At 58.7% G+C, this 48,710-nt stretch carries 43 protein-coding genes and 1 riboswitch (1 of these 44 running past the window's edge); of the genes, 29 read left to right on the forward strand and 14 right to left on the reverse strand.

The window, feature by feature from the left end; translation table 11 throughout:
• On the forward strand, positions 1 to 829 hold the 3' portion of the coding sequence (locus MKI83_RS12750; protein ID WP_241586939.1) for a M48 family metalloprotease. 605 nt of this gene lie to the left of the window's left edge; only the last 829 of its 1,434 coding nucleotides appear in the window; its start codon lies beyond the left edge, outside the window; it ends in the stop codon at positions 827 to 829.
• 107 nt (positions 830 to 936) lie between these two features.
• Here MKI83_RS12750 and MKI83_RS12755 read toward each other — a convergent pair whose 3' ends face one another.
• The 5 genes from MKI83_RS12755 to MKI83_RS12775 form a co-directional block, all read right to left on the reverse strand.
• Positions 937 to 2,253: an OprO/OprP family phosphate-selective porin gene (locus tag MKI83_RS12755; protein WP_241586942.1), complete on the reverse strand. Its 1,317-nt coding sequence runs from the start codon at positions 2,251 to 2,253 to the stop codon at positions 937 to 939.
• Between the two features lie 273 nt (positions 2,254 to 2,526).
• Complete coding sequence (locus tag MKI83_RS12760) at positions 2,527 to 2,757, reverse strand: anti-sigma factor family protein (protein ID WP_241586944.1); 231 nt, start codon at positions 2,755 to 2,757, stop codon at positions 2,527 to 2,529.
• The gene (locus MKI83_RS12765; RefSeq protein WP_241586947.1) at positions 2,751 to 3,362 is read right to left on the reverse strand and encodes an RNA polymerase sigma factor; all 612 of its coding nucleotides are present in this window, start codon (positions 3,360 to 3,362) and stop codon (positions 2,751 to 2,753) included. The genes MKI83_RS12760 and MKI83_RS12765 overlap by 7 nt, the downstream gene beginning before the upstream one ends.
• 148 nt (positions 3,363 to 3,510) lie before the next feature.
• Positions 3,511 to 4,632: a beta-ketoacyl-ACP synthase III gene (locus MKI83_RS12770; protein WP_241586949.1), complete on the reverse strand. Its 1,122-nt coding sequence runs from the start codon at positions 4,630 to 4,632 to the stop codon at positions 3,511 to 3,513.
• Between the two features lie 47 nt (positions 4,633 to 4,679).
• Positions 4,680 to 5,666: an alpha/beta fold hydrolase gene (locus tag MKI83_RS12775; RefSeq protein ID WP_241586951.1), complete on the reverse strand. Its 987-nt coding sequence runs from the start codon at positions 5,664 to 5,666 to the stop codon at positions 4,680 to 4,682.
• Between the two features lie 159 nt (positions 5,667 to 5,825).
• Here MKI83_RS12775 and MKI83_RS12780 point away from each other — a divergent pair, with 159 nt between their 5' ends.
• Positions 5,826 to 7,415, forward strand: a complete 1,590-nt coding sequence (locus tag MKI83_RS12780) for an ABC-F family ATPase (protein ID WP_241586953.1) — start codon at positions 5,826 to 5,828, stop codon at positions 7,413 to 7,415.
• 180 nt (positions 7,416 to 7,595) lie between these two features.
• Here the strand turns inward: MKI83_RS12780 and MKI83_RS12785 are convergent, their stop codons facing one another.
• A complete protein-coding gene (locus MKI83_RS12785) occupies positions 7,596 to 8,543 on the reverse strand; it encodes an SDR family oxidoreductase (RefSeq protein ID WP_241586955.1) in 948 nt (315 codons plus the stop codon).
• A gap of 168 nt (positions 8,544 to 8,711) precedes the next feature.
• Here MKI83_RS12785 and MKI83_RS12790 point away from each other — a divergent pair, with 168 nt between their 5' ends.
• A complete protein-coding gene (locus MKI83_RS12790) occupies positions 8,712 to 9,605 on the forward strand; it encodes an AraC family transcriptional regulator (protein WP_241586957.1) in 894 nt (297 codons plus the stop codon).
• Positions 9,606 to 9,608: 3 nt separating this feature from the next.
• On the opposite strand, the gene MKI83_RS12795 is transcribed toward MKI83_RS12790, so the two are convergent.
• From MKI83_RS12795 to MKI83_RS12815, 5 genes are all read right to left on the reverse strand, one after another.
• Positions 9,609 to 9,830: a hypothetical protein gene (locus MKI83_RS12795; protein WP_241586972.1), complete on the reverse strand. Its 222-nt coding sequence runs from the start codon at positions 9,828 to 9,830 to the stop codon at positions 9,609 to 9,611.
• A gap of 72 nt (positions 9,831 to 9,902) precedes the next feature.
• The gene (gene speA / locus MKI83_RS12800) at positions 9,903 to 11,786 is read right to left on the reverse strand and encodes an arginine decarboxylase (RefSeq protein WP_241586975.1); all 1,884 of its coding nucleotides are present in this window, start codon (positions 11,784 to 11,786) and stop codon (positions 9,903 to 9,905) included.
• 179 nt (positions 11,787 to 11,965) lie between these two features.
• Entirely contained in the window at positions 11,966 to 12,334 is a 369-nt protein-coding gene (locus MKI83_RS12805; protein WP_241586977.1) for a translation initiation factor Sui1, read from the reverse strand.
• A gap of 21 nt (positions 12,335 to 12,355) precedes the next feature.
• Complete coding sequence (locus tag MKI83_RS12810) at positions 12,356 to 12,898, reverse strand: NUDIX hydrolase (protein ID WP_241586981.1); 543 nt, start codon at positions 12,896 to 12,898, stop codon at positions 12,356 to 12,358.
• The gene (locus tag MKI83_RS12815) at positions 12,895 to 13,962 is read right to left on the reverse strand and encodes a DUF2333 family protein (protein ID WP_241586984.1); all 1,068 of its coding nucleotides are present in this window, start codon (positions 13,960 to 13,962) and stop codon (positions 12,895 to 12,897) included. Before MKI83_RS12815 ends, MKI83_RS12810 begins: the two co-directional genes overlap by 4 nt.
• Before the next feature lie 282 nt (positions 13,963 to 14,244).
• On the opposite strand from MKI83_RS12815, the gene MKI83_RS12820 reads away from it, so the two are divergent.
• The 16 genes from MKI83_RS12820 to MKI83_RS12895 all read left to right on the forward strand — a co-directional run bounded on the left by MKI83_RS12820 (position 14,245) and on the right by MKI83_RS12895 (position 34,484).
• The gene (locus MKI83_RS12820) at positions 14,245 to 15,897 is read left to right on the forward strand and encodes a GGDEF domain-containing response regulator (RefSeq protein WP_241586986.1); all 1,653 of its coding nucleotides are present in this window, start codon (positions 14,245 to 14,247) and stop codon (positions 15,895 to 15,897) included.
• Between the two features lie 60 nt (positions 15,898 to 15,957).
• On the forward strand, positions 15,958 to 17,913 hold the full coding sequence (locus tag MKI83_RS12825; RefSeq protein WP_241586988.1) for a methyl-accepting chemotaxis protein: 1,956 nt from the start codon (positions 15,958 to 15,960) through the stop codon (positions 17,911 to 17,913).
• A gap of 72 nt (positions 17,914 to 17,985) precedes the next feature.
• Entirely contained in the window at positions 17,986 to 19,770 is a 1,785-nt protein-coding gene (gene dsbD / locus MKI83_RS12830) for a protein-disulfide reductase DsbD (protein WP_241586990.1), read from the forward strand.
• Between the two features lie 141 nt (positions 19,771 to 19,911).
• The gene (aroQ, locus tag MKI83_RS12835) at positions 19,912 to 20,355 is read left to right on the forward strand and encodes a type II 3-dehydroquinate dehydratase (RefSeq protein ID WP_241586992.1); all 444 of its coding nucleotides are present in this window, start codon (positions 19,912 to 19,914) and stop codon (positions 20,353 to 20,355) included.
• 22 nt (positions 20,356 to 20,377) lie between these two features.
• Positions 20,378 to 20,839, forward strand: coding sequence for an acetyl-CoA carboxylase biotin carboxyl carrier protein (accB, locus tag MKI83_RS12840; RefSeq protein ID WP_241586994.1), 462 nt, complete (start codon positions 20,378 to 20,380; stop codon positions 20,837 to 20,839).
• Between the two features lie 22 nt (positions 20,840 to 20,861).
• Positions 20,862 to 22,211 (forward strand): acetyl-CoA carboxylase biotin carboxylase subunit, encoded by a 1,350-nt coding sequence (gene accC / locus MKI83_RS12845; protein ID WP_241586998.1) that lies wholly within the window; start codon positions 20,862 to 20,864, stop codon positions 22,209 to 22,211.
• A 130-nt stretch (positions 22,212 to 22,341) separates the two neighbouring features.
• Positions 22,342 to 23,223, forward strand: coding sequence for a 50S ribosomal protein L11 methyltransferase (gene prmA, locus MKI83_RS12850; RefSeq protein ID WP_241587000.1), 882 nt, complete (start codon positions 22,342 to 22,344; stop codon positions 23,221 to 23,223).
• 71 nt (positions 23,224 to 23,294) lie between these two features.
• Positions 23,295 to 24,788: a DUF3426 domain-containing protein gene (locus tag MKI83_RS12855; protein ID WP_241587003.1), complete on the forward strand. Its 1,494-nt coding sequence runs from the start codon at positions 23,295 to 23,297 to the stop codon at positions 24,786 to 24,788.
• Between the two features lie 132 nt (positions 24,789 to 24,920).
• The gene (dusB, locus tag MKI83_RS12860; RefSeq protein WP_241587005.1) at positions 24,921 to 25,925 is read left to right on the forward strand and encodes a tRNA dihydrouridine synthase DusB; all 1,005 of its coding nucleotides are present in this window, start codon (positions 24,921 to 24,923) and stop codon (positions 25,923 to 25,925) included.
• On the forward strand, positions 25,922 to 26,236 hold the full coding sequence (gene fis, locus MKI83_RS12865; protein WP_241587007.1) for a DNA-binding transcriptional regulator Fis: 315 nt from the start codon (positions 25,922 to 25,924) through the stop codon (positions 26,234 to 26,236). The genes dusB and fis overlap by 4 nt, the downstream gene beginning before the upstream one ends.
• Before the next feature lie 78 nt (positions 26,237 to 26,314).
• The gene (gene purH, locus MKI83_RS12870; RefSeq protein WP_241587009.1) at positions 26,315 to 27,922 is read left to right on the forward strand and encodes a bifunctional phosphoribosylaminoimidazolecarboxamide formyltransferase/IMP cyclohydrolase; all 1,608 of its coding nucleotides are present in this window, start codon (positions 26,315 to 26,317) and stop codon (positions 27,920 to 27,922) included.
• Positions 27,923 to 28,133: 211 nt separating this feature from the next.
• Positions 28,134 to 29,417: a phosphoribosylamine--glycine ligase gene (gene purD, locus MKI83_RS12875; RefSeq protein ID WP_241587012.1), complete on the forward strand. Its 1,284-nt coding sequence runs from the start codon at positions 28,134 to 28,136 to the stop codon at positions 29,415 to 29,417.
• Between the two features lie 139 nt (positions 29,418 to 29,556).
• On the forward strand, positions 29,557 to 32,343 hold the full coding sequence (locus tag MKI83_RS12880) for a hybrid sensor histidine kinase/response regulator (RefSeq protein ID WP_241587014.1): 2,787 nt from the start codon (positions 29,557 to 29,559) through the stop codon (positions 32,341 to 32,343).
• 56 nt (positions 32,344 to 32,399) lie between these two features.
• Positions 32,400 to 33,002: a MarC family protein gene (locus MKI83_RS12885; RefSeq protein ID WP_241587016.1), complete on the forward strand. Its 603-nt coding sequence runs from the start codon at positions 32,400 to 32,402 to the stop codon at positions 33,000 to 33,002.
• 229 nt (positions 33,003 to 33,231) lie between these two features.
• The gene (locus MKI83_RS12890) at positions 33,232 to 33,591 is read left to right on the forward strand and encodes a heme utilization protein (protein WP_241587018.1); all 360 of its coding nucleotides are present in this window, start codon (positions 33,232 to 33,234) and stop codon (positions 33,589 to 33,591) included.
• A 167-nt stretch (positions 33,592 to 33,758) separates the two neighbouring features.
• The gene (locus MKI83_RS12895) at positions 33,759 to 34,484 is read left to right on the forward strand and encodes a lysophospholipid acyltransferase family protein (RefSeq protein ID WP_241587075.1); all 726 of its coding nucleotides are present in this window, start codon (positions 33,759 to 33,761) and stop codon (positions 34,482 to 34,484) included.
• A 57-nt stretch (positions 34,485 to 34,541) separates the two neighbouring features.
• On the opposite strand, the gene MKI83_RS12900 is transcribed toward MKI83_RS12895, so the two are convergent.
• Positions 34,542 to 35,897 (reverse strand): DEAD/DEAH box helicase, encoded by a 1,356-nt coding sequence (locus MKI83_RS12900; RefSeq protein ID WP_241587020.1) that lies wholly within the window; start codon positions 35,895 to 35,897, stop codon positions 34,542 to 34,544.
• Between the two features lie 121 nt (positions 35,898 to 36,018).
• Here MKI83_RS12900 and bluB point away from each other — a divergent pair, with 121 nt between their 5' ends.
• The 10 genes from bluB (at position 36,019) to MKI83_RS12950 (ending at position 46,607) form a co-directional block, all read left to right on the forward strand.
• Complete coding sequence (bluB, locus tag MKI83_RS12905) at positions 36,019 to 36,675, forward strand: 5,6-dimethylbenzimidazole synthase (RefSeq protein WP_241587023.1); 657 nt, start codon at positions 36,019 to 36,021, stop codon at positions 36,673 to 36,675.
• Entirely contained in the window at positions 36,672 to 38,138 is a 1,467-nt protein-coding gene (locus MKI83_RS12910; protein ID WP_241587025.1) for a cobyric acid synthase, read from the forward strand. The genes bluB and MKI83_RS12910 overlap by 4 nt, the downstream gene beginning before the upstream one ends.
• Positions 38,131 to 38,664, forward strand: coding sequence for a bifunctional adenosylcobinamide kinase/adenosylcobinamide-phosphate guanylyltransferase (gene cobU, locus MKI83_RS12915; RefSeq protein WP_241587027.1), 534 nt, complete (start codon positions 38,131 to 38,133; stop codon positions 38,662 to 38,664). The genes MKI83_RS12910 and cobU overlap by 8 nt, the downstream gene beginning before the upstream one ends.
• Positions 38,657 to 39,706: a nicotinate-nucleotide--dimethylbenzimidazole phosphoribosyltransferase gene (gene cobT / locus MKI83_RS12920; RefSeq protein ID WP_241587029.1), complete on the forward strand. Its 1,050-nt coding sequence runs from the start codon at positions 38,657 to 38,659 to the stop codon at positions 39,704 to 39,706. Before cobU ends, cobT begins: the two co-directional genes overlap by 8 nt.
• 2 nt (positions 39,707 to 39,708) lie before the next feature.
• On the forward strand, positions 39,709 to 40,281 hold the full coding sequence (locus tag MKI83_RS12925) for a histidine phosphatase family protein (protein WP_241587032.1): 573 nt from the start codon (positions 39,709 to 39,711) through the stop codon (positions 40,279 to 40,281).
• Positions 40,266 to 41,000, forward strand: a complete 735-nt coding sequence (locus MKI83_RS12930; protein ID WP_241587034.1) for an adenosylcobinamide-GDP ribazoletransferase — start codon at positions 40,266 to 40,268, stop codon at positions 40,998 to 41,000. The genes MKI83_RS12925 and MKI83_RS12930 overlap by 16 nt, the downstream gene beginning before the upstream one ends.
• Positions 41,001 to 41,198: 198 nt before the next feature.
• Positions 41,199 to 41,441, forward strand: a complete 243-nt coding sequence (locus tag MKI83_RS12935; RefSeq protein ID WP_241587037.1) for an exodeoxyribonuclease VII small subunit — start codon at positions 41,199 to 41,201, stop codon at positions 41,439 to 41,441.
• The gene (ispA, locus tag MKI83_RS12940; protein WP_241587039.1) at positions 41,438 to 42,325 is read left to right on the forward strand and encodes a (2E,6E)-farnesyl diphosphate synthase; all 888 of its coding nucleotides are present in this window, start codon (positions 41,438 to 41,440) and stop codon (positions 42,323 to 42,325) included. The genes MKI83_RS12935 and ispA overlap by 4 nt, the downstream gene beginning before the upstream one ends.
• Before the next feature lie 80 nt (positions 42,326 to 42,405).
• The gene (gene dxs, locus MKI83_RS12945; RefSeq protein ID WP_241587042.1) at positions 42,406 to 44,289 is read left to right on the forward strand and encodes a 1-deoxy-D-xylulose-5-phosphate synthase; all 1,884 of its coding nucleotides are present in this window, start codon (positions 42,406 to 42,408) and stop codon (positions 44,287 to 44,289) included.
• Positions 44,290 to 44,364: 75 nt separating this feature from the next.
• Positions 44,365 to 44,566: riboswitch (cobalamin riboswitch) on the forward strand.
• Between the two features lie 97 nt (positions 44,567 to 44,663).
• Positions 44,664 to 46,607 (forward strand): TonB-dependent receptor family protein, encoded by a 1,944-nt coding sequence (locus tag MKI83_RS12950; protein ID WP_241587044.1) that lies wholly within the window; start codon positions 44,664 to 44,666, stop codon positions 46,605 to 46,607.
• A gap of 42 nt (positions 46,608 to 46,649) precedes the next feature.
• Here the strand turns inward: MKI83_RS12950 and MKI83_RS12955 are convergent, their stop codons facing one another.
• Positions 46,650 to 47,468 carry a cobalamin-binding protein gene (locus MKI83_RS12955; RefSeq protein WP_241587046.1) on the reverse strand — a complete coding sequence of 273 codons (819 nt, stop codon included), beginning with the start codon at positions 47,466 to 47,468 and terminating at the stop codon, positions 46,650 to 46,652.
• Between the two features lie 429 nt (positions 47,469 to 47,897).
• Complete coding sequence (gene ribA, locus MKI83_RS12965) at positions 47,898 to 48,515, reverse strand: GTP cyclohydrolase II (protein WP_241587051.1); 618 nt, start codon at positions 48,513 to 48,515, stop codon at positions 47,898 to 47,900.
• Between the last annotated feature and the right edge of the window lie 195 nt (positions 48,516 to 48,710).

Below are 48,710 nucleotides of genomic sequence, written 5' to 3' on the forward strand. Positions count from 1 at the left end.
CAACCTTGAACGCGCAGGCTTCGATCCGCGCGGCATGCCGCAAATGTTTGAGCGCTTGATGCGCCAGTACCGCTACAGCCGCGTGCCACCAGAATTTTTACTGACGCACCCGGTGTCTGAGTCGCGTATCGCTGACACCCGCAACCGTGCCGAACAATACCCCGCCAAGGGTCGCACCGACTCCCTGCCCTATCAGCTGATTCGCGTGCGCATGATGCTGCACTATGAGGAAACGCCGGGGCTGGCCCTCAAGCGCTTTCGGCTTACGCTGGAAGAAAGCCCCACCTACACCCCGGCGCGTTATGGCCTCGCGATTGCCCAGCAAAAAGGCGGTCAATACGATGAAGCCGAGAAAACCCTCGCTCCATTGCTGAAAGACACGCCCAACGACGTGGTCTTCAACATGGCGCAAGTGGAGCTGGATGTCGCCCGTAGCCGTTTTGATGCCGCCCAAATACGCCTCGACAACCTGCTCAAGCTAGCCCCCAATAACTTCCCCGCCAACTTGGCGCTGGCTGAACTGAACCTTAAGCGCAACCAGCCCGCCGAGGCGGACAAAGTACTTAACGGCCTGATCAAGCAACGCGCCACCGACCCTGACATCTGGTATCTGGTGGCAGAAACCCGTGGCTTAGCCGGCGATATCATCGGCGTGCATCAAGCCCGTGCCGAGTTTTTCAGCTTGGTGGGCGACTACGATCAAGCGATTCAACAGCTCGACTTTGCCAAGCGCCGCGCGCAAGGCAATTTTGCCTTGGCCGCCAAGTTGGATAATCGCCAACAACAGCTGATCACCGAGCAGCGCGAAGTCAGCAAGATGCTGCGCTAAAAAAAAGCCCCGCCAAACGGCGGGGCAGTAGGAGCATGATCAGCGGTGGAGCGCATGATCAACAACAGGTCAGGCGCGGCCACATCCGCACCTGACCCTATACCGACTTAGAATACGTACTGCAGGCGAGCCTGAATCGCCTTACCGTCGTCTTCAAATTTCTCAGCCTCGTCAGTAGCCTTTAGGTTGCTAACTTCGTAGTCAACATAGTTCAAGCTGACGCGCACCGCAGGTGTTGGGAAGTAGTTAACGCCAAGCACGAACGCGTCAGCATCAAAGTCACTTGAAGCATTCTTTACCGATACATTGCCAAGACCAACCCCGCCCTGATCAGCAATTGCTTGAGCATCAGCGTCAACAGTGCTGCTCTCATAACGGGCAAACAGTTCAACAGCACCCGCTTCACTTGGCTTATCCCACTTACCAGCGTCAGCTTTGTATTTACGTACGCCGTTAATCATGTAGGAGACTTGAGCGTGGTAGCCTGAAATATCGACATCAGTATCAGCTGTGTCACCTTCAACGCTGCGATTGAAGTATTCGGCTTGCAGACGAACCGCGCCGAACTGCGCGCCAGACTCCAACACCCACTCGCTGTCACTGTCAGTTTTTTCGACCGTAGCAAATTTGACCTTCTTATCATCATCGCTACGGATACCCATGCGAGTAGAAATTTCGGTCTCGTTGTTGTCAGCATTACTGTTGTGGTAGTTCAGCCCCAAATGGACAACATCAGTACCTTCCATGTACGGAGCAAAAGTGCCGCGCAGGGTGTACTCGTAGATATCCTTATTGCTTTCGTCTTCATTCCGGCCACCAGCGCCGTCGCCACGACGGTTTGCCAGCGTTGCCGCCAAACCGTAATTGCTGCCAGCATGCATAGCTGTAACACCGAAATCGGTATCTTCATCACCATTTAGGAAGTCGTACATGAACGGACGCTCAATGCCGGTGATCCATGATGAGCTAGTGGTGTTTTCTAAACCATAATCCATGCCATAACGACCGATGGTGATGCCAACGCCCTCAAAGCCGTTGTAAGTAATAAATGCACGGTCAAAGTTTGCATCATCACCTGCATCTTTGCGGTCATACGAAAAACGGAAACCGTATCCCCAATTCTTATAAGCCACACCTTCTACACCCAACTCACCACGACGAATGAAGGTATCAGTTGTGGTACCGAACGGATCGGCGGCATTCGCGCCAGCACGCAGACCATCAAAGCTGACCGCATCCCACTGCAGCTTGCCGCCGAGCTTGAAGCTGAACTGCTTGTCGCTGGTGGCGACTTCTAAGCCGCTCTTAGTGTTGATGATGATATCCGCGCCATCGGTGGTCACGGTGCCAGCCATGGCTTGGGCGCTTACGGCCAATGCCACAGCGCTGATTGCAAAACCTGCAAATTGCTTGCGCATAGTCATGAAGGGTTCCCCTTGTTCACATTTGTGTGTGTGCAAAAAACAACGCCGGGGCAGTCCGTGCGTGTTGGGGGCAATACTGGCGAGCAGGGGTTACAGGTCGACTGCATTTATTCTTTTTTTCTATTTAAGAAATATTTTTTATTTCTTTCTGTGCTTTACCAGTCACAGCAATGCAACATGATTTTCATCGCAATCACCTGCACCCAAGCGCCAACACGCAGGCACAAAAAAGCCCCAACACGGTGGGGCTTGGGGCTTTTTCTATGGCGAGAGCTACTGCTTGCTGCTGCGCTCGGCCAGTTGCTTGGCCAGTTCATCCAAACGCTCATCCAAAGGCTCTGGGTACTGACGAATCACTTGCTGGCCTAAGCGCAATTGGTGAATAAAGCGTCGGCAATGACGACACATCAGCAAGTGCATGCGCACCGACAGCTGCTGACTCAAGCTTAAGTCTTTATCCAGATACTGGCTGGCCTGCTCGGCCAATTCGCGACAACTCAACATTCGCCGGTCTCCTCAAAATGCTCTAGGGTGGCAAACACTTTTAGCCGCGCCCGATGGAGTAACACCCGCACATTGGATGCAGAAACATCCAGCAAGTTACAGATTTCTTCCAACGCTAAGCCTTGGCGCTCGCGCAGCATCAAGACGGACTTCTGCACATCCGACAGACTGCCCAACGTTTTATCCAGACACTCGCGCAGCTCTTCTTGGCTCAGCAACGCCTCAGGCGTGTCTTGCTCCCAATGGCTTGGTGGGCTGGACCAATGGCCGTCATCGGCGTAGCGCTGATCCGGATTAAAGTCATGGCCACCGGGCAGGCTGTCTAACGACACCTCACGACGAATCTGTCGCAGTTTGCTTTTCGCCGTGTTGGCGGTGATGGTCAGCAGCCAAGTTTTTAAGCTGGCGCGGCCCTCAAATTTAGCCAAGTTACGAATCACCGACAGCCAAGCCTCTTGCACGATTTCATCGGCATGACTGGCCCCGACAATCGCATAGGCCACGGCCCGCATCGGGCTTTGATAGGTTTTCACGAGCTCAGTGAACGCCGGCTGCTCGCCCTTGAGTAGGCGTGCAAGCAAACGATTGTCGGCCTCGTAAGGCATAGCCGTCTCCTGTTCTTAAGCGGCCAGAGTCAAGCGCTCAGCATCGGTGATTAAACCGCCAGCGGCAAGGCTGGGCGCTCGCACGATGCCGATAAGCAAACAGCGGGCTAGCCCGCTGTTTGCTTATTACCTTGATGCAGCTTAACGCTTAGCGTTTACGCACAATCACGCTGCCGATCGAGTAACCGGCGCCAAATGAGCAGATCACGCCCAAGCTGCCGGCGGCTAAATCTTGATGGTTTTTGTGGAAGGCTATGATCGAGCCGGCCGAGCTGGTGTTGGCGTATTCATCCAAAATCACCGGTGCTTCCGCTGCCTCAGGGTCACGACCCAGCACTTTGCGTGCAATCAGCTGATTCATGCTCAGGTTGGCTTGATGCAACCAAAAGCGCTTCACGTCGCTGGCGGCGAGGTGATGCTCGGCCAAGTGGCCGCTGATCAGGTCCGCCGCCATCGGGCAAACATCCTTAAACACCTTGCGACCTTGCTGCACGAACAGTTTGTCCGCCGCTCCTACGCCGGTATCCGAACAACGATTCAGAAAGCCGAAATTATTGCGGATATTGTTAGAGAACGAGGTCTTTAAGCGCGAGCCAACCACATCGAACTGCTGTTCCGACGTCGCACAATCGGCGCGCTCGACCAAAATCGCCGTCGCCGCATCACCAAAAATAAAGTGGCTGTCACGATCACAGAAATTCAGATGACTGGTGCAAATCTCTGGACTCACCACCAACACGCTACGCGCTTGGCCGAGCTGCACGCTGTTGATCGCCGCCTGCAGGCCGAAGGTGGCCGAGGAGCACGCCACGTTCATGTCATAAGCAAAGCCTTCGATGCCCAACGCCGCTTGCACTTCAATGGAGATCGCAGGATACGCCCGCTGCAAGTTTGAGCAGGCGACAATCACACCATCCACGTCCGCTGGGGTGCGACCAGCACGCGCTAACGCATCACGCGAAGCATCCACGCCCATTTGCGCGAGAATGCACAGCTCGTCATTGCTGCGCTCAGGCAGCAGCGGACGCATCCGCTTAGGATCAAGGATGCCTTCTTTGTTCATCACAAAGCGGCTCTTGATGCCCGAAGCCTTTTCAATGAATTCGGCACTCGACGGGGCCAATGCCGTCACCTCGCCAGCAGCAATCGCCGCGGCATTGTCAGCATTGAATTGCTCGACGTAGGTGTTGAAGGCGATGACCAGCTCTTCGTTGGAGATGCTGTGCGGCGGGGTGTAAAGGCCCGTTCCGCTAATCACTACTTGATGCACACGCATTCCTCTTCAATCAGGTGGGCCTAAACACTAGGCCGCATTAATTATTGGTCGAACCGCTGCGCCATCCAGTCACACAACAGCGGAAAATGATCGCTGTGCGCTTGCGGGTGGGTCAGCTGGTCGTTATGCCCGTAATCGCGCGAGCAGCCGGCGCTTTTACCGAGCAAGATCAACTGAGCATCGTGCGGGCCCAACTCACGAGCAAAGGCGCGTACGTCATCCATGCGCCCGAGCAGGCGATCCTTGCGCCCAGCAAAGTACAAACTCGCCGGCCATGCATGCTGCGCAGCCGCCGCAGCATAATCAAAACCGTCATCGTGATCGCGCCAAGGCAGGCCGCGCATCCACTGCACGCTATCCGCATGCAGGCTGGGCGGCTCATCCACCGCACCGATGCCGAGTGCTTTGGCCGGCACACGCCCTAACAGACGTGCGCTCAGCCGCCCTATTCTATCCCACAGTAAGTCAATCGCCAGCCGCTTGCCGGGGCTGCCGCTGGCAATCACCCGCTTGGCGGCAAAATGAATCAGGCCGCGCACCCGATCACGCCACTCGGGAAAACGCGCCAGCGCGCTGGCGGCCAATACACCGCCCCACGAGTGGGTAATGATAAACAGCGGCAAGTCCGGATGTTCTGCTTGCAGCTGCGCCAATAAAGCAGGCACATCTTCGCTAATGGCTTGGGTTTGGTTGTAATCCAAGCCTGGCGCTAGCGCCGGCTCGCTGCGTCCGCGCAAACGCAAATCGGGGCTATGGCACAACACGCCGCGCTCGGCCAAAAACGGCGCGAGGCCTTTGCCGGTTTGTGAATAAAAAATCCGCCCGTCTTCCACCATGCCGTGCAGCAACAGCGCTAAAGCACGCGGTTTAGCCGGCACATGCGCCTGCACAAACAAGCGCCCTCCAGCCGCCAGCGGCAGCCAGCGTTCTTCGCTGCGCCACTGGGCTAACGCGCTCGGCGCTTCGGCGGCATCCGCAAAGTCCGGCAGGGTAATCAGCACATCATCAGGCGTGGGGGTTGCGGTCATGGCCGTGCTTGCACAATGAGATCAGTTCTAGCGATGGTTAACCCTTGCCTGCGCAAGGTCAAGTCACGCCGCCGGTCATCGTGATGCCGCGTGCCGCGTGTCACGTTGCGCGTAAGCCGGTACAATCGCGCCCCTTTGCCCCATACGAAGAGATTTGCCGTGATCGCAACCGCTAATATCACCATGCAGTTCGGCCCAAAGCCGCTGTTCGAGAACGTTTCCGTCAAGTTCAATAACGGCAACCGCTACGGCTTGATCGGCGCTAACGGCTGCGGCAAATCCACCTTTATGAAGATTTTAGGTGGCGAGCTTGAGCCCTCCGGCGGCCAAGTCATGCTGGAGGCCAACAGCCGCTTGGGCAAGCTGCGCCAAGACCAGTTCGCCTACGAAGACTTCAGCGTGATCGATACTGTGATCATGGGCCACGACGAGCTGTGGAAAGTTAAAGCCGAACGTGACCGCATTTACTCCCTGCCAGAAATGAGCGAAGCCGACGGCATGGCCGTGGCCGAGCTGGAAGTGCAGTTTGCCGAAATGGACGGCTACACCGCGGAATCGCGCGCCGGTGAGCTATTGCTCGGCTTGGGTATTCCGCTGGAGCAGCACTTTGGCCCGATGAGCGCCGTCGCGCCCGGCTGGAAGCTGCGTGTATTACTGGCGCAAGCGCTGTTCTCGGATCCCGATGTGTTGCTGCTGGACGAGCCCACCAACCACTTGGACATCAACACCATCCGCTGGTTGGAAAGCATCCTGATCGCGCGCAACTCGACCATGATCATCATTTCCCACGACCGCCACTTCTTAAACAGCGTGTGCACGCACATGGCCGACTTGGATTACGGCGAGCTGCGCCTGTTCCCCGGCAACTACGACGAGTACATGACCGCCGCCACCCAAGCGCGCGAACGTCTGCTGTCGGACAACGCCAAGAAGAAGGCGCAGATTGCCGAGCTACAGACCTTCGTCAGCCGCTTCTCGGCCAACGCCTCTAAGGCCAAGCAGGCCACCAGCCGCGCCAAGCAGATCGACAAAATCCAACTGGCCGAGGTTAAGCCGTCCAGCCGTGTCAGCCCGTTTATTCGCTTCGAGCAGCACAAGAAACTGCACCGCCAAGCCGTCACGCTAGAAAACGTTAGCCAAGGCTACGACGGCAACACCCTGTTCAAAAACTTCAGCCTACAAATTGAAGCCGGCGAGCGCGTGGCCATCATCGGCCCCAACGGCATCGGCAAAACCACCTTGCTGCGCACCTTAGTCGGCGATATGCCGCCCATGAGCGGCAGCGTGAAGTGGACCGACAGCGCCGAGATTGGCTACTTCGCGCAAGACCACGCCGACGACTTTGCCGATGACGTGACCCTGTTTGACTGGATGGGCCAGTGGACCCAAGGCGGCGAACAACTGGTGCGCGGCACCTTAGGGCGCATGCTGTTTTCTAACGACGACATCAAAAAATCGGTCAAGGTGATTTCCGGTGGTGAGCAAGGACGCATGCTGTTCGGCAAGCTGATTCTCGGTAAAGCCAACGTCATGCTGCTGGACGAACCGACCAACCACTTGGATATGGAGTCGATCGAGGCACTGAACTTGGCGCTGGAGAACTACCCCGGCACCTTGTTGTTTGTCAGCCACGACCGCGAGTTTGTCAGCTCGCTGGCCACGCGCATCATCGAGCTCTCCGAAGACGGCATCAAAGACTTCTCCGGCAGCTACGACGACTACCTGCGCAGCCAAGGCGTGGAGCTGTAAGCGTCCAACATCCGAAGTGGTTTAGCGCGTTGAGTCACACTACTGACTGAGCGCGCTGAGCCTTCGTACGCTGAGCTGCCTTGTTTCGCCCTTCCCAGCAGCCGCACGGCTGTCTTGCCTACAGCGCGTAAAACCGCACGCCTCAGCTAACTGACTTGGCGTCGCCCTTCACTTAGCGCGTTAAAGCGGCCAGCAAAAACCGACTTGCTGCTCAGACAGCTGCCACAGCTGTGCCGCCATGACACGGTTGTGCGCCACCGCATCTAATGGACACTCGCCGACAGGGCCGACCATTTGCGCTCGGCGCGTGGGACCGTAGTAGCCCTCAGGCTTTAAGCCTGCATGCGTGGCGCACATGACTTCGGGCCATGACCCTTTTTCGGCAGACTGAGCCATCACCCGCGACAGCACCGCCCAGAGCGCTTTATTGAACGGGCTAGCGGTGTCTTTTAATAAGTTGGTGCGTGACGCCCCAGGGTGGCACACCAACACTTGCACGCTTTTATCCGCTGCCGACACTCGACGCTGCAATTCGTAGGCAAACATCATCTGCGCCAACTTGCTCTGTGCGTAGGCATTCCATGCGCTGTATTGACGCTGGAAGTTGATGTCTTCGAATTGAATTCGCTTTAAGCCCATCTTGTAAGCGTTGCTGCCAACCACCACCACGCGCCCTGCCGAAGCGGCAATGCGCTCAAACAGCAAGCCGCATAACAAGAAGTGCCCCAAATGATTAACTCCCCACTGGCTTTCAAAGCCATCGCGGGTGGTTTCGTGCTTGGCCACTTGGGCAATCGCGGCATTGCAAAGTAAGGCGTCAATCCGTGGCTGCGCCGCCAACAGTTTGGCCGCCGCGGCGCGCACGGAATCCAATGACGACAAATCCATGCTAATAAATGAAATGTCGGCAGCAGAGCCCGCTATTGGCTGTAAGCGCGCCATCACCTCAAGCGATTTTTCCTCACTGCGATTCAGCATCACCACGCGAGCGCCCTTGGACAATAACAGCCTTGCCGCCTCAAACCCCGCGCCCGCACTGGCACCGGTGATGACATAGGTTTTACCGACCAAGGAGCCCATTAGCTGGGGCGTCCAACCGCTTGATTGACCTGCTTTGCAGCTACTCATTGCATACTATTTCCACATTAGTCCAGTCAGTTAACTCGCCATATGGCGAGCCAGTCGACTTACTATGCGTCTCATAGAAAGCCAAAAATAGGCGTTTATGTCGCTAATACTTGCCTATTTGTATCGCAGCGCTAGAACCCTGCGACGCCCAAGTACTAGACTGCGGTCATGAGCAAACACCTAATTAGCCAGTGGATTACAAGCAAGACGGGCACGGACGGCTTGTTCGAAACCTGCCTGCCCGGCGTACAGCTTTTTCACATCAGCGCGCCACGCCGCTGCGCACCAGCTGTTTACGAGCCGGCCGTGGTCGCGATCGTCAGTGGCACCAAAGAGGCCATCGTCGATGGCACGCGCTATCGATACGACAACCAACAATATTTGTGTTGCAGCCTCAGCATGCCGGTGGAGGCTGGCATCCACCGCGCATCAGCGGACAACCCACTGATCGGGGTGTATATCCCCATTAATATCCGGCTGATGACCGACTTAGTGATTGAGCTGCACAACAGCGGCGGCGACATTCCCAGCGCCAAGACTGAGCAACACTCACAGGGACTCGCCCTTGCTCACTGGGATGACGCCTTCGCCGAAGCGCTGCTGCGGCTGTTGCAATTAAATGACCGCCCCGCCGATGCCCAGGTACTGGCTGAAGGCCGATTGCGTGAGCTGTATTACGCCGTCTTGCAGGGAGAGGCCGGCCGCAGCGCCCGACAGGCGTTCGGCGTCGGCAATGCCATTTCTCGCGTGATCGCTCATGTGTCCACGCACTTAGAGCAACCGGTCAACATCGAAGCCATGGCAGACATGGCTGGCATGAGTCGGGCGGTGTTTCATCGCAAGTTCAAACAAGCCACCCAGCTCTCGCCGATTCAATTTATTAAAGCGATGCGCCTCAACACGGCGGCCACGCAGATTGCGGCCGGCATGACCGTGAGTGCGGCGTCGCTGGCGATGGGTTATGCCAGCTCGTCACAATTTAGTCGCGAGTTCAAACGCCTTTACGGGCAATCACCTAGGCAGTGGAGTGAGGACAGCGCACTGGCGCACGCCGCCCCGTAAGCCTTAGCGCCCCGCTTTATGCAGCTGCGCCAGCATCAACCACAACGCCGGCAGCATCAGCAGCAACCCTGCGCCCACCAGCACCGGCCCCAAATACTCAATGCGTAGCGGCTCGGGCACTACATTCACCTCAGCAAACCACTCGGCCAAACCCAGCCCCACCGCGACAGTGCCGAGTAGGTCTACAAACAACCAAAACCACGGCAAACGAATACTCTGCGCCATATTGCCTCCAGATAGAAAAAACCCGCAGTGTAAGCTGCGGGCTTCATCGTGACACGCGGCTAAACGCGTGCGTTAAACCTCGTGCGCCAAGTACGACGAGCGTGTCAGGCCCAAGCGCAGCGCATCAATGAACTGCTCGCGCTCGCTACGCGACAACTCGGCGCGCGCCACTTTGTCACGGTAACGGGTCATCAACCCCTCTGGCGACAGGTGCACGTAGCGCAGCATGTCTTCAATGGTGTCGTGGGTTTCTATGCCGCCATGGTGCACGCTGCCGTCTTCACGCTGGAACACGTTGACCGAGTCGGTGTCACCAAACAGGTTGTGCATATCACCCAAGATTTCTTGGTACGCGCCGACCAAGAAAATCCCAAGAAAGTAACGCTCCCCAGCCTGCAAACGGTGCACCGGCAAGGTGGTTTCAATACTTTGCTGATCCACGTACTGGCGGATTTTACCGTCGGAGTCACAGGTCAAATCTTGCAACACCGCGCGGCGGCTGGGTTCTTCGTCCAAACGCATTAACGGCAGAATCGGCAACACTTGGCCAATGGCCCACGTGTCGGGCAGGCTCTGGAACACCGAGAAGTTGCAGATGTACTTGTCGGCCAGTTTATCGGTCAGCTCATCCAGCACCGCGCGGTGCGAGCGCTGCTGCGCCTTGAGCATGCGATACAGGCGACGACACAAGGCAAAGTAGCACTGCTCGGCCAGGGCTTTGTCTTTGAGTGACACCTTGCCGCTGGCGTACTGGCTAGCCACATCACTTAAGTAATGGGTGGCGCGCCAGTAGGTTTCGGTGACCATTTCCGGATCAGTTTCGCCGATCAACTCAAACAAATAGCCGACGCTTTCTGGCAGCTGGGCTAGGTCGCCGACTTCGGGCACTTGATCGTCATGCCACTCGGCGTCGGTGACTTCGACCACCAACACGGCGTGGTGCGCCGTCATCGCACGACCACTTTCTGAAAAGATGCGCGGATGCGGCAGCTCATGTTCGTCGCAGAACTCTTTAAGCATGCCGACGATAGTGGCCGCGTAGTCGTCCATGTCGTAATTGATTGAGCTGGCGTTGCGCGAATGGGTGCCGTCGTAATCAACCCCCAAGCCACCGCCGACATCCACGTTTTCTACCGGCAAACCGAGGGCGCGTAACTCACCAAAGTAACGAATAGCTTCGCGAAAGCCTTGGCGGTAATCCGACAAGTTGGCGATTTGCGAGCCCATGTGGAAATGCAGCAAGCGGATACTTTCTGACAGGCCCGCTTGCTGAAACTGCTCAACAACACGCAGCAACTGCGCAGCCGACAAACCAAACTTGGATTTCTCGCCGCCGGTGTCAGCCCACTTGCTCGAGGCCAGCGACGACAAACGCACGCGCAAGCCCACGCGCGGAATCACGCCCATGCGCTTGGCTTCTTCAATCACCAAACGAACTTCGGTTTCTTTCTCGATGATGATGAAGACTTCGTGACCGAGCTTTTGCCCCATCAGGGCTAAACGCACAAATTCGCGGTCTTTATAACCGTTACAGGCAATGGTGCTGCCTTGCGGCGCCAGCGCCAGCACGGCCATCAGCTCAGGCTTCGAGCCGGCCTCAAGCCCCACCGAAACATCGGTGGCGATCAGGTTTTCAATCACCGGCTCTTGCTGGTTGACCTTGATCGGATACAGCGCGGTGTAACGGTTGCCGTACTCTAAGCGCTCGATATTGCGATCGAACGCTTCGGTCAACTGACGTAAACGACCCTGCAAAATATCCGGGAAACGTATCAACAGCGGCAACCCCACGCCCGCCTGTTCCAACTGGCCAACCAGTTCGGGCAGATTGATGGAGTGCTCGGCATTTTTCAGCGGCCGCACTTCTACATGCCCTGCCGGATTAATGTCGAAGTAACCGTCACCCCAGTGACGAATGCCATACATGCTGCGGCTTTGTGCCACGTTCCAAGACATAGTTGTCTGTTGTTCCTCGTCAGTCATCAATGAAAGCGCCATACCAGACGCTAGGCGCGCAGCATGCCAACAGGCCGCTAGGCAAACCTTAGTGTAGGCGGCTTATGTTTGCAGGAATGGGACATTTAGTTTCACCCTGCTTTGCCCACGCCTGATTACCACGATCGTGTGCAGCCGCGTTAACCGCCGCTGCGCTTAACCGTGAAGCCCTGCTTGCTCAGCTCGGCAATCAGGGTATCAACGTGCTCACCTTGAATTTCAATCACGCCGTCTTTGAGCGTACCGCCGGTGCCGCAGCGTTTTTTCAGGCTCGCGGCCAGCGTCTTGAGCGCTTCACCGGCCAGCGGCACACCACTGACGGTGGTCACCGTTTTACCGCCACGGCCTTTGCTTTCACGGCGCACACGCACAATGCCATCGCCTGCCGGCACAGCATCCTCGCCACAACGACAAGCCGCTTTGGGCTGCCGACAGTTAGGGCAGCATTCGCCTTGATCGGTGGAGTACACCAAACCACCCAAGTCGCTCAGGGATAGTTTCTTTTTCATTCGGAAAAGGCCTTACAACGATTAAGCCATGCCTGACTGATAAAACGCCCACGCCTGCAGCGAGTCGGGGCAGTAGCTGAACTGCGCCATGTGCGCAGCTAACTGCTGTGGATTGAGCCAGCAGTGCTGTTGAATCTCCACCGCTTGCGTATTCACGTCGCCATCAAACTGTGCGGAATACACCGCGCACCACAGGCGATTGCCGGGCTGATCAAACAAGAAGCGTCCGTGCTCACGCAACGGCACGCCGCGCACGCCCAGCTCCTCGGCCAACTCACGCTCGGCAGCGGCTAAGTATTGCTCGCCGGCATCCACCATGCCGCCGGCGGCCAAATCCCAAAACCCGGGATAGACCGCTTTGGATTCGCTGCGCTGATGAACGCACAGCTCGCCGGCGCGATTGAACAACAAGATAAAAGTACCGCGTCCGATCAGCTGCTGCTCTCGCAGTTGCGCGCGGGGCAAAGCGCCCAACAGCTGATCGTGTTCGTCAACCCACGCGATCAGCTCGGCATCTGAGCGCGCTCGATGCGCGCGCTCAGCCGCTGACCACTCGGCCATCAACCCTGCTCCATCAACTGGCGCAGGTCGATAATCGCCGCATTAGCGCGCGAGATGTAGTTGGCCATCACCAGCGAGTGGTTGGCCAGCACACCAAAGCCTTCGCCATTGAGCACGATCGGGCTCCACAACGGGTCTTGCGTAGCCTCTAGCTCGCGGATGATTTGCTGCAAGCTGACCAACGCATTTTTCTTTTCCAACACGTCAGCAAAGTCGTATTCGATGGCGCGTAAAAAGTGCACCAAGGCCCACGACTGGCCACGGGCCTCATAGAAAACGTCGTCCAATTGCAGCCACGACGTTTTCACCGCCTCAGCACCGGCCTTAGGCGTAGAACCTTTGGCCGCGCTGTCACCGGCCAAATCGGTATTCAGGCGCACACGGCCAACGCTGGCGGACAAGCGCTGCGACAGCGAACCCAAACGGGTTTCGATATCGCCCAACCAGTTACGCAAGTTGTCGGCACGCGCATAAAACTGTGCATCGGGCTTATTCGGATCAGCCAAGCGCTTGGCGTAACGGTTGAGGTATTTGAGCGCATCGCGGTATTCCGTTTCGCTGGCCGGCAGCGCCCAACTGCGATGATCGAAGTTCATCCGCGGTTCTGCTTGGGCCAAGTCGCGGTCTTCCGTCGATTGCGTTTGCGAACGGGAGAAATCTTTACGCAATGCGCGGGTTAGGTCGCGGGTTTGCACCAGCACACCAAATTCCCAGCTAGGCATGTTGTCCAGCCACAAACCGGGCGGAAACTTATCGTTACTCAGGTAGCCGCCGGGCTTATTCAGCAGCGTGGTCGCCACGCGCGACAACGTGCTAACGGTGGTGTAGCCGGTCACTAAGCTTTGCTGGTGTTCTTCTAGGTCACGCTGCACTTGCTCGCGCACCGGAAATAGCTCCGGCTCTTGGCTCCAGTACCAGCCCACTAACAGTGCACCCAGCAGATAAACCGCCACGCCGCCGGCCAACACCTTGCTCCACAATGGGCCGCCAAAGTAGCTTTTCACATCGTCTACGGTGTCACCGACGCGCGCTTTAAGCTCGTCGCCACGGTCTTTCCAGTTTTGCATTGAGATTTCCTTGCTGCCAATAATCCACAGACCTTTACACGCTAGACCGTTAGGCGAATAAAACCCACCTATCGTCGGGTTAGCCAGAGTTTGCGCCATGCAGCAGACCTGCATCACACCGCGCCTGCCCACAAGCCTGCAACAATCGCCCCACTATACGGCTTGGTCTGGCTTCACCGCAAAAAACAACACCGACAAGCTGTTGACGCCAAGTGACCGACGGCGCAATGTGCGCTTTTTCTCCGTGCTAGCATCTAGCCAGCACCGTTACAGGTAAACACCTTGTCAGAGCTCAGCGCCCCCGCCACCGCCGACGACGTAGAAGAGCGCAATCTTGACCGCTTGCGTCAGCACTTTGCCCAGCGTGTTTCGCACCAATCGCACATGGTGCTGGAAGCATGGATTCGGCTAAACCGTGGTGAGTGGAGCACCGAAGGACTAACCGACTTGGAGCTAGGCTGCGAGCGACTCGCACGCTACGCGCAACGCTTTGATCAAGGCGAGCACCTCGAGCTAGCCGAGCAACTGCAAAACACCTTCAGCCAAGTGCGTGACAACCGTAATCGCCCCAGCAGCGGGCAGATTCAACAGCTCACTCACTTAATGCAAAACCTGTCAAAAACAGGTCTGCGCCTGCTGGATGACCAAAGTGCGCTGCTGCGTCCGCAAGCGCGCAAGCCGGTTTATGTTTGCTTGAGTGACAGCGACAAAGCCGAGCGCATCGTGCAGCAATTGCTGTTTTTTGGCTTGCGCGCGCAGCGTTTGGATAAACCCAGCGATTTCCAGAAGGCCATTGCCGACCGCCACCCCTCTATCCTGATGATGGATGTTGACTTTGGCGGCCCCAACATTGGTCTATCGCTCGCCCAGCACGTACAAGAGTCGCGCCCCGATCGCTTACCGATTGTTTTTTACAGCCATCAACCGGCCGACACCCGCACTCACATCGCCGTCGTGCGCGCCGGTGGCCAAGCGTTATTTAACGACAACCTTGACCCCGCCCGCCTGCTGGAAAAACTCGACGCCCTGACCAGCCAAACGCTGGAAGACCCGTATCGGGTCTTGATTGTGGATGACTCCCGCGCGCAAGCCATGTTCACCGAGCAAGCGTTGAACGCCGCCGGCATTCTGACCCACGCCTTAACCGAGCCCCTCAAGGTGATGACCGCGCTGCGCGAGTTTTCGCCCGACCTGATCATCCTCGACATGTATATGCCCGAATGCATCGGCCCAGAATTGGCCCGCATGATTCGGCAGCACGAGCGCTACGTCAGCACGCCGATTATCTTTTTGTCCGCCGAAGATGACTTGGACAAACAACTGATTGCCATGGGCGAAGGTGGCGACGATTTCCTGACCAAACCCATTCGCCCAAGGCACTTGGTCAGCACCGTGCGCAACCGCGCCGAGCGTGCTCGCACGCTTAAACAGCGCATGGTCTGCGACAGCCTGACGGGGCTGTACAACCACACCCATACCCTGCAACTGCTCGAAGACGCCCTGCACCGTGCCGAGCACAGCGGCGAACCCGTCAGCTTTGCCATGCTCGATATCGATTTCTTTAAAAAGATTAACGACGGTCACGGCCACCCCGCCGGCGATCGGGTCATCAAAAGCTTGGCTTTATTCCTCAAGCAACGCCTGCGCCGCACGGACAGCATCGGTCGTTATGGCGGCGAAGAGTTTGCCGTTATCCTGCCCGACACCGACGCCGACGCGGCCGCCAAGTTACTGGATGAGATCCGCCAACGCTTTAGTGACATCCATCATCCGGTCCCTAATGGCGAATTGATGTGCACTTTCAGCACCGGCGTCGCCACCAGCCAGCCCGGGCTGAGCGCCCAGCAATTGTGCAGCCAAGCCGACGAAGCGCTGTATCAAGCCAAGCATGGCGGACGCAACCAAGTGTGCAGTCACACACATCGCGGCGAATAGTCATCAGCCAGTCATAAAACAATCACAACATGGCTGCGTATCCCTATCAGGGTCGCAATCATGCGCCTAAATATTCTGACCAACACAGCAACTACCCTACTCACGCTGGCCTGCCTGGGCCTTGGCGCCAGCCTCTGGTGGAGCCAGCAAGCCCAGCAGAAACCTCTTGCGCTGACCCAGCACTATCTAGACCTATCGCAGAGCATTGAGCAGCAGCTACTTAAACCCCTGAATCGCTACCTGCACAGCGGCGACGCACTGGAGCACGCCAATGCCCTACAAGCCAGCGAACAATTACGCCAACAAGCCCAATTACTGCCCAGCGCACTGCGCCATCAGCTGATCCCCAGCCTGACCGAACTTGAGCGCTTCAGCCGCGAAGAGCTGCTCGCCGCCGGCAAGCTGGCTGGCGACCCGCAGGCGCTGCTGCAACAGGCTGAACGAGGGCTAGACCATGCCCTGATGGCACTCAACGATTACGCCGAAGAAGGGCAAAGCCAGCGCTACCAGCCGCTCTTGCTGCAAGCGCAGCATCGTTTGCAACAGCTTTCCCTCGCGCGCCAACGCTATGTTCAGCAACCCGCCCCAGCACTGGCCGAGAGCCTTAATCAGGCACTTGCACAACTGCAGCAACAAGCGCAGAAGATTGAGCAACTGCCGCTGCTAGATGTCAGCCAAAGCAGCGCCTCGGCGCAAGATGACTTTGCCAGTTTGATGGGCCTAAGCCGCGACACGCCTACCGCGCAGCACAACCCCGGTAGCGACTTGAAGCGTGAATTGCTCTCACTCACCGCACGCTACACCCGCGAGCTCAAGCGTACCGAACAACTTATCGAGCAACGCCAGATACTCGCCAACGCCCTCAATGAGCGCATCGAGCAGTTACAAGGCAGCGTGACGGCACTGCGCCCGCTGATCGACCAAAGTAATAAAGCCAGCCAGCAACAAGTGCAAAGCCTGCAACTGGCCAGCCTGCTGCTGATTTTGCTCTCGGCTATTTTTGTCGATCGCCTGCTGCGCAAGCTCACTCAGCTGTTACGCCACTTGGCTCCCATGCTTAGCCAATGGGCCGCCGGCGATATCAGCCAGCCGATTCTGACCCATGCCAAAACCAGCGAACTACAGAGTGTTGAACGCTCATTGAATCAGCTGCGCGATTACTTAAGCGGCCTGATTGGCACCCTGCATCAGCAGTCAGCCGCCATCGCCGACAGTAGCGAAGCCCTACGCCAGCTCAACAGCGGTCTGCAGCAAGGCGCGCAGCACCAAGCCAACGACACCCGCGATATCAGCGATGCCCTCTCGCACATGGAAAGCGCCCTGCAACAAGTGGCCGACGACGCCAACACCGCTGCCGGCGCTAGCCAAACCGGCCAACAAGCCGCCAGCACCGGACAAAACGTGGTCAGCCGCACCCTTGCCGAACTGCGCCAGCTGGCCCAAGGCGTCGAAGACAGCGCCGGCACCCTAGGCCAGTTGAGCGACGCCAGCCAAAACATCGGCCAAGTGCTCACCGTGATTCGCAGCGTGGCCGAACAAACCAACCTGCTGGCCTTGAACGCCGCCATCGAAGCGGCACGCGCCGGCGAATACGGTCGCGGCTTTGCCGTGGTTGCCGAAGAGGTGCGCAATCTTTCGCAACGCACCGCACAAGCCACCGAAGAAATCCAAGCGCTGATTGAGCACCTGCAAACCACCAGCCAAGCCACGCAACAACAAATGAACACCCAAGCACAGCTGGCCAGCCACATGCGTTTGAGTGCCGAGCAGGCCGAACATGCCCTCGTCACCATTGTCAGCGCCATGCACACCACGCACGAACGCATCAACCGAATTGCCGCGCAAACGCAGCAACAGTCCGGCACGGTGAGCGGCATCCGCGCCAATGGCCAACGCATCTACAGCCAAGGGCGCGACAATCTAGAGCTAATCAGTCAAGGACAAGCGCAAGGTGAACGCCTGGCGCACCTAGGCAGCGAACTGCAATCACGCGTGATGGCGTTTAAAGTGGCGTAAACGGCCAGCAAAGGCCGTGACAGGCAGTTGATGCGGGGTATCATGGCGCGATTGATTTGTTGTGAGTTCGCCATGTCCCGCCTACTTGTCCTGTTGCTGCTTGGTCTGTTCAACCTAAGTGGCCACGCCAATCTGTTCGATAACCGCCCGAGCAGCCTGCTAGGCGCCCCGGCGAATAACCAAGCGGACTTTTTACCGGTCGACCAAGCTTTTCAGGTTGAGCTGTACCGCCAGAGCGACACCCGCCTGACCTTGCGCTTTATCAATGCCGACGCCTACTACCTGTACCGGCACCGCTTTAACTTCAGCACCAACAACACCCAGGTCACGCTCGGCACGCCTGCGCTACCCGCAGGCCAAGCCAAAACCGACGAATACTTCGGTGATGTCGAGGTCTACTACGGCATCACCGACGTCAGCATGACGGTCAGCAACCCCGACCAACTGCCCTTTACCCTCAACGTGAGCTATCAAGGCTGCGCCGACAAAGGCTTGTGCTACCCACCTGAAACCAAGCGCTTTGACATCAGCCAGAGCAGCGCCGCCCCGATCACCAGCAACACCCGTAATACAAGCGCAAGCGAGCCAGCCAGCCCACTCTGGCAAGGCGTGCTTCTGGCTTTCTTAGCAGGTCTCGGCCTGACCTTTACTCCATGCGTGCTGCCGATGCTGCCGATTTTGTCGGGCGTGGTCTTGCGCGGTCATCCATCTCGCCTGCGCGGCTTAGCCCTGAGCACCGCTTACGTGTTACCCATGGCTATGTGCTTTGCCGTACTGGGCGCACTGATGGGCAGCTTTGGTGCCGAGCTAAACCTGCAAGCCCGCCTGCAATCGCCGTGGGTGCTGATTCCTTTTGCCCTGTTTTTCGCCCTGTTCGCTATCGCCATGTTTGGCGTTTTTGAGCTACGCCTGCCGGCCTTTATTCGCGAACCCCTGGACCGCCAAGCCAGTCATGCGCGCGGCGGCTCGCTGCTTGGCGCGGCGACGCTGGGCGTTCTATCCAGTCTATTGGTCTCACCCTGCGTCACCGCACCAATGGCTGGGCTGCTGCTGTACATCTCCCTCAGTGGCGACGCCTTAGGCGGCGCCCTGCAACTGTTTGCCCTCGGCCTAGGCATGGGCGTGCCCTTGCTGGTGGTCGGCGCCGGCGGCAGTGCCTTGCTACCCAAGAGTGGCGCGTGGATGGTCGCCGTGCGCAATGTGTTTGGCGTCATGCTGCTGGCGGTCGCGATTTGGTTGTTGGAGCGCTTGCTACCAGGCCCAGCGGCGCTGGCGCTGTGGGGCCTACTCGCCGCTGGCGTCGCGCTGTTTTTAGGCGCGTTGGAATTTGGCGCTAAAAATGCCCGGCAAAAACTGGCGCAGCTACTCGGCCTCGCCCTGCTGGTGTACGCCCTCGCCAGCTGGATTGGCGCCCTGCAAGGCGCCAGCGACCCGCTGCGCCCGCTAGCACCAAGCCATACATCGCTTGATACCCCCAGCGCCAGCCAAGGCCAGTGGCAAACCATCACCACTGCCAAGGAGCTAACAACTGCGCTAAAGCGCGCCAGCGACCAGCAACAAGCTGTGCTGCTGGACTGGTACGCCGACTGGTGCATCAGTTGCAAAATCATCGAACGCGAGGTGCTTGAGCACCCCGAGATCGCTCCCCGCCTCGCCACCCTGCTGCTACTGCGCTTGGATTTGACCGACAACACCGCCGAACAACGACAATTGCTGGCCCAACACCAGCTGTTTGGCCCGCCGGCGCTGCAATTCTTTGATGCCCAAGGTGACGAGCTGCGCGACTTACGCGTCATCGGAGAAATCGAGCGCGCAGCCTTTGCTCGTCTGCTGGATCGCCGTGAGGCAGGCCTGTAACACCCCGTCCATTATTCGCCTGCTATTCTGTGGCCAACAGCCGCCAACGGCTTGCATCTCGCAGAGATATAGACAGGAACTTGCGTGCTTAGGCATAGTCCACCCTTGCCCACCGCAACGCACAAGAATAAGGCGATACCCATGGCGACCTTGCTGGTCTTGCACGGCCCTAACCTCAATTTACTCGGCACCCGCGAACCCGGCGTTTATGGTGCCGACACGCTCGAGAGCATCAATCAAGGCTTAGAACAGCGTGCGCGCGAAGCCGGCCACCACCTGCTCAGCCTGCAAAGCAATGCCGAGTACGAGCTGATCGAGCGCATCCATGCCGCCCGTGGCGAAGGTGTCGACTTCATCATCATTAATCCAGCCGCTTTTACACATACCAGCGTCGCCTTACGTGACGCATTGCTGGCAGTGAGCATCCCATTCATCGAAGTGCACCTTTCCAACGTGCACAAACGAGAAGCTTTCCGGCATCACTCCTATTTCTCTGATGTAGCAGTAGGGGTGATCTGCGGCCTAGGCGCCATGGGCTATCAGCTGGCACTAGATGCCGCCTTGAATCAACTGCAACGCACCTGAGACCTTTAGGAGTGCACCATTTATGGATATTCGCAAAGTCAAAAAACTGATCGAACTGCTGGAAGAATCCGGTATCGATGAGCTGGAAATTCACGAAGGCGAAGAGTCTGTGCGCATCAGCCGTCACAGCAAACAAGTTGCTGCGCCGGTCTACGCGGCCGCTCCAGCACCAGCGCCGATTGCTGCCGCTCCGGCTGCCCCTGCCGCCGCCCCAGCTGCCAGCAGCGAAGCCGCCAAACCGGCCTACAACGGCCAAGCGGTACGCTCACCGATGGTCGGCACCTTCTATGCCGCCGCCTCGCCTGAGTCGCCAAACTTCGTCCAAGTTGGCCAAACCGTAAACAAAGGCGACGTGCTGTGCATTGTTGAAGCCATGAAGATGATGAACCACATCGAAGCCGATCGTAGCGGCGTGGTCGAAGCAGTTCTGGCAGAGAACGGCCAACCCGTTGAATTTGATCAGCCACTGTTCAGCATCGTCTGATCGCCCGCTAAGGAGGCCTGCGATGCTGCAAAAAGTATTGATCGCAAACCGTGGGGAAATTGCCCTGCGTATCTTGCGTGCCTGCCGTGAGCTAGGCATCAAGACCGTGGCGGTGCACTCCACCGCCGACCGTGACCTCATGCACCTGCACTTGGCCGATGAGTCGGTTTGCATTGGCCCGGCTGCTGCCGGCCAGTCTTATTTGAGCATCCCCTCAATCATCGCCGCTGCCGAAGTAACCGGTGCTGACGCCATCCACCCAGGCTACGGCTTTCTGGCAGAAAACGCCGACTTCGCCGAGCAAGTCGAGCGTTCAGGCTTTGCCTTCATCGGCCCCACCGCCGATGTGATTCGCCTGATGGGCGACAAGGTTTCCGCCAAAGACGCGATGAAAAAAGCCGGCGTACCGACCGTACCAGGCTCCGACGGCCCCTTACCGGAAGATGAGCAGCAAGCGCTGCAAATCGCCCGCGAAGTTGGCTACCCGGTGATCATCAAAGCCGCTGGCGGTGGCGGTGGTCGCGGCATGCGCGTGGTGCACAAAGAGGAAGACCTGATCAAATCGGCCAAGCTGACCCGCACCGAAGCCGGTGCCGCGTTCGGCAACCCGATGGTGTATCTGGAGAAGTTCCTCGGCAATCCGCGTCACGTCGAAATCCAAATATTGGCCGACGGCCAAGGCCATGCCATTCACTTAGGCGATCGCGACTGCTCGCTGCAGCGCCGTCACCAAAAAGTGTTGGAAGAAGCCCCCGCGCCACACATCGACGAACAAGCCCGTCAAGCCGTGGCTGATAGCTGCGTGCGCGCTTGTATCGAAATTGGTTATCGCGGCGCCGGCACGTTCGAGTTTCTCTATGAAGATGGCAACTTCTACTTCATCGAGATGAACACCCGCGTGCAGGTTGAGCATCCCGTCAGCGAAATGGTCACCGGTATCGACATCGTTAAAGAGCAGCTGCACATCGCCGCTGGCTTGCCGTTGGCCATTCGCCAACAAGACGTAGTCATCCGTGGGCATGCGCTGGAGTGCCGCATCAACGCCGAAGACCCCGAACGCTTTATGCCCAGCCCCGGCAAGGTGAACCATTTCCACGCCCCGGGCGGTAACGGCGTACGCGTCGATTCGCACCTGTACAGCGGCTACACCGTACCGCCGCACTACGACTCGCTGATCGGCAAACTGATCACCTACGGCGCCACACGCGACGAAGCCATGGCGCGGATGCGTAATGCGCTGGACGAAATCGTCGTCGACGGCATCAAAACCAACATCCCACTGCACCGCGACCTTGTGCGTGATGCAGGCTTCAACAAAGGTGGCGTCAACATTCACTACCTTGAAAAGAAGCTGGGCATGGATAAGCACTAAGCTGCAAGGCCACTGCGCCTCGCGCTATCATGTGCCCCCCACAGGGAGCGACCACGGTCGCTCCCTTGTTTTTTCAACGTTAAAACGGCCGCCTTGCCCTGCAACGCGCAGCCGGTAAAGGATCAACCGCATGTCTTGGTTACAACTGCGCCTCGCCATCACCCCCGAGCAAGCTGAGTCTTGTGAAGACTTTTTGCTGGAGCTCGGCGCAGTGTCAGTGACCTTTATGGACGCCCAAGACCAACCGATTTACGAGCCCGACTTAGGCACCACGCCACTATGGAGCCAAACCCACTTGCTCGCCTTGTTCGAAGCGGACACCGACGCCAAAGCCCTGCAAGCGCAACTCACCCTGCGGCTCCAACCGCTGCCTGAGCTGCACATTGAAGTACTGGAAGATCAAGACTGGGAACGCAGCTGGATGGATAATTTCCACCCAATGCGCTTTGGCCAACGCTTGTGGATTGTGCCCAGCTGGCACAGCGCGCCCGAGCCCGATGCGGTCAATTTGCTGCTCGATCCAGGCCTAGCCTTTGGCACCGGCACCCACCCCACCACAGCACTGTGTTTGGAATGGCTCGACGGGCAAGACTTGGCCGACAAAACCCTGATCGACTTTGGCTGCGGCTCTGGGATTCTCGCCATCGCCGGCTTGCTGCTTGGCGCCCAGCACGCCATCGGCACCGACATCGATACTCAAGCCCTAGAGGCCTCGCGCGATAACGCCCAGCGCAACCAGATCGCCGATGCGCAATTTGACCTCTACTTGCCGCCGGATATGCCCACCGTGCAAGCCCCCGTCGTGGTGGCCAATATTCTCGCGGGGCCGTTAGTGCAATTAGCCGACACCCTGACGGCACTGGTAGCCGCCGGCGGCAAGATCGCACTCTCTGGGATTCTCGCCGAACAAGCCGACGAAGTGCGGGCTGCCTACAGCCAGCAGTTTGAATTAGACCCCACCGCTGAAAAAGACGGCTGGGTTCGCATCAGCGGCGTGCGCCGCCCCCTGTAATGACGCCGCCGATTAGGTAGACTAGCCGGCGCACGCCGCGCCCTGCGCACCTTTTCGGCTACGGATCGCCCATGAACGACACCTTTATTACACAATGCCCCCACTGCCAGACTAGCTTTCGGGTCAAGCCCGCCCAGCTAGAGGTTGCCCGTGGCGCGGTGCGTTGTGGTGCCTGTTTAAAGGTGTTTAAAGCCGCGCAGCATCGTGTAGGCGACTTACCTACGCCTGCGCCGGCCAGCCCGTCCGCCGCCCCCACGGCAACACCCGTTGCAACACCCACTTCAACACCCGCCGCCGCGCGCCCTGCCGCAGCCAGCCCTGCGCCAGCTAAACCGCCGACCGCGCCTGCCAGCCATAGCAGCGCCAGCAATGCGCCGACACCGCCTAAGCCGCCTGCGCCTAAACCCGCCGCGCCAGCGACTGCAGCCGCCAAGCCTAGTGTCAACGCACCGAGCAGCCTGTCGACTAGCGCCAACACAGCCGTACCGAGCAAACCCAGCCGCGACACCAGCGCGCTGGATGACTCCTTGTTGATTCATGATGACCTCGACCTTAGCGACCTCGACCTCGACGAAGAAATCGCCAAGCTTGAGGCGCAAGAACAAGCCATCTCGCAAGAGTTTCTCAACCTCAGTAGCGCCCCGCCGCCCGCTAAACAGCTGCTCGGCGATGACGTGGATAGCTCAGACGATGACGAGCGCTGGGCCGAAGCCTTGCTGCGCGCCGAAGAAGAACAAGCCAAACCCAGCGTAGGCACGACGCCCAGCGGCTTACGCCAAGCGCCAAAAGTCACTGTCAACGACAAACCCAGCACCCGCGAAGCGGTGCAACGTCTGCAAGTGGAACAAGCGCAGCAAGTGTTTGCCAGCAAGGCTCCCAGCGGCGTGCGCAAACCTGCTGCCAGCTTGCGCGCCGAACGCGATGATGCGCACGACGAGGTTGAAGAAATCACCCTCAACGCGGTGCCCGCCGCATCGTCCGCCAAGCAATCCACACGCAGCGAGCCATCGCTCAAAAGCGAAGCCTTGTTCGACAGCCTAGACGACGAACCCTTGCAGCTCGACTGGCGCAAGCCCAAGCGCCGCTGGGGCCGCGCGATTTTTTGGGGGCTACTCAACCTCACCGCTGCCGCCGCATTGGCTGGGCAGTATGCGTGGTACAACTTCGAGTCACTGGCGCGCCAAGACCTCTGGCGCCCATGGCTAGAGCTAGCCTGCCCACATGTCGGCTGCAGTTTGCCGGCACGTATCGATCCCAGCCTGATCAAAAGCAGCAACCTGGTGGTGCGTAGCCATCCCGAGTTCACCGGTGCGCTGGTGGTTGACGCCATCCTGTATAACCGCGCCGACTACGCGCAGCCTTTTCCCATGCTGGAGCTGCGCTTTGCTGACCTGAACAATCAGCTATTGGCTAACCGCCGTTTTAAGCCCAATGAGTACCTAGGCGGCGAGCTGGCTGGGGCGAAAAGCATGCCGCCGCAGACGCCAATCCATATTTCTTTGGACATCCTCGACCCCGGCACCCAAGCGGTGAACTACAGCCTGAGCTTCTCGACGCCGGAATAAAGCACGGCACAGCAGCACTACGTCGGCATTGATCAGAAAATATCCAAATCGCGCTTTAATCAGTCACGACTCAGCGCTATCATGGCGACCCTTTTTTTGTAGTGCTCGGCCTCTTTTAGGCACGGAAAGCTCATGTCGACCGTCACCCTTGGTCCGTACACCTTAGCTAACGCGGTTATTCTGGCCCCCATGGCCGGCGTCACCGATCAGCCCTTTCGCAGCTTGTGCAAGCGCTTGGGTGCAGGGTTAGTGGTGTCGGAAATGGTTACCAGCGATGTTCGCTTGTGGAAAACCCGCAAGTCACAACTGCGCCTGCGTCACGACAACGACATCGAGCCGCGCTCAGTACAAATCGCCGGCGGTGACGCTCAAATGCTTGCCGCAGCAGCCCAAGCCAATGTGGAACTGGGCGCGCAAATCATCGACATCAACATGGGCTGTCCCGCGAAAAAAGTCTGCAACAAAGCCGCTGGCTCCGCGCTGATGCGCGATGAAGCCTTAGTTCGCGAGATTTTGCACAGCGTGGTGCAGGCCGTCTCCGTACCCGTGACGCTGAAGATGCGCACCGGCTGGGATGCCGACAACAAGAACGCCATCAATATTGCCCGCATGGCAGAAGACGCCGGCATTCAGGCGCTCGCCGTGCACGGCCGCACGCGCAACCAGCTGTACACCGGACACGCCGAGTACGACACCATTGCCGCGGTTAAACAGGCGGTCAGCATTCCCGTGTTTGCCAACGGCGATATCGACAGCCCGGAAAAGGCTCGTGCCGTGCTCGACCACACCGGCGCCGATGCCGTGATGATTGGGCGCGCCGCACAAGGTCGGCCGTGGATCTTCCGCGAGATTGCCCACTACTTGGCCCATGGCGAGCGGCTCGCCGCGCCCAGTTTGGAAGAAATTCGCAGCCTGCTCTTGGAGCACTTGGCTGCACTGCATCGCTTCTATGGTTTGACCATGGGCGCGCGCATTGCCCGCAAGCACGTGGGCTGGTATCTGGCCACGCTGCCAGGCGCCGAAACGTTCCGTCGCCAGTTCAACCAACTGGAAGACAGCAACGCGCAACAGGACAGCATCGAGCAATTTTTTGCCACATGCCAAGTACAGAACAATACGCCAGGGGTGGCCGCATGAACATGATCGAATCCATTACTGGAGCTGCCGCAGTGAGCGACAACCCGGACCTGCAACAAGTCCTGCAGGCTACAGCCACCTCGGCCGTAACCCTGCGCGACAGCGTTGAACAGGCACTACACAACTACTTTGCCCACCTTGATGGGCAAGATGTCTGCGACATGTACAACATGGTGCTCTCCGAAGTCGAAGCCCCGCTGTTGGAAGCCGTTATGCGGCACGTGCGCGGCAACCAGACCAAAGCGTCCGAAATGCTCGGCTTGAACCGTGGCACCCTGCGCAAAAAGCTCAAGCAATACGACTTGCTGTAACCCCATAACGATTAAGCGAAGGGCGGGCGACCGCCCTTCGCCGTTTCATTTAGCCCTTGATGAGTAGTGAGTAGCCTCATGACCCAAACCGCCCACCAGCCTGTTCGCCGCGCCCTGATCAGCGTCTCGGACAAGACCGGCATTCTCGAGTTTGCCCGTGAACTGACCACCCTGAACGTGGAAATCCTCTCCACCGGCGGCACCTACAAACTGCTCAAAGACAATGGCGTGGCCGCCGTTGAAGTCGCTGATTACACCGGCTTCCCAGAAATGATGGACGGCCGCGTTAAGACCCTGCACCCGAAAATCCACGGCGGCATCTTGGGCCGTCGCGGCACCGACGACGCCATCATGGCTGAGCACGGCATCAATGCCATCGACATGGTGGTGGTCAACCTCTACCCCTTCGAAGCGACCGTCGCCAAGCCCGATTGCGATCTGCCCACCGCGATTGAAAACATCGACATCGGCGGTCCAACCATGGTGCGCAGCGCGGCAAAAAACCACAAAGATGTCGCTATCGTGGTCAACGCCAGCGACTACCAAAGCATTCTCGACGAACTTAAAGCCAACAGCGGCCTGACCTACAAGACCCGCTTTGATCTGGCCCTGAAAGCCTTTGAGCACACCGCCGCCTACGACGGCATGATCGCCAACTACTTGGGCACCGTCGATCAAACCGCCGCCGAGCTGAGCACCGAAGGCCGCAACGCCTTCCCGCGTACGTTCAACAGCCAGTTCATCAAAGTGCAAGACATGCGCTACGGCGAAAACCCGCACCAAGTCGCGGCGTTCTTCGCCGAAGCCAAACCGCAGGAAGCCAGCATCGCCACCGCGAGCCAATTGCAAGGCAAAGAGCTGTCGTACAACAACGTGGCCGACACCGACGCCGCACTGGAGTGTGTCAAGAGCTTCGTCAAGCCGGCCTGCGTGATTGTTAAACACGCCAACCCCTGTGGCGTGGCGGTCGTTCCCGAAGACGAAGGCGGCATCCGCAAAGCCTACGACCTGGCCTACGCCACCGATAGCGAGTCGGCTTTTGGCGGCATCATCGCCTTCAACCGCGAACTGGACGGCGACACCGCACAAGCGATCGTTGAGCGCCAGTTTGTCGAAGTCATCATCGCCCCGAGCGTATCGACCGAAGCGCGTGCCGTCGTCGCCGCCAAAGCCAACGTGCGCCTGCTCGAATGCGGCCAATGGTCGGCGGAGCGTGTCGCTGCGTGGGACTTCAAACGCGTCAACGGTGGTCTGTTGGTGCAAAGCCGCGATAACGGCATGATCAGCGCGGCCGACCTCAAAGTGGTCACCCAGCGCGCACCGAGCGAGCAAGAAATCCACGACCTGATCTTTGCCTGGAAAGTGGCCAAATTCGTTAAGTCCAACGCCATTGTCTACGCCAAAAACCGCCAGACTGTTGGCGTGGGCGCAGGCCAAATGAGCCGTGTTAACTCCGCACGCATCGCTGCGATCAAAGCCGAACACGCCGGTCTGCCAGTGCCGGGCGCGGTGATGGCCTCTGACGCGTTCTTCCCGTTCCGCGACGGCATCGACAACGCCGCCAAAGCCGGCATCACCGCGGTGATTCAGCCGGGCGGGTCGATGCGTGATGCGGAAGTGATTGCCGCCGCCGATGAGGCCGGCATTGCCATGGTCTTCACCGGCATGCGCCACTTTAGGCACTAATTCGGTCGCCCAGCGACTGGCATCTGCGTCGTTGTTTCGGGCTGCGCCACTGCTCATTGCCACACAGGCAACTGCGCGTGCCCCAGCCCGAAACGCCTAGCATCTACCAGCCGCTGCGCAACCTCGCTACGTGCGAACGTGTGTAAAGATTTTTCGTCGGGTGTAAACCCACGTAAACGGGCCTAACGCCCGCCTCCACAGGGAGACAGTTATGAACGTATTGATTATCGGCAGCGGCGGTCGTGAGCACGCGCTGGCGTGGAAAGTCGCGCAAGACCCGCGCATCGAGACTGTGTTTGTCGCGCCCGGCAATGCCGGCACGGCGCTGGAAGCCAAATGCCAGAACGTGGCTATCGACGTGTTAGCGCTGGAGCAGCTGGCGGATTTCGCCGCTGCCAATGTGCAGCTGACTATCGTCGGCCCCGAAGCACCGCTGGTGGCTGGCGTGGTCGATCTGTTCCAGAGCCGTAACCTCGACATCTTTGGCCCCAGCGCAGCCGCGGCGCAACTCGAAGGCTCCAAGGCCTTCACCAAAGACTTCTTGGCGCGCCAGAACATCCCAACGGCGGCCTACCAAAACTTCACCGAGATTGAGCCTGCCTTGGCTTATCTCCAGCAAGTCGGTGCGCCGATCGTGGTTAAAGCCGACGGCCTGGCTGCCGGTAAAGGCGTGATCGTTGCTATGACCCTGCAAGAAGCCGAAGACGCGGTGCGCGACATGCTCGCCGGCAATGCCTTTGGCGAAGCAGGCTCGCGCGTGGTGATCGAAGAGTTCCTCGACGGCGAAGAAGCCAGCTTTATCGTCATGGTCGACGGCAAAAATGTACTGCCCATGGCCACCAGCCAAGACCACAAGCGCGTTGGCGACGGCGATAGCGGCCCCAACACCGGCGGTATGGGCGCGTACTCCCCGGCCCCAGTGGTCACCCCTGAGGTGCACCAGCGCATTATGGATGAGGTGATCTACCCCACCGTGAATGGCATGGCCGCCGAAGGCAACGTGTATACCGGCTTTCTCTACGCCGGCTTGATGATCGACAATCACGGCGCGCCTAAAGTTATCGAATTCAACTGCCGTTTTGGTGATCCGGAAACGCAACCCATCATGCTGCGCCTTGAGTCGTCGCTGGTGCTGCTGGTTGAGGCCGCATTGGCCAAGGCTCTGGACAAGATCGAAGCACAGTGGAATCCGCAGCCCAGTCTCGGTGTGGTTTTGGCTGCTGGCGGCTATCCTGCCGATTACGCCAAAGGCGCCGTGATTAATGGTCTAGACGCCGCCGCTGCCTTGCCCGGCAAGGTGTTCCACGCCGGCACAACGCTTAACGGCGACGACGTGGTCACCGCCGGCGGTCGCGTGCTATGCGCCACGGCGCTGGGCGACAGCGTCAGTCAGGCGCAGCAAAATGCCTACGCACTGTGCCAAGCCATCAACTGGGACAACAGCTTTTACCGCAGTGACATTGGCTACCGAGCCATTGCCCGCGAGCAACAATAAGCTGACTTATCGGCGATCATCCCAAGGTGATCGCCGATAAAACACTCAACCAAAGTCATCGTTTTGCAACCTGTTAGCGCCAGCGTGGAGTTGGCTATACTCTTGCTTCACTGACAGGGACACTTACTGGGACGCCACATTGCGCTTGATAAGGATTATCTCAGGACTGCTGTTTTGCCTTTCGTTACTCGGCATACCCACGACATGGGCACAGCACGGCGTTAATGAGCACGATTGGCAACTGCTGATCGATGACGGGGCGCGCCTTAACTTGGCGGATGTCACCTCGCCCATCTACAGCCAACAGTTTCACCCCGTCGACCTTAGCACCCTCACATTCCCCGCCAGCTCACGGGCGTACTGGCTGAGCACCGAGTTACCCGCCAGCAAAAGCGAGCACTTGCTGCGTATTTTCGCCCCCGACTTAGACTTCATCGACTATTACGTATTACTCGCTGGCGAGCTGCAGTTACACCGCGCCAGCGGCGCACGCTTGCCCTTTAGCGCTCGCACCATCGCAGATAAAGACTTCATTCTGCCCTTGCCTGCCGCCGAGCAACCACGCCGCGTATTGCTGCGTTTACAGTCCGAACATCCGTTACGCCCACAAATAAGCCTAAGCCCTAGCGCCAGCGCCAAAGCGCTCCGCAGTGAAAGCCTGTTATTTGGCGCACTGACCGGCGCGCTATTTATGCTCGCCTTATACAACCTGGTCCGCTTTCGCTATAGCCGCGCCAGCGCTGCGCTTTGGCTCAGCTTAGTGCACGTCGCTTTATTGCTGAACGCGCTAACCATCATGGGCTACTTAGCGCCTTGCTTTGGCGCATTCCAACCTGTGCTCATTGCGCTGTCGGACATCAGCCTACTGCTCGCCCTGCTGGTTACTTTAGTGTTTATCGGGCGTTTCTTCCGCGGCGTCTGCCCCAGCACCAGTGTCGAGCGCATGCTGTATTTAAGCAGTGCTGGCTTAGCCTTATTGCTTTGCGCTATTGGCGTACTCACGGGCACGTACTTGGGTGAGCTGGTGTATTGGCTAACCGGGCTGTGCAGCCTGTTGATCACCCTAGTCGCCCTAGTGCACTGGGTGCGCGGCTTCCGCCCTGCGCGCTTGGTAGTCGCCGGCGCCGTGCTGTTCACCACGGCCTTTCTGCTCAGCTTGCCGGCGTTGTTAGGCTACATGGCCATCAACAGCCTGATATCCACCCAGTTTTTACTGGCCTGCGCGGTGATCAGCGGTTTCTTATTCAGCATGGCCATCAGTGAGCGCCAGCAGCACTTACTCCACCTCAGCATTCACGCCGGACAAGCCGAAGCCGCCAGCTTGGCCGAAAACCGTGCCAAGGGTGAGTTTTTGGCCAAGTTGAGCCACGAAATCCGCACCCCGCTGAACGGCGTACTGGGCATGACCGAGCTACTCAACAGCACGCCTCTGTCAGCCAAACAGCGTGATTACGTGCAAACCATTCACAACGCCGGCAACGAGCTGCTGGGCTTACTCAGCGAGATTCTTGATCTCTCCAAGCTTGAAAGCCAGCAAATGGAGCTCGAAGAGGCGGCGATTGATCTGCACGTCCTGCTGCACGACTGCCTTGAGTTATATCGAAGCAAAGCCGAACAGCAGCGTGTTGAGCTGATCAGCTACATTCACCCGCAAGCCCCTGCACTGATCCAAGGTGACCCGACACGTTTACGCCAAGTCATCTGTAGCCTGTTAGAACAAGCCTTCCAAGCCACCCAAGAAGGCGAAATCATGCTGGTGGTCGCGCTGGAGCAAGACCCACTGCAGCTGCGCTTTGCCGTGCAATACAGCGGTAACCCGCCTGACCCCAGCACGCTCAAACTATTGCTGAGCACCCCCGAACAGCGCCGTGTCACGTTACTGGGCGAGCTACACCAAGGGCGCCTGGGCTTACTGATTGCCCGCGAGCTGATCGACCTCATGCACGGCCAGTTTGGTATCGAACAAGGCTCACCGCAGGGTGCTACGTTGTGGTTAAGCCTACCGTTAACCGCCGAAGCACTGGCCCACAGCCAACTGCCGGACGCCAACGCCTTAGAAGGCATTCGCATCCTCGTGGTGGATGACAACGAAACCTGTCGCAAAGTCCTCCAGCAACAATGCGCCAGCTGGGGCATGCACGTCAGCACTGCCGCCTCTGGCCGTGAAGCACTCCCCCTGCTGCGCACCCGCGCGCACTTGGGTGAAGTCTTCGATATTGTCTTGCTCGACCAAGACATGCCGGGCATGACCGGTTTACAACTGGCCACCCGCATCAAAGAAGACCCCAACCTCGAACACGACATGCTGCTGGTGATGCTCACCGGCATCACCCATGCACCGAGCAAAATACTGGCGCGCAATGCCGGCATCCGCCGCTTGCTCAGTAAGCCCGTGGCCGGCTACGTGCTCAAAGCCACGCTGGCAGAAGAGCTAGATGCCCGCCGCAAAGGCCTCGCCCCGGCCTTATTCGAGCAAGAAGCGCCAAGCGAAAGCGCACCCAAGCAGCCTGTTCCCAGTGATTTCCGCGTCTTGGTGGCCGAAGACGACAGCATCTCCACCAAGGTGATTCGCGGCATGCTCGGCAAGCTGGATATCACCCCAGACACCGCAACCAATGGCGAAGAAGCATTAGAAGCGATCAAAGCCAAACACTACGACTTGGTCTTGATGGACTGCCAAATGCCGGTGCTCGATGGCTTTAGCGCCACAGCCAAGCTGCGCGAGTGGGAACACCGTGAGCAGCGCCGCCGTACCCCTGTGGTAGCGCTGACTGCCCACATCCTCAGCGAGCACCAACAACGGGCGCGCGAAGTCGGTATGGACGGGCACATGAGCAAGCCCGTCGAGCTGTCGCAACTTAAAGAACTGATTAACTTCTGGTTGGCGCACAAACAGCAGCACAATACTCAGCCAAACTCACTGTAAGCCCATCTCACCCAAGCGCCGGTGATTGCACCGGCGCTTTTTTATTTGAGGAATCTATGCTTTCAACCCTTTTCAGCCTCTACCTCAAGATGCTGGTGCTGTACGGGCCATTCTTTGTCCTCTCATGCTTCATCAGCGTGACACCCGGCTTTAGCGATAAGGAAAAACAGCGCTTAGCATGGCGCGTCGGTTTTTCCGTGATGATTGCCAGTATCCTGCTGTACTTGTTCGGCAAGCTGATTTTTGACGCCTTTGGCATCACCATCGACGCCTTCCGCATTGGCGCGGGGACCGTGCTGTTTATTTCCGCACTGAGCATGGCGCAAGGCCGCCCAGTGGTGCAGCCCGACAGCCTCGATCAAGACCCCACCATCGTACCGCTGACCATCCCCCTGACCGTCGGCCCCGGCACCATTGGTGCCTTGATGGTCATGGGTGCCAGTCATGAAGGCTGGACCAGCAAGGGCTTAACCATTGTGGCCATCATTCTTGGCAGTCTGACCACGGCCGTGGTGCTGTATCTTTCGGCGCGCATCGAGCGCTTGCTGGGCCGCCAAGGGCTGCAGATTCTCAGCCGCCTAATGGGCTTATTTGTCTGTGCACTGGCCGCGCAGATCATCTTTACCGGAGTGCGCAACTACTTTGGCTTGGCCGGTTAATCCGCTTAACTGGCCAGAATGCTCACACCCATGCTTGCTGCCTCTGACACCACACGCCAACGCCAACGCCAACGTTAGGAATACCTAATCGATTCAAGTCATTAGCGCGTTACAGCCAAAACCATCATTTGTATTGATGGCGACTATCGAAAGCATCGCCTTCTATCGATAGTGGTGCTGCGTAAACTAGCCCTCGTCAGCAACAACCACCGCTTACGAGGAACACACCATGAACAAGCAACTGTTAACCGCCATCACCCTGATCACTCTGAGCAGCGCCGCACTGGCCCAACCCAGCGTGATTGAGCAAAGCCAACTCAGCCACCTTGCTCGCGCCAGCCAGCTACTGGCCGAAGATGGCAGTGACCGCACCCCAGGCCTGCGCATTGCCGAAGACGGTAGCGACCGCACCCAAGGTTTACGCATCGCCGAAGACGGTAGCGACCGTACTCAAGGTTTACGTATCGCCGAAGACGGCAGCGACCGCACCCCAGGCTTACGTATCGCCGAAGATGGCAGTGACCGCACCCCAGGCTTACGCATCGCCGAAGACGGTAGCGATCGCACACCGGCGCAACGTCATGCCTAACGCCGGCTAGGGCGGTACGCCAACCGCGCACCGCCCTGCCTTTTCATCATCCGCTCAGCATTAACCGCCACAACCGCTCATCGCGCCTGATCAGCCCCAGTCATAGCCCTGAGCCTTAGCAACCGCTACACTGCGCGCCCGTCCATTCTTGCGAGCAGACTGACATGTTGTTGTTTTGGTTACGCATGCTGTTGTTGTCAGCCCACTTTGTTTTAACCAGCATTATCGGCTTACTGATCGGCCTCATCCGCCCCTTTGAGCCGGACAATAGTCGTCTGTGCGCACGCCTGTATTCGTGGGGCGGCCGGATCATATTAGGCCTAGAGATTCGTACCGAAGTCGAAGCGCTGAAACAGCGCCGCAGTCCTTGCGTGTATGTTTCCAACCATCAATCCAACTACGACTTGTTTGTGATGGGCACCGTTGTGCCTTACCGCACCGTCAGCATTGGCAAAGACAGCCTCAAGTACGTGCCGTTCTTTGGCCAACTGTTTTGGTTAGCCGGCAACGTGCTGATCAAACGCGGCCATGCCACGCAAGCCAAACAAGCCATGCTGGCCTCAACCGAAGCGTTGAAAGAAAAAGACACCTCCATCTGGGTCTTTGCCGAAGGCACCCGTAACGGCGGCAACAATATGCTGCCGTTCAAAAAAGGCGCATTCCAAATGGCGATTGCCGCCGGCGTGCCGATTATTCCAATCTGCTCCAGCAGCTATCCCAAGCACATGCAACTCAAAAAGCTTAAAGCCGGTCTGATCAAGATTCGCGCACTGGCAGAAATCCCGACTAAGGGGCTGACGCTGGACGATGTACCGCGCTTGATGCAAGAGTGTTTTGAGCAGATGCAAAAAACCATTGCCCAACTTGATCGCGACGTACTCGCCGCGCGTTAATCCACGGCAATAAAAAAAAGCCCGAGGTTGCTGCCTCGGGCTTTTTTTTATGTGCGCTTACTCTGCCTTAGGTTTGCGCCGTGGCGGGGCAAAGCCATCGGAGCTACCTACCGTAGCGGGCACATCATTACGTGCCGGACGCGACTTACCGGGGCCTGACTTTTTCGCCGCCGGCTTTTTACCCGTCTTAGCACCGGCCTTGGTGCCGTCTTTATCTTTCTTCTTTTTCTTACCGCTCGCCGCTTTGCCCGACGCTTTGAGCTTTTTCGGCCCCTGATAACTGCCGCCCAGCTCTTTGATCGGCCGCTTCACGAAACGCAGTTTCAAATAGCGCTCGATGCTCGACATCAGGTTCCAGTCATTCGGGCAGATCAGCGAAATCACCAAGCCTGACGCACCCGCACGACCGGTGCGTCCGATGCGGTGCACGTACTCATCGCCTGACTGCGCCATATCGAAGTTGATCACCAGATCCAGCTCAGCCACATCCAGACCGCGCGCCGCCACATCGGTGGCTACCAGCACATTGAACTCGCCACGCTTAAAGCGCGCCATGATCAGCTTGCGCTCATCGTGCGGCTTTTCACCATGCAGCACATAGACCGTGTGCTTGCACGCACGCAGCACGCCGCCGAGGCGATCAGCTTGCGCGCGAGTATTGGTGAAGATCATCGCCTTGTTGAACTTTTCATGCGCCAGCAACCACTGCAACTGGCGTTCTTTATGCGCCACGTCATCACTGGTAACGATCTGTTGAATCACTTCTGGGTTTAATTCACGCACTGTGTGCAGGCGCAAAAACTGTGGTTCACGCAGCACTTGATCGATCACCCGGCCCATCGCTGCGCCGCCGGTGGTGGCGGAGAACAACAAGCTTTGGCGCGCGGCGCTGCAAGGGCTGACCAGCTTAAGCACATCATCCGCAAAACCCATATCGAGCATGCGATCGGCCTCATCCAAGACCAGCACTTGAATGTTATCCAGCGGCAGATTGCCCGCTTCTAAGTGCTCCAGCAGGCGACCCGGGGTGCCAATCACTACGTCCGGATTTTTCCGCAAATACGCGGCCTGCTCTTTAAACCCTTCGCCGCCGGTAATCAGCTCGGCTTTTAAAAAAGTGAACCGGGCAAAGCGGCTGAACTCACGCAATGTCTGCTGCGCCAGCTCACGGGTCGGCAGCAAAATCAATGCACGCGGCGCGGTTTGCGGCTGCTCATCGGCTTGCAAGCGCTCCAGCATGGGCAATAAAAACGCGGCCGTTTTGCCGCTACCGGTTTGCGCGGTCACGCACAGGTCTTTGCCAGCCAAAGCTGGTGGAATGGCCTGCTGTTGCACTTCGGTCGGTGTGGTGAACTTCAACGCCTCAATGGCTTTGTGCAGGCGTTCGGACAGACCAAATTCGCTAAAGGTCATGAGCTACTCAAGAAAGAAGACAATATAGCTGCGTAGTGTACCTGCTTATGCGCTGGCTTTTTCCCTCGCACGGTTAAATGGCTAAAATGCCCAGCTATTCGCACCGCTAACGAGCCACTCCGTGAACGAACACGCTTTCTCCACCGCCGAGCGCGCTGCGGTCTACCGCGCCATTGCCGAACGCCGCGACATGCGCCACTTCTGCCCCAACAGCCAAGTCGCGCCCGAGGTATTACAGCGTTTGCTACAGGCCGCGCACCAAGCGCCGAGTGTTGGCCTAATGCAGCCTTGGCGGTTTATTCGCATCACCGATAACGCCCTGCGCACGCAGATCGCCGCGCTGGTCGAAGCCGAACGCCAACGCACGGCCGAGGCCCTCGGGCCGCGCAAAGCGCAGTTCTTGCAACTGAAAGTAGAAGGCATTCGTGACTGCGCCGAGCTCTTGGTCGTGGCCCTGTGCGAAGCGCGCGAGCAGTACATTTTCGGCCGCCGCACCTTGCCGCAAATGGATCTTGCCAGCGCGGCCTGCGCGATTCAAAACCTGTGGCTCGCCGCCCGAGCCGAAGGGCTTGGGCTTGGCTGGGTATCACTCTTTGAACCGGCAGAGCTGGGGGCGCTGCTCAACATTCCCGCCGACGCAGAAGCCATCGCCATTGTCTGTTTAGGCCCGGTGGATGCCTTTTACGCGCAACCTATGCTGATCGAACAAGGCTGGAGCAGCGCTCAGCCACTGAGCGACCTAATGGCGGAAAACCGCTGGCCGAGCAGCAAGGCATGAGCATGCTGATGGTGCAAGGCACCACCTCGGATGCCGGCAAAAGCACCCTAGTCGCCGCCTTGTGTCGCTGGGCCAAACGCCAAGGCGTTAACGTAGCGCCCTTTAAGCCGCAGAACATGGCGCTCAACAGCGCCGTGACCTGCGACGGCGGCGAGATCGGCCGCGCCCAAGCCGTGCAAGCGCAAGCTTGCGGGCTCGCGCCGCACAGTGACATGAACCCCGTGCTGATCAAGCCCTCAAGCGACACTGGCGCGCAAATCATCATTCAAGGGCGCGTGCTCAACCAACAAGACGCCGTCACCTTCCACGCCTACAAACCACGCGCCAAGGCCGCCGTACTCGAAAGCTTCGCTCGTTTGCGCGAGCAATACGCACTGGTATTGGTCGAAGGTGCCGGCTCGCCGGCGGAAATCAATCTGCGCGAGGGCGACATCGCCAATATGGGCTTTGCCGAGGCGGTCGACTGCCCCGTGATCTTAATCGCCGACATCGATCGCGGCGGCGTGTTCGCCCACCTCGTCGGCACCTTGGCCTTGCTCAGCGAAAGCGAGCAGGCGCGGGTGAAAGGCTTTGTGATCAACCGCTTTCGCGGCGACTTAAGCCTGCTACAACCGGGCCTAGATTGGCTTGAGCGCCACACCGGCAAGCCGGTGCTGGGCGTACTGCCCTACTTGCATGACCTGCACTTAGAGGCCGAAGACGCCATCAATGCCCAACAAGTCAGCGCCGCCGGCACAACACTGCGCGTGGTGATTCCCGTCTTGCCACGCATCAGCAATCACACCGACTTCGACCCATTGCGCCTGCATCCACAAGTCGATGTGCAGTTTGTTGGCGCAGGGCACCCGCTGCCCCCTGCCGACTTAATTATTCTGCCCGGCAGCAAAAGCGTGCGTGATGACCTTACCCACCTGCGCGAGCAAGGCTGGGCTGACGATCTCATGCGTCATCTGCGCTTTGGCGGCAAGGTGCTGGGCATTTGCGGCGGCCTGCAAATGCTCGGCGAACAGATCCACGACCCGCTTGGCATCGAAGGCCATGCCGGCAGCAGCGCCGGCCTTGGCTTGCTTGCGCTCAGCACCACCTTAGGCGCAGAGAAACAGCTGCGGCAGGTCACCGGACATCTGAGCGATGGCAGCGCCATCAGTGGCTATGAAATTCATGCCGGTCACAGCACAGGCCCCGCGCTGGACACCCCGTTCGCCCAGCTGAGTCACGGCGGCAACGACGGTGCGTGTGACCCGTCCGCGCAGATTCGCGCCACCTACCTGCACGGTCTCTTCGAGCAGCCCAGCGCCCTGAGCAGCCTGCTCCGCTGGGCCGGCCTCAAGCAAGTGCAGCCCTTGGATTACCATGCGCGGCGCGAGCAAGAGCTCGATCGACTGGCCGACATGCTCGAACAACACCTAGACCAAGCCGCCTTACGCACCTTCTGCGGCTTAGCGGAGCCAGCCCATGCATGAGCTGATCTTAGGCGGCGCGCGCTCGGGCAAAAGCCGTCTGGCCGAGCAGCGCGCGCAAGCCAGCGGCCTGCGCGTGATCACCATCGCCACCGCGCAAGCACTGGATGAAGAAATGCACGCGCGCATCGCCAAGCACCGTGCCGATCGCCCCAGCCACTGGCAGGTGATCGAAGAACCCTTGGCCTTAGCGTCTACACTGCAGCAAGCCGCCCAAGCGGATACCTGCTTAGTGGTGGATTGCCTCACGCTCTGGTTGAGCAACTTGCTACTGCTCGATGATCCCGCCCGCTTAGCCGCCGAGCGTGATGCTTTAACCGCCTTACTCGGCCGACTACCGGGGCGATTGATTCTGGTCAGCAACGAAACCGGCTTAGGCGTGGTACCACTGGGGCAACTAAGCCGCGACTTTGTGGATCAAGCCGGCTGGCTGCATCAAGCCATTGCCGCGCGCTGCGAGCGTGTCACCTTGTGTGTGGCCGGTTTGCCGCTGACTTTAAAGCCCAACCCAGGATGTACTCATGAATGATTGGTTGTTTGATGATTGCGCCGATGCCAACGAAGCCATCCGCCAGCAAGCCATCGCCCACCAACGCCAACTGACCAAGCCGGCCGGCAGCTTGGCCGATCTTGAAGACATCGCCATCCGCCTCGCCGCCTTGCAAGGCCATCTGGACCCGGCCCTTGAGCGCCTGTGGATTAGCATCTTCGCCGGCGATCACGGCGTGATGGCGGAAAACGTCTCCGCCTATCCACAGCATGTGACGGCGGAAATGCTGCGCAACTTCGCCGGCGGCGGTGCCGCGATTTGTGTGTTAGCGCGCGGATTAGGCGCGCCATTGGAAGTCATCAACTTAGGCTGCGTGCAAGACCCACCCGCCATCGCCGGCGTACAACAACTGGCCCTCGGCCCCGGCACCGCCAACTTTATGCAAGGCGCCGCCATGAGCCGTCAGCAACTCAGCGCCGCACTCAGCGCTGGCCGCGACAGCGTCGAGCGCGCACTGGGCGCTGGCACGCAGCTGTATATCGGTGGCGAGATGGGCATCGGCAATAGCACCTCGGCCGCCGCGCTGGCTTGCGCGCTACTCAGTGCTGAGCCCGAACGCTTGGCCGGCCCCGGCACGGGGCTCAACACGGCTGGCGTCAGCCATAAAGTCGAGGTCATCCGCCGCGCGCTCGCGTTACACCAAAGCCATCTCAACAACCCGCTGCAATGCTTGCGCTACTTAGGCGGCTTTGAAATTGCAGCACTGACCGGCGCCTACATTGCCTGCGCGCAAGCGGGTATTGCCGTCTTGGTGGATGGCTTTATTTGTAGCGCCGCCGCCTTATGTGCGGTACGCCTAAACCCCGGCTGCGGTGACTGGCTGTTCTTCGCCCATCAAAGCGCCGAACCCGGGCACAAGCTTTTGCTGCAAGCGCTGGATGCCAAGCCACTCCTCAAGCTCAACCTGCGCCTTGGCGAAGGCTCCGGCGCCGCACTGGCCGCCCCGCTGATGCAACAAGCCGTGGCGCTGCATAACCAAATGGCGACATTCGCCAGCGCCGGCGTGAGCGATAAGGCCTGAACATGGCCTTATACGCACTGCGCCACGGCGCTACGCCGACCCAAGGTTTTCGCGGCCGCCTCGATGACGAACTCACCCCAGAAGGCTGGACGCAGATGCACGCAGGCTTTCAGCAAGGCCCGCGCTGGCAACAGATTGTCAGCTCACCGCTCAAACGCTGCCGTCAGTTTGCCGAGCAGATGGCGCGCGAGTTGAACCTGCCACTAGCCATTGACCCCGATTGGCGTGAGCTCGACTTCGGCCACTGGGAAGGCCGCACCGCCAGCGAACTGCTCGCCGATCCGCTGGAGGCCGATGCGCTCAGTCGCTTCTGGCAAGATCCCTATCAACATCCGCCCCGCGGCGGTGAAGCCCTGCTGCACTTCGAGCAGCGCATTGTGCGCGCTTGGCAGCCCCTTGCAGTCAGCAGCGCAAACCAAGACACGTTACTCATCAGCCACGGCGGGGTGATCCGCCAGCTATTGCGCCTCGGACAAAACCGACCGCGCAGCGAACTCATGAATGGCGACGTCGGCCACGGCAGCCTGCACCTCATCGCCCCCTTTCCCGGAGATCACCCATGCGCCAAGCCTTGATCGCCCTGCAATTTCTCACCGCCCTGCCGGTGCACTTGGCCAATCCACCCACGCTGCGTGAGCAAGGGCAATCGTTGGTGCTTTACCCGTGGGTCGGCGTGCTGATCGGCGCGCTGCTCGTCACCGCCCATGCGCTCCTGCAAGCAGCCGCACCCGCGCTGCAAGCGGCGCTATTGCTGGCGTTATGGGTCGCGCTCACCGGAGCGCTGCATCTGGATGGTTTGGCCGACAGTGCCGATGGTTGGCTCGGCGGGCTAGGTAACCGCGAGCGCACGCTAGAAATCATGCGTGACCCACGCTGCGGCTCGGCGGCGGTGGTGACCTTGGTCGTTGTCCTGTTGTTGAAATGGGTCGCGCTGTGGACGCTGCTGCAAGGCCCGCTGCCGGTATGGCCCGCACTGCTGGCGGCACCGCTACTCACGCGCGCCGGTCTGCCGTTGTTATTGCTACGCACCGCCAATGCACGACCTGACGGCTTAGCCGACCAACTACGCCAGCACGCCCCGGCATCGCTGTGCCGAGTCAGCGCTTATGCCGGCCTCGTGCTGGCCTGCGCGCTGTTATTTGGCGCGTGGACCGCGTTGTTGGCCACCGCCGCCAGCGCCTACCTGCTGCGCCGCGCCATGCTCAAGCGCCTCGGCGGCTTGACCGGCGACACCGCTGGCGCTTGGGTTGAACTGCTAGAGTGTGTATTGCTGGTGGGCCTTGCTCTAGCGTGAGGCAGGACACGACTACACTGTCCTGCACTGATCACGAACCGGTGTGCGTATGCTTACGTTTCTCGCCCGACCGCTTCATCGTGGCCGCCATTGCGCCGCGCTCCTACTGCTTTGCACCGCTACAACACAGCAGCTGCCGATTGAGCCAAAACCGCCCCTCTGCTAGCCTTCGCCCCTGTTTTAGCGAGATGCACCGCCATGGCCCGCAAGAAAACCACGCCCGACTTTGAAACAGCTCTCAACGAGCTGCAAACCCTCGTTACGCAGCTTGAAAGCGGCGAGCTCAGCCTTGAGGCCTCCCTCAGCGCCTTCGAGCAAGGCGTGCGCTTGACCCGCGAATGCCAACAGTCACTCAGCCAAGCCGAGCAAAAGGTGAAAATCCTCCTCGAGCGCAATGGCGAACTGGACGAGGCCGAATTCAATACAGGCGACGAGGCATGATCGACGCCTACCTAAGCCGCTGCCGCGAGCGCTTACAGCCGCAGCTACAACAGCTGTTTCAAGCGCCGCTGCCGGCGCTGAGCACCCTGTACCAAGCGATGGACTACAGCGTCAGCAATGGCGGCAAGCGCGTGCGCCCGCTGTTGGCCTACGCCAGTTGCGAAGCTTTGGGTGGCCAGATGACCGACGCCGACGCCGCCGCCTGCGCGGTGGAGCTGATCCACGCCTACTCACTGGTACACGATGATCTGCCGGCGATGGATGATGACAACCTACGTCGCGGTCAGCCGACCTGTCACATCGCCTTCGATGAAGCCACCGCCATTCTCGCTGGCGACGCCCTGCAAGCCTTGGCCTTCGAATGCCTCAGCGACTCGCAGCGCAACCCACTCAGCGCCGAATTGCGCTTGCAACAGACGCTTGAACTCGCTCGCGCCGCCGGCCCTGCGGGCATGGTCGGCGGGCAAGCCATCGACTTAGCGGCCGTGGGCAGCACCCTCACCCAGCCAGCGCTGGAGCAAATGCACCGACACAAAACCGGCGCATTGATTGTCGCCAGCGTGCGCTTAGGGGCATTAGCCAGTGGCAACGCCAGCGCTCGCGACCTTGAGCAGCTCAGCCACTACGCCCAAGCGATTGGCTTGGCCTTTCAGGTTCAGGACGACATCCTCGACATCGAGAGCGACACCGCCACCTTAGGCAAACAACAAGGCGCCGATATCGCCCGTGACAAACCAACTTATCCGGCCCTGTTAGGCCTGCAAGCGGCCAAGGCTTATGCGCATGAGTTAGAGCAACAAGCCCTCACAGCCATCGCCCATTTTGATCAGCGCGCCGAGCCACTACGCGCCTTGGCGCAGTACATCATCAGCCGCCAACATTAACCCTATCCACATCAAGGCTTTGGCCCGTTGCCGGCATACGGTAAACTTGCCCGTCTTTGTTTTCCTGAGCTGTCCGTCTGATGCCTAAGACGCTGCATGAAATCCCGCGCGAACGCCCGCTAACGCCCCTGCTGGACACCGCCGCCACACCTGATCAATTGCGCTTACTGGCCGAAGATCAGCTGCCGGAACTCGCCCATCAGTTGCGCCAGTTTCTGCTTTACAGCGTGGGGCAAACCGGCGGCCACTTTGGTGCCGGCCTTGGCGTGGTCGAGCTCACTATCGCGCTGCATTATGTGTTCAACACTCCTGACGACCGCTTAGTGTGGGATGTCGGCCATCAAGCCTATCCGCACAAGATCCTGACCGGCCGCCGCGAGCAAATGACCACGCTGCGACAAAAGAACGGCCTCGCCGCCTTCCCCCGCCGCAGCGAAAGCGCTTACGACACCTTTGGCGTCGGCCACTCCAGCACCAGCATCAGCGCCGCTTTGGGCATGGCCATTGCCGCCCGCCTGCAAGGGCTGAGCCGCAAAAGCATCGCGGTGATTGGTGACGGCGCGCTAACCGCCGGCATGGCCTTTGAAGCGCTCAACCATGCCGCGGACGTCAGTGCCGATATGCTGGTGGTGCTCAACGACAACGATATGTCGATCTCGCACAACGTGGGCGGCCTGTCGAATTACTTAGCCAAGCTGCTGTCCAGCTCCACCTACGCACACCTGCGAGAGAACAGCAAAAAAGTCCTCTCGCGACTGCCGCACGCGTGGGAACTAGCACGTAAAACCGAAGAGCACGCCAAAGGCATGCTGCTCTCCGGCACCTTATTTGAAGAGTTAGGCTGGAACTACATCGGCCCCATTGATGGCCACGATCTGCCGACGTTAATCGCCACACTGCGCAACATGCGTGACCTCAAAGGCCCGCAGTTCCTGCACATCGTGACCAAGAAAGGCAAAGGGTTCGCCCCTGCCGAAGTCGATCCGATCGGCTATCACGCGATTACCAAGTTGGAAAAACCCAACGCCGCACCCAAGGCCAGCTCGGGCCCCAAGTACTCTGCCGTCTTTGGCCAATGGCTGTGCGACATGGCCGCCGCCGATGCACGCTTGGTCGGCATTACGCCGGCAATGAAAGAAGGCTCCGACCTGATCGCCTTCAGCGAGCAATACCCCGAACGCTACTTTGATGTGGCGATTGCTGAACAGCACGCCGTCACCCTCGCTGCCGGCATGGCCTGCGATGGGAGTAAGCCGGTGGTCGCGATTTACTCGACCTTCCTGCAGCGCGCCTATGATCAGCTGATCCACGATGTCGCCGTACAAAATCTCGACGTACTGTTTGCCATCGACCGCGCAGGGCTCGTCGGCGAAGACGGCCCAACCCACGCCGGCAGCTTTGACCTGTCGTACCTACGCTGCATTCCCGGCATGCTGATCATGACCCCCAGCGACGAAAACGAGCTGCGGCAAATGCTCACCACCGGCCACCACCATCCAGGCCCTGCGGCGGTGCGTTATCCGCGCGGCACAGGCCCGGGCAATCCCATCAGCAACACGCTGGATAGCCTGCAGATCGGCCAAGGCGAGCTACGCCGCCAAGGTGAAGACGTCGCCATTCTCGTCTTTGGTGTGCAACTGAGTGACGCCTTACAAGCGGCTGAAGGACTTAACGCCACCGTGGCCAATATGCGCTTTGTAAAGCCATTGGATACCGAACTGGTGCTCAAGCTGGCTCGCAGCCATCGCCTGCTCGTCACCGTGGAAGAGAACAGCATCATGGGCGGCGCCGGCAGCGCGGTCAGTGAGTGCTTAGCTGCCGCTGGGGTTAACGTGCCCGTGCTGCACCTTGGCCTGCCTGATCACTATGTCGAGCACGCCAAGCCTGCCCAAATGCTCGCTGAATGTGGCTTAGATGCCGACGGCATTGCACGCGCCATCGAGCAAAGACTCACACAGAGCTAGCCCGTCACGACGTGACGGCCACCCCGCCAACGGTCATCTTTTCTTGCAATTACTCGGCACGCATCTTATGGTGCGCGCCGTTTTCATCGTTCAGGTGCCCAGTTCTTTTGGGTTAAACGGGAAGTCAGGTGCGCTCAAAGCCAAGCCTGCGCTGCCCCCGCAACGGTAACCGACCGCAGCTCGCTGCAACCGCTTCGCCACAGCCACTGTGCAACCGCATGGGAAGGCGCGAAACCGGGTCGGAAGCCCGGAAACCGGCCTGCACGATACGACAGGTGTTGCGGAGGGCATCACCGTCAAGCGTGTTTATCCCTGTTCACACGCTTGCCCCTGCCCTTCTCAAAAGTCTACTTCCCTGCTTTTGAGGATCTTCTATGAAACTATCCCCCATGGCGCTTGCGCTCGCAGCCGCGCCACTGTTGGCCGTCGCTGATAACCACCTAGACGACATCCCGCCATTGGTTGTCACGCGCGCCACACCGGCTCAGCAAGTTGCCCCTGCCAGCATCAAGGTCATTACCCGCAAACAGATTGAAAGCAGTGGCTCCCAAACGCTGGTCGACGTCCTGCGCGGACAAGCAGTCCTGCAAGTGCGCGACACCTTGGGCGACGGCAACCGTGTTGGCATCAGCTTGCGCGGTTTTGGCGAAAACGCGGTCAACAACACACTGGTCTTGGTCGATGGCCGTCGCCTGAATAACCCAAGCCTCGAAGGGCCAAACCTGAACAGCGTCCCGCTCGCCAACATTGAGCGCATTGAAGTGCTGCGCGGCGCCGGCACGGTGCTGTATGGCGACCAAGCTGTTGGCGGCGTCGTTAACATCATCACTCGTCAGCCCAGCTTCAACGAGGCGTACATTGAAAGCAGCATTGGCAGCCATGACCTAGAAGCCTATCGCGGCCACATTCACCAACAGCTTGGCGGCGGCTTCTCGACCTATTTAAGCGGTGAAACACGCAATACTGACAACTATCGCGATCACAACAACGCCAGTTACGACGATGCCTTCGCACGGCTGCGCTACGACCATGACAACGGTCATGCCTTGTATGAATACCAAAGCACCGATGACGAGCTAGAACTACCCGGCTACCTAACCGTTGCCGAACGCCGTAACGATCGCAAAGCCAGCTACGCCAGCAACAGCAATGGCTGGAGTGATAGCAAAACGCAAACTCACCGTTTTGCCGTGCAACAAAAGCTAAGCGATGCAATCTTTGCCAATTTCGATTACAGCCACCGCGATAGCGACGGCAAAGGCGCCTACAACAGCGCATTTGGCACCAGTCCATTCAACCAAGGCACGCGCGTAGAAACCTTTAGTCCTCGCCTTTCTGGGCAGATCGACACCCCCCTTGGCGCCAGCGAATGGCTGTTGGGGCACGACCATGTCACCAGTGACTACGAATACTACAGCAGCTTTGGTGATACTAAATTTCGACAAACGCAGCGCGATTGGTATGGTCAATGGATTCAACCGCTCTCTCAAAGCGTCAGCTTGACCGCCGGCTACCGATCCAGCGAGGCGGAAGACCGCAATCACAGCCAAAATAACCGCCACACAGATAGCCAGGACAGCACCAGCCTCGGCTTAAACTGGGCCATCAGCCAACAGCTGCGCGCCTTTATCAAGCGTGAAGATGTATTGCGTTGGGCCAACGTTGATGAAAACGCCTTCAAAGACCCCAGCATCGATTTTTTAAAGCCACAAACTGGCGAGTCTTGGGAGTCAGGCATTGAGTGGCAGGACAACATTCAGCGCTATCAAGCCACGCTCTATCGCCTCGATCTGAATGACGAGTTGATGTACGACCCGCTAGCCACCGGCCCCTATGGTCCGACGGGCGCAAACATCAACCTCGACCAAACCCGCCGTGACGGCCTGCTGCTCGAAGCCGACTATCGCCTTACTCATGATCTCAGTATTGGCGGCCAATACAGCTTTACCGACTCTGAATTCAGAAGCGGCAACTACCAAGGCAATGAAGTGCCTTGGGTATCACGGCACAGTGCCAGCGCACACCTGACGTATCAGATTTTGCCTGGCCTTAAGGGCTATGTTGAATCGGTATACACCGGCGGACGGTATGTGAATGCGGATCTTGGCAACACACTCGGCAAAGAAGGTGGTTACACCCTGTTTAACGCGGCACTGACTTATGAGTACGAGAAATTTATCAGCAAACTGCGCGTTAACAACCTTACCGGCAAGCGCTATGACAGCTTTAGCACCTACGCCCCTTGGGTAGCCGGTAGCAAAGGCCTCTATCCCGGCGTAGAAGAAGACGTCCAGCTGAGCTTGGGTTACCGTTTCTAAACTGCCCTAATCAGCACAAGGGAGGCGCACGGCCTCCCTTGTTTATTGCGCGTGACTCAATACCTCGCAGAGCCGCTCTACCGCTGCAATCATCTGGTAGCTCGGTCGCTCCAACTGCGTAGCGTCCAGCAGCAGCACTTGTTGCTTTTGTGCTGCAGCCAACTGGGGGTATGCCATCCACTGCGCCCGCTGCAATCGTGTATCGTCGGCGCCCATAATGATCACATCAGGATTAGCCGCAAGCACTGCCTCAACCGAAACCACAGGCGCCGGTTGACGCAACTGCGCAAACACATTCTGCCCACCACAAACCTGCAAAGCATCACTCACCGGTTGCGGGCCACCTAAGGTATATAACGGCTGGTGCCATACCTGATAAAACACCCGCAGGGGCTGCGTGCGCTGATACCGAGTCACAAGCACGCGTTGTCGCTGCGTGAAGTCAGCAGCCAGCCATTGCGCGCGCTTCTGCCGGCCCAACAAATCACCTAATTCGATCAATAAGCGCGGTATATCGTCCAGCGTTGTTGGTTGCGCCACCCACAACGCGATACCAGCGCTAGATAACTGTTCCAGCAAGCGGGGCGTCTCCCCGCCATCCCAGATCAGCACAAGATCGGGCTTAAGAGCCAGCACCTGCTCAAACGAAACCTCGGTGTAACGCCCAAGCGATATCGCATGCTGTAAGGCAGCAGGCCTTGGTCCGGCATCAATCATCGCCAGCAGCTGCTCGCCTGCACCAAGCTCAACCACCATATCGGCCGTACTTGGGGACAAGCTGATCACACGCTGCGGTGCACGATCAGCGGCACGAACCATAGAGCAGGCAAACAGCAGCAGCCAAGGAAGCCACACCCTCATCATTCTGGGCGGCGGACTAACTGTCGCGGGACACGATAAAGCTGCAGTAGCCCAAGACTACCTAGCAGCAACATTATTAAAGGAATAGCCGATAAACCGGCAAAGCAGTCAACCGCCGCCAGGCAGGCAGGCAACGCAGCGAGCCAACAAGCCTGACGTCTAACTCGCGCAAGCGCTATCCACGCTGCCGGCTCGGCATCGCTGTCGAGCGCTCGCTCAACAGCGATAAGTGCTTGTTTATAGCGCTGAAAAGCAGGCAGTGACAGAAATAAGCTGGCGCAAGCCAAGAGAAATAAGGGAAATGATAATGATGCTGGGAGCAGGCGCTCTGTGGATAAGAAGTTAGCGATCAAAGGTGGCAAGACCGTGAGCATCAAGTGCTGCCACCACTGCGCATTTAAGCGCACACGCATTTCGCCTCGAGTCACCTCACTCCTCCGCTACTTCACCTTGATGCATATTGCCTAACATGTGCCCAAGCTTGCCGGCCTTGGTCACCAGATAACGATGGTTATGCGGATTGAGTCCGGTGTGCAGCGGCACCCGCTCTGCAACATCAATCCCCAGTTCGGTCAGAGCAGCAACCTTGCGCGGGTTATTGGTCATCAGCTTGAGGCTCTTCACCCCAAGATGCTGCAGCATCGGCAAGCAAAGCCGGTAATCGCGCTGATCTGCCGCAAAGCCCAAGCGTAAGTTAGCCTCAACGGTATCAGCACCACCATCCTGCAACTCATATGCCCGGATCTTGTTCAGCAGGCCAATTCCACGGCCCTCTTGGCGCAAATACAACAACACACCACGGCCTTCTTCAGCAATCGCCTGCAAAGCACCCTCAAGCTGAAAACCGCAATCACAGCGCAAGCTGAACAAGGCATCGCCGGTCAAACACTCAGAATGCAAGCGCCCCAAAACCGGTGCGCCATCGGCAATCTCGCCGAAAGTGAGCGCAACATGTTCTTTATCAGTCTCTTCTTCGCGAAAACCATGCATGATGAATTCGCCAAACGGGGTAGGCAGCTTAGAAGCGGCGACAAATACAACAGACACCGGAACACTCCTTAACGGGCAAGGGCGGCATTGTAACAGGCATCAACAGGTTACAGAGCAAACAAAATAGCGGCCTATCACTGCGCGTTTTCGACAGCCGCTGTAACTTTTCCTTGGCGCAAAGCAAAACCCCCGAGCCATTGGCTCAGGGGTTTTGGGATAGGTGCTTGACGATGACCTACTCTCACATGGGGA

The sequence above is a fragment of the Atopomonas sediminilitoris genome (genome assembly GCF_022601735.1).
GTDB lineage: Bacteria > Pseudomonadota > Gammaproteobacteria > Pseudomonadales > Pseudomonadaceae > Atopomonas > Atopomonas sediminilitoris.

What these genes read in the sequence shown, in the direction of transcription:
- accB (WP_241586994.1), top strand. Translation starts at nt 20,378, where the DNA reads ATGGATATTCGCAAAGTCAAAAAACTGATCGAACTGCTGGAAGAATCC.
- MKI83_RS12795 (WP_241586972.1), bottom strand. Translation starts at nt 9,830, where the DNA reads ATGGCGCAGAGTATTCGTTTGCCGTGGTTTTGGTTGTTTGTAGACCTA.
- MKI83_RS12785 (WP_241586955.1), bottom strand. Translation starts at nt 8,543, where the DNA reads ATGAGTAGCTGCAAAGCAGGTCAATCAAGCGGTTGGACGCCCCAGCTA.
- MKI83_RS12890 (WP_241587018.1), top strand. Translation starts at nt 33,232, where the DNA reads ATGAACAAGCAACTGTTAACCGCCATCACCCTGATCACTCTGAGCAGC.
- MKI83_RS12775 (WP_241586951.1), bottom strand. Translation starts at nt 5,666, where the DNA reads ATGACCGCAACCCCCACGCCTGATGATGTGCTGATTACCCTGCCGGAC.
- dxs (WP_241587042.1), top strand. Translation starts at nt 42,406, where the DNA reads ATGCCTAAGACGCTGCATGAAATCCCGCGCGAACGCCCGCTAACGCCC.
- MKI83_RS12935 (WP_241587037.1), top strand. Translation starts at nt 41,199, where the DNA reads ATGGCCCGCAAGAAAACCACGCCCGACTTTGAAACAGCTCTCAACGAG.
- MKI83_RS12855 (WP_241587003.1), top strand. Translation starts at nt 23,295, where the DNA reads ATGAACGACACCTTTATTACACAATGCCCCCACTGCCAGACTAGCTTT.
- MKI83_RS12910 (WP_241587025.1), top strand. Translation starts at nt 36,672, where the DNA reads ATGAGCATGCTGATGGTGCAAGGCACCACCTCGGATGCCGGCAAAAGC.
- MKI83_RS12755 (WP_241586942.1), bottom strand. Translation starts at nt 2,253, where the DNA reads ATGACTATGCGCAAGCAATTTGCAGGTTTTGCAATCAGCGCTGTGGCA.
- fis (WP_241587007.1), top strand. Translation starts at nt 25,922, where the DNA reads ATGAACATGATCGAATCCATTACTGGAGCTGCCGCAGTGAGCGACAAC.
- accC (WP_241586998.1), top strand. Translation starts at nt 20,862, where the DNA reads ATGCTGCAAAAAGTATTGATCGCAAACCGTGGGGAAATTGCCCTGCGT.
- purD (WP_241587012.1), top strand. Translation starts at nt 28,134, where the DNA reads ATGAACGTATTGATTATCGGCAGCGGCGGTCGTGAGCACGCGCTGGCG.
- dsbD (WP_241586990.1), top strand. Translation starts at nt 17,986, where the DNA reads ATGTCCCGCCTACTTGTCCTGTTGCTGCTTGGTCTGTTCAACCTAAGT.
- MKI83_RS12950 (WP_241587044.1), top strand. Translation starts at nt 44,664, where the DNA reads ATGAAACTATCCCCCATGGCGCTTGCGCTCGCAGCCGCGCCACTGTTG.
- cobT (WP_241587029.1), top strand. Translation starts at nt 38,657, where the DNA reads ATGAATGATTGGTTGTTTGATGATTGCGCCGATGCCAACGAAGCCATC.
- MKI83_RS12825 (WP_241586988.1), top strand. Translation starts at nt 15,958, where the DNA reads ATGCGCCTAAATATTCTGACCAACACAGCAACTACCCTACTCACGCTG.
- MKI83_RS12955 (WP_241587046.1), bottom strand. Translation starts at nt 47,468, where the DNA reads ATGAGGGTGTGGCTTCCTTGGCTGCTGCTGTTTGCCTGCTCTATGGTT.
- speA (WP_241586975.1), bottom strand. Translation starts at nt 11,786, where the DNA reads ATGTCTTGGAACGTGGCACAAAGCCGCAGCATGTATGGCATTCGTCAC.
- cobU (WP_241587027.1), top strand. Translation starts at nt 38,131, where the DNA reads ATGCATGAGCTGATCTTAGGCGGCGCGCGCTCGGGCAAAAGCCGTCTG.
- MKI83_RS12765 (WP_241586947.1), bottom strand. Translation starts at nt 3,362, where the DNA reads ATGCCTTACGAGGCCGACAATCGTTTGCTTGCACGCCTACTCAAGGGC.
- MKI83_RS12790 (WP_241586957.1), top strand. Translation starts at nt 8,712, where the DNA reads ATGAGCAAACACCTAATTAGCCAGTGGATTACAAGCAAGACGGGCACG.
- MKI83_RS12885 (WP_241587016.1), top strand. Translation starts at nt 32,400, where the DNA reads ATGCTTTCAACCCTTTTCAGCCTCTACCTCAAGATGCTGGTGCTGTAC.
- ispA (WP_241587039.1), top strand. Translation starts at nt 41,438, where the DNA reads ATGATCGACGCCTACCTAAGCCGCTGCCGCGAGCGCTTACAGCCGCAG.
- MKI83_RS12925 (WP_241587032.1), top strand. Translation starts at nt 39,709, where the DNA reads ATGGCCTTATACGCACTGCGCCACGGCGCTACGCCGACCCAAGGTTTT.
- purH (WP_241587009.1), top strand. Translation starts at nt 26,315, where the DNA reads ATGACCCAAACCGCCCACCAGCCTGTTCGCCGCGCCCTGATCAGCGTC.
- aroQ (WP_241586992.1), top strand. Translation starts at nt 19,912, where the DNA reads ATGGCGACCTTGCTGGTCTTGCACGGCCCTAACCTCAATTTACTCGGC.
- dusB (WP_241587005.1), top strand. Translation starts at nt 24,921, where the DNA reads ATGTCGACCGTCACCCTTGGTCCGTACACCTTAGCTAACGCGGTTATT.
- MKI83_RS12815 (WP_241586984.1), bottom strand. Translation starts at nt 13,962, where the DNA reads ATGCAAAACTGGAAAGACCGTGGCGACGAGCTTAAAGCGCGCGTCGGT.
- MKI83_RS12760 (WP_241586944.1), bottom strand. Translation starts at nt 2,757, where the DNA reads ATGTTGAGTTGTCGCGAATTGGCCGAGCAGGCCAGCCAGTATCTGGAT.
- MKI83_RS12930 (WP_241587034.1), top strand. Translation starts at nt 40,266, where the DNA reads ATGCGCCAAGCCTTGATCGCCCTGCAATTTCTCACCGCCCTGCCGGTG.
- prmA (WP_241587000.1), top strand. Translation starts at nt 22,342, where the DNA reads ATGTCTTGGTTACAACTGCGCCTCGCCATCACCCCCGAGCAAGCTGAG.
- MKI83_RS12805 (WP_241586977.1), bottom strand. Translation starts at nt 12,334, where the DNA reads ATGAAAAAGAAACTATCCCTGAGCGACTTGGGTGGTTTGGTGTACTCC.
- MKI83_RS12900 (WP_241587020.1), bottom strand. Translation starts at nt 35,897, where the DNA reads ATGACCTTTAGCGAATTTGGTCTGTCCGAACGCCTGCACAAAGCCATT.